The organism is Phytopseudomonas seleniipraecipitans, assembly GCF_900102335.1.
Lineage (GTDB): Bacteria > Pseudomonadota > Gammaproteobacteria > Pseudomonadales > Pseudomonadaceae > Aquipseudomonas > Aquipseudomonas seleniipraecipitans.
Genome location: NZ_FNBM01000005.1, coordinates 171,172 through 228,135 on the forward strand (window position 1 = coordinate 171,172; position 56,964 = coordinate 228,135).

Genomic DNA, 56,964 nt, shown 5'->3' on the forward strand with positions numbered 1-56,964 from the left:
CGAGGACGTCGCCGAGGGCTACATCCTGTCCTGCTGCAGTGTGCCCCGTAGCGATGTAAGCATCGATTACTGATCAATCGGGAGTTGTCTAAAAAATAACCGACGACCCGCAATGCCGGCGGGTCGCGGGCTGTAGCAAGCGCCAAACAGCTTATCCACAGCCAGACGCACAGCAATTGTGCGTAATCGTCATTCTTGAACCCTGAACGTCTTCATTCGCTGCAACCGTTGCATACCCGGCTGCCAACTACGTGGCCGCGCATGAACGGAAGTCAGCACTTGGGATACGAAATCGGCCGCAAGTGACCTTGAACTCTTCGAGTTATGCACAGAGATGTGCACAGACTTACGAGATAGAAATCACCTGTGGCTTGACCCGCACGCCTGATTTCACTGTTCGATTTTTGATCGTTGCCTTGCAGGCACCGTCATAAAAGGGCTCTGGCCAGGTGGCGACAGGTTGTGCACAGCTTGATCCACTATCTTTGGGGGCAAACCGCCGAAGAACTACTCACCGCCGCGTAATTCGAAAAGGCGTGTGACGTAGCTGCACATGTACTGCAGAGCAAAATTGGCGTCGCTCAAAAATTGACCAGAGCGACAGAGGCCCCGCATTTAGAAGCCTGTAGCGTGTATTTAACAACTTATGCACAAGTCGGCGCACACTATCTGTGTGTAGATAACTTCTTTATCCATAACTGGTGAGTGTTTTTTGAACGAATCGCTGTAGGCCTCTGTATTCGGCAGCTGCAGTTATTTTTCAACAGCCTATCCACCAGGACATACAAGATGTCTGGGGATTATTGTCCACAACACGCCAACGCGAGTTCGATCATGCTGTGGATGATGGGATCGGTTTTGCGCTGTTCAGAAAATAGGCAGTGAGCGGAATGCTGCGTATTTACTGGGTTATAGCTGTTTATGCACAGCCTTTTCAGTGGTTGCTGCACAGTGAATGTGTGTAACCCTGAGCTCAATCATTTTCGGGTGAGTGTTTTTCGTACAGTCTGCTGCAGGCCTCGTTTTTAAAGGCCTTCAGTCTTTTACAGACAGTTTACCAACAATGTATTGCACCTAAATTGGGGATTGTGTGAACGATTTTACCCAGCCGAAGCGACGGAGCTGTTGATCAAGCCCGAGCTCAAGCTGTGCCGTGCAAACAGGCAGTGCTCTGTTGCTCGTTGGCGAACCCGGTTTCCAGTTAGCACTGCATGCTTATCCACAGGCATTGCAACGTATAGCCAGGAGGTCATTTGGCAGGGCCTGATTGATGAGCGGTAGGCCGTGGCGGCGGATCAATCGGGGATCTGATTCCACCGCCGTCGATGTTCGCTGCTAGCCAGCCATCACTTCGCGGATGGCGGCGGCCAGTTCGCGTACGCGGGCTTCTTCGGTGTCCCATGAGCACATGAAGCGTGCGCCGCCTGCGCCGATAAACGTATAGAAGCGCCAGCCGCGTGCGGTCAGGGCGGCGAGGGCGGGCTCGGACATTTGCAGGAACACCCCGTTGGCTTCCACGGGGAACATCAGGCTCACGCCCGGTACGTCCTTGACCAGGTCCGCCAGCAGCTGCGCACAACGGTTGGCATGAGTGGCGTAGCGCATCCAGGCGTCGTTCTGCAGCAGGCCGACCCAGGGCGCCGACAGGTAGCGCATCTTCGACGCCAGTTGACCGGCCTGTTTGCAGCGGTAATCGAAGTCTTCGGCCAGGTCGCGGTTGAAGAACAGAATCGCCTCACCCACCGCCATGCCATTTTTGGTGCCGCCAAAGCAGAGCACATCAACGCCGGCTTTCCAGGTCAGCTCCGCCGGGCTGCAGCCGAGAAAGGCGCAGGCATTGGAAAAGCGCGCGCCGTCCATGTGCAGGTTGAGGCCCAGTTCGTCGCAGGTCTGGCTGATCGCCTGGATTTCTTCGGGGCGGTATACGGTGCCGACTTCGGTGGCCTGAGTCAGCGTCACCACGCGAGGCTTCGGGTAGTGGATGTCCTTGCGCTTGAGGGCGATCTCGCGGATCGAAGCCGGTGTCAGCTTGCCCTGCTCGGTGTGCGCGGTAAGCAGTTTGGAGCCGTTGGAGAAGAACTCCGGCGCGCCGCATTCGTCGGTTTCGACGTGGGCGGTCTCCGAGCAGATCACGCTGTGATAGCTCTGACACAACGCGGAAAGCGCCAGGGAGTTGGCCGCCGTGCCATTGAAGGCGAAGAACACGTCGCAATCGGTATCGAACAGGTGGCGGAAATGGTCAGCGGCGCGGGCGGTCCATTCGTCATCACCATAGGCACGCTGGTGGCCCTGGTTGGCCTGTGCCATGGCTTCCCAGGCTTCGGGACAGATGCCCGAGTAGTTGTCGCTGGCGAATTGCTGGGACGTGTCGGTCATTGCAAGGTCCTTGTCTGCTTCGCCCGGGCGGGCGCATGCCGCTACTTTAGCCCGCTATGCGGGGGCAATGAACTCGCCCGTGCGACATATTCTTAAAGGCCTTTACTGTGAACTCACAGGCTTCGCTGGGCTCACAAAAGGGGAGAGTTGTTCAACGACTCGCCGATTCCCCGCTACAGGAGCCCACCATGAGCTACCGACATCTGATCGCCCTCTTCGCACCGCTCGCCTTCGCTTTGCCAGCTGCGGCAGCGCAGTCCTGGTCGCCCGAGGCCAAGGCAATGTTCGTCCAAGAGTGCGTTAAAGGCGCTCAGGCCGGCCATTCCGAGGAAAAGCTAACTGCTTTCTGTGATTGTGCAGCCACCAAGGTCAGCCAGGAATTCAGCGAGGCCGAAATGGCCGATATGAGCAAGCAGGTTCCGCCAGATCCTGCTCTGCAAAAGCGCCTGATGACGGCCTCGAGCAGCTGCAATACGCAACTGCAGTAAGCGTGCAAGGGCGGCGCCCGGTTTTTCCTCGCGCCGCCTGCTCGTTTGCTTCGCCGTGCAGTTTGCCTCTACCGTGCAGCCTCATCCTTGTGTGACGCGTACGCATGTCTACCGCCTCCCCTGTTCATCCCCTGTCGTCTAGCCGAGATGCGGCCCTCGATCTGATCAAGTGGCTGGCGCTGCTGACCATGTTGGTCGACCACCTTCGGCATGCCTGGCCGTCGCTCTATTTCCTTTATGTGCCTGGCCGCTTGGCCTTCCCGTTGTTCTGTCTGGCCATCGCCGCGAATGTCGCGCGGCCGCGAGCCGGTGTGGCCAAAGGCGTACCGCTGAGCTACCTCGGTTGGTTGCTGTTGTTCTCGTTGTTGTCGGAGTGGCCTTATCGGTTACTGGTGCCAACCACGGAATCGCTCAACGTATTGCCTACTCTGGTGCTTGGCCTGCTGATTGCCACGGCGGTGCAGCAGCCGCAGCGCCAGTCCTGCTGGCTGGGTGGCGCTGCCTTGCTGGTTGCCGTATTTGGCCACCCGTGGCTGATGTTCGGCGCTTTCGGGGCGGTACTGCCGGCGGCGTTTCTGCTGGCGCTGCGTAAGCCCTATGCCGGTTGGCTGCTGCCGATGCTTTGCTGCCTGGCGGCGAACTACTGGGCGCCGTTCTACAGCGATGCGGCCCGAGGTGACCCGTTCGCCTGGAGCGTGCTCGGCATTTGCCTGTTGGCGCCAGCTATTGGCCTCGCGCTGCTGCGGCACAAGCCGCCGTTTGCCGTGCCGCCGGTGCGGCGCTGGGCCTATCTGTTCTATCCCGGTCACCTTCTTGTCCTGGTGGCGCTGCGCGCGCTCTGACGCGCGCGGTCTGCATGCGTAATTGCGACACCTGCTTATGTCGCAAACGCAATCTCCCGTGGCGTGCATAGGCATCTGGTTGGTGAGGGCGAGTCATACCATCGCCCTACAAGACTCATATCGAGCAACCGAGCCAGATGCGGCGCCTTCAGGCGCCTCGGGGAGATACGTGATGTTCAGCAAGACAGATCAGATTCAGGGCTACGATGACGCCCTGCTCAGCGCAATGAACGCCGAGGAGAGTCGTCAGGAACATCACATCGAACTGATCGCCTCGGAAAACTACACCAGCAAGCGGGTGATGGAGGCGCAGGGCAGCGGGCTCACCAACAAGTACGCCGAAGGTTATCCGGGCAAGCGTTACTACGGCGGTTGCGAGCATGTGGACAAGGTCGAGGCGCTGGCCATCGAGCGTGCCAAGCAGCTGTTCGGCGCTGATTACGCCAATGTGCAGCCGCACTCAGGTTCGTCGGCCAACAGCGCCGTATACCTGGCGCTGCTGCAGCCCGGCGACACCATTCTCGGCATGAGCCTGGCTCACGGCGGCCATCTCACTCACGGCGCCAAGGTCAGCTCGTCCGGCAAGCTGTACAACGCCGTGCAGTACGGCATCGATACCGACACCGGGCTGATCGACTATGACGAAGTCGAGCGCTTGGCCGTCGAGCACAAGCCGAAAATGGTCGTCGCCGGCTTTTCGGCCTATTCCAAGACCCTGGATTTCCCACGCTTCCGCGCCATCGCTGACAAGGTCGGTGCCTACCTCTTTGTTGATATGGCACATGTCGCGGGCCTGGTTGCCGCTGGCCTGTACCCGAATCCGATTCCATTGGCTGACGTGGTCACCACCACCACCCACAAAACCCTGCGCGGGCCACGTGGCGGGCTGATCCTTGCCAAGGCCAACGAAGAAATCGAGAAAAAGCTCAACGCCGCTGTGTTTCCTGGCGCCCAGGGTGGCCCGCTGATGCATGTGATCGCCGGCAAGGCGGTGTGCTTCAAGGAAGCCCTGGAGCCGGGCTTCAAGGACTACCAGGCGCAAGTGATCAAGAACGCCCAGGCGATGGCCGAGGTGTTTATCGAGCGCGGCTTCGATGTGGTTTCCGGCGGCACCGACAACCATCTGTTCCTGCTTTCGCTGATCAAGCAGGGCATCACCGGCAAAGACGCCGACGCCGCCCTTGGCCGCGCGGGCATCACGGTGAACAAGAACGCCGTGCCCAACGATCCGCAATCGCCATTCGTGACCTCCGGTCTGCGTATCGGCACGCCGGCGGTTACCACTCGCGGCTTCAAGGAAGCCCAGTGCCGCGAACTGGCGGGTTGGATCGCCGACATTCTCGATCACCTCGGCGATGCCGATGTCGAGGCCCAGGTGGCTGGTCTGGCTGCCGGGCTGTGTGCCGATTACCCGGTCTATCGCTAACGCATTGTCGTCACGTCGGAGCTGCCGCTTTGATGCCGTAGGACGAAGGAAACCCATCGAGAACTGATGGGTTTCACCCTTCCTGCGGTTTAGGTGCGCTCCTTCAGCAAGCAGAATTCAGGAGTCCCTTATGCAGCGCTATTCCGGCTTCGGCCTGTTCAAGCACTCGTTCAGCCACCATGAGAATTGGCAGCGCATGTGGCGCAATCCGACGCCCAAGCCGGTGTACGACGTGGTCATCGTCGGCGGTGGCGGCCACGGGTTGGCCACCGCCTACTACCTGGCCAAGGTGTTCGGCGTGAAGAACGTCGCCGTGGTCGAGAAGGGCTGGTTGGGCGGTGGCAACACCGCACGTAACACCACCATCGTGCGATCCAACTACCTGTGGGACGAGTCCGCGCAGCTCTACGAGCACGCGATGAAGCTGTGGGAAGGCCTGTCTCAGGATCTGAACTACAACGTCATGTTCTCCCAGCGCGGCGTGTTCAACCTTGGCCACACGCTGCAGGATATGCGTGACATCGAGCGCCGCGTCAGCGCCAACCGTCTCAATGGCGTTGATGGCGAGGTGGTCGATGCCAAACAGGTGGCGGAGATGATTCCCTACCTGGATTGCTCGAAGAACACCCGTTACCCGGTCCTCGGCGCCTCGCTGCAGCGTCGTGGTGGGGTTGCCCGTCACGATGCGGTGGCCTGGGGCTTCGCCCGCGCCGCCGACGCCCTGGGCGTCGACCTGATCCAGCAGACCGAAGTGACCGGCTTCCGCAAAGAAAACGGTGCGGTAATCGGCGTGGAAACCAATAAGGGCTTCATCGGCGCCAAGCGTGTCGGCGTGGTTGCCGCGGGTAATTCCGGGCACCTGGCCAAGCTCGCCGGCTTCCGTCTGCCGCTGGAGTCGCACCCCCTGCAGGCGCTGGTCTCCGAACCGATCAAGCCCATCATCGATACCGTGATCATGTCCAACGCCGTGCACGGTTACATCAGCCAGTCGGACAAGGGCGACCTGGTCATCGGTGCAGGCATCGACAGCTACAACGGCTACGGTCAGCGCGGCTCCTACCCGACCATCGAACACACCCTGCAGGCCATCGTCGAGATGTTCCCGGTGCTCTCGCGCGTACGCATGAACCGCCAGTGGGGCGGCATCGTCGATACCACGCCGGATGCCTGCCCGATCATCGCCAAGACGCCGGTGAAGAACCTGTTTTTCAACTGCGGCTGGGGCACGGGTGGCTTCAAGGCCACCCCGGGCTCGGGTCACGTGTTCGCCGCCAGCCTGGCCAAGGGCGAGATGCATCCGCTGGCCAAGGCCTTCTCTATCGAGCGTTTCCATAATGGTGCGCTGATCGACGAGCACGGCGCAGCCGGTGTGGCGCACTGATTTTGGCGCCCTCGCTCACTGAGAGAGGGACGATGGTTTTCTGGAGGTACCGAACATGCTGCACATCTTCTGCCCTCACTGTGGCGAACTGCGTTCCGAAGAAGAGTTCCACGCCGGCGGCCAGGCACATATCGCCCGCCCGCTTGATCCGAACGCCTGCACCGACGAGGAGTGGGGCGATTACCTGTTCTTCCGCGACAACCCACGCGGCATCCACCACGAGCTGTGGATTCACGCGGCGGGCTGCCGTCAGTACTTCAACGTCACCCGTCACACGGTGAGCTACGAGATTCTCGAAACCTACAAGATCGGCGAGCGCCCCAGCGTGACTGAGGCTTCGCTCGCCGAGAAAAAGGCCGCTGACCAAGGAGTAACGGCATGAGCCAGGTCAATCGTCTTTCCCAGGGTGGCCGCATCGACCGCAGCCAGCCGCTGAGCTTCAGCTTCAACGGCCAGACCTATCAGGGTTATGCCGGCGACACCCTGGCCGCCGCGCTGCTGGCCAACGGCGTCGACGTGGTCGGCCGCAGCTTCAAGTATTCACGTCCGCGCGGCATCGTTGCTGCCGGCGCCGAAGAACCCAACGCCGTGCTGCAAATTGGCTCCACCGAGGCGGCGCAAATCCCCAACGTGCGCGCCACCCAGCAGGCGCTGTACGCAAACCTGAGCGCCACCAGCACCAACGGTTGGCCGAGCGTCAATACCGACCTGATGGGCATTCTCGGCAAGGTCGGCGGCGGCATGATGCCGCCGGGTTTCTACTACAAGACGTTCATGTACCCACAGAACCTCTGGCTGACCTACGAGAAGTACATCCGCAAGGCCGCCGGGCTCGGTCGCGCACCGAAGGAAAACGATCCGGACATCTACGATTACCTGAACCAGCATTGCGACGTGTTAGTGGTCGGCGCCGGCCCTGCTGGTCTGTCGGCTGCTCTGGCTGCTGGGCGCAGCGGTGCACGGGTGATTCTCGCTGACGAGCAGGAAGAGTTCGGCGGCAGCCTGCTCTCCACCCGCGAGATGCTCGACGACAAGCCGGCGTTGGACTGGGCACTCCAGGCCATTGCCGAGCTGCAAAAAATGCCGGAAGTGACCCTGTTGCCGCGTGCCACGGTCAATGGCTACCACGACCACAACTTTCTCACCATCCACCAGCGTCTCACCGACCACCTCGGCGAAGTCGCGCCCCTCGGTCAGCCGCGTCAGCGCATGCACCGTGTGCGTGCCGGTCGTGTGGTACTGGCCACTGGCGCTCACGAGCGTCCGCTGGTGTATGCCAACAACGACGTACCCGGCAACATGCTCGCCGATGCCGTGTCGACCTACGTGCGTCGCTATGGCGTAGCGCCGGGGCAGAAACTGGTGTTGTCGACCAACAATGATTACGCCTACCGCGTGGTACTCGACTGGCTCGATGCCGGTCGCCAGGTGGTGGCCGTGGCCGATGCCCGCAGCAACCCGCGCGGCAGCTGGGTCGAAGAAGCGCGCCGGCGTGGCGTGCGTGTACTCACCGGCAGTGCAGTGGTCGAAGCGCGTGGCAGCAAGCGCGTCACCGGTGCGCGCATCTGCGCCATCGACCTGGCCAAGCACAAGGTCAGCAGCCCCGGCGAAGTGCTCGACTGCGACCTGATCGTCACCTCCGGCGGCTACAGTCCCGTGGTGCACCTGGCTTCGCACCTCGGCGGTCGTCCGGTATGGCGTGAAGACATTCTCGCGTTCGTTCCGGGCGAAGGCTTTCAGAAACGTCATTGCGCCGGTGCGGTAAACGGTGTGTTCGGCATGGGCGACAGCCTCGCCGACGGTTTCGAAGCCGGAGCCAAGGCGGCTGCCGAGGTCGGCTTCAAGGCCGTGACCGGTACGCTGCCGAAGGCCGAGAAGCGCATCGAGGAGGCGTCGGTTGCGCTGTTCCAGGTGCCGCACGACAAGAACAGCGCGCGTGCGCCGAAGCAGTTCGTCGATCAGCAGAACGACGTCACGGCTGCCGGTATCGAGCTGGCCACCCGCGAAGGCTTCGAGTCGGTCGAGCACGTCAAGCGCTACACCGCGCTGGGCTTCGGCACCGACCAGGGCAAGCTGGGCAATATCAACGGGCTGGCGATCGCCGCGCGTTCACTGGGCATCAGCATCGCGCAAATGGGCACCACCATGTTTCGCCCGAACTACACCCCGGTGACCTTCGGCGCTCTCGCCGGTCGCCATTGTGGCGAGATGTTCGAGCCCAAGCGTTACACCGCCCTGCAGAAATGGCACCTGGAAAACGGCGCCGAGTTCGAGGATGTCGGCCAGTGGAAGCGTCCCTGGTACTTCCCCAAGAACGGCGAAGACCTGCACGCCGCGGTGGCCCGCGAGTGCCTGGCGGTGCGCAATGCGGTGGGCATTCTCGACGCCTCGACCCTGGGCAAGATCGACATCCAGGGCCCGGATGCGCGCGAGTTCCTCAACCGTGTCTACACCAACGCCTGGACCAAGCTGGACGTGGGCAAGGCCCGCTACGGCCTGATGTGCAAGGAAGACGGCATGGTCTTCGACGACGGCGTGACCGCGTGTTTGGCCGACAACCATTTCGTCATGACCACCACCACCGGCGGCGCCGGCCGCGTGATGGAGTGGCTGGAAATCTACCACCAGACCGAGTGGCCGGAGCTGAAAGTGTACTTCACCTCGGTCACCGACCACTGGGCGACCATGACCCTGTCCGGTCCCAACAGCCGCAAGCTGCTGGCCGAGGTCACCGATATCGATCTGGACAAGGACGCCTTCCCCTTCATGACCTGGAAGGAAGGCAAGGTCGGAGGCGTGCCGGCTCGCGTATTCCGCATCTCCTTTACCGGTGAGCTGAGCTACGAAGTCAACGTGCAGGCCGACTACGCCCTGGGCGTGTGGGAGCAGATCATCGCGGCCGGCAAGCAGCATGGCCTGACCCCTTACGGCACCGAGACCATGCACGTGCTGCGCGCCGAGAAGGGCTTCATCATCGTCGGTCAGGACACCGACGGTTCGGTCACCCCGGACGACCTGGGCATGGGCTGGTGCGTTGGCCGCACCAAACCGTTCTCCTGGATCGGCTGGCGCGGCATGAACCGCGAAGACTGCCGCAAGGAAAATCGCAAGCAGCTGATCGGCCTCAAACCTGTGGACCCGCATAAGGTGCTGCCGGAAGGCGCACAGCTGGTATTCGATCCCAAGCAGTCGATTCCGATGACCATGGTCGGTCACGTCACCTCCAGCTACATGAGCGCGGCGATGGGTTACAGCTTTGCCATGGCGCTGGTCAGGGGTGGTCTCTCGCGTATCGGCGAGCGCGTTTTTGCGCCGCTGGCCGATGGCAGCGTGATCGAAGCCGAAATCGTCAGCCCCGTGTTCTATGACCCGAAAGGGGACCGCCAGAATGTCTAACGTCAATGTTTATCAGCAACGCCCTACAGACATCGCCGGGCAATCGCCGCTGCACCACGCCGGCCTGCACGAGCTGGCCGGCAAGGGCCGCCAGGGCGCCGGGGTGACCTTGCGTGAGAAGAGGCTGATGGGCCATCTGGTCCTGCGCGGCGACGCCGACGATGCAGACTTCGCGGGTGGCGTGCACAAGGCTCTGGGCCTGGAACTGCCGGGGGCGTTGACCTTGATGGCCAATGGCGACACGTCGCTGCAGTGGCTGGGCCCGGACGAGTGGCTGCTGATCGTGCCGGGTGGCACCGAGCTGGAAGTCGAGCACACGCTGCGCGAGGCCCTGGCCGGCCAGCACATCTCGGTGGTCAATGTCAGCGGTGGGCAAACCCTGCTCGAGCTGCGCGGACCGAAGGTGCGCGAACTGCTGATGAAGTCCAGCAGCTACGACGTTCATCCGAACAACTTCCCCGTCGGCAAGGCGGTCGGCACGGTGTTCGCCAAGTCCCAGCTGGTGATTCGTCACACCGGCGAGGACACCTGGGAACTGCTCATCCGTCGCAGCTTCTCTGACTACTTCTGGCTGTGGCTGCAGGATGCCAGCGCCGAATACGGGCTGGCCGTGGAGGCCTAGGCGCCCGCTTCGGTGGGGCGGCAGTATGACGGCGAAGGCAGCCCCTCGTAGGGTGGACGACGCTTGCCTGCGCGGCCCGATCCGTCCACCGCATTACCATCGTGCTGGTGGACAAAAAGAGCGTTGTCCACCCTACGGGCGTGAGTGTCTGCTCCCGCCTTAGCTTTACCGTTCCCATGCGCGGCATGGGAACGCAGTCTATGACGCTCCAGGTCGTGCACTGCAGGTCAGCGCATGGGAGCGATCACTACAAGGAATCGCGTTCATGAGTCGCACCCCGGATACCTGGATTCTCACTGCCCACTGTCCCAGCCTGCTGGGCACCGTGGACGTGGTGACGCGCTACCTGTTCGAGCAGGGCTGCTATGTCACCGAGCACCATAGTTTCGATGATCGCCTGGCCAGTCGTTTCTTCATCCGCGTGGAATTCCGCGCCCCGGATGGCTTCGACGAGGCGACCTTTCTGCAGGGCCTCGGCACGCATACGGCGCCATTCGACATGCACATCGAATTGATGGCTCCCGGCTACCGCGCCAAGGTAGTGATCATGGTATCCAAGGCCGATCACTGCCTTAACGACCTGCTATACCGCCAGCGTACCGGCCAGTTGCCGATGGACATTACCGCCATCGTCTCCAACCACCCGGACCTCAAGCCGCTGGCTGAGTGGCACGGCATTCCCTACCACCATTTTCCTCTCGACCCCAACGACAAGCCGGCGCAGGAGCGCAGGGTGATGAAGGTGGTCGAGGACACCGGCGCCGAACTGGTGGTGCTTGCCCGTTACATGCAGGTGTTGTCCGCTGACCTGTGCCGCAAGCTCGATGGTCGGGCGATCAATATTCACCACTCGCTGCTGCCCGGTTTCAAAGGCGCCAAGCCTTACCACCAGGCCTATCAGAAGGGTGTGAAGCTGGTCGGCGCCACCGCGCACTTCATCAACAATGACCTGGACGAGGGCCCGATCATCACCCAGGGGGTAGAAAGCGTCGATCATGCGCATTATCCCGAGGATCTGGTGGCCAAAGGCCGCGATATTGAATGCTTGACCCTGGCCCGAGCCGTCAGTTATTTCCTCGAACGACGGGTATTTCTCAACGCCAACCGCACCGTGGTGCTTTGACTGCGGATCTGCCGCACACAGAACGGCCACTGTCGGTTTTGTGCCCACGGCGACGACGCTCGCTGGCTAGTCTGCCTACACCTGGCGACGGTTCTGCGCCGGCACTTCACTCGGTATCCGTCCTGCCCTGATCGGCGGCTGCCGACACAGACGCTTCAATGCTCCGCTACAAGGCTCGCGCGACTCGCTGTCGCGTCTTTGTATCCACAAGAAGAAGGAGATTCATATGTCTGGTAATCGTGGCGTCGTCTATCTCGGCGCCGGTAAGGTCGAAGTGCAAAAAATCGACTACCCGAAAATGCAGGACCCGCGCGGCAAGAAGATCGAGCATGGCGTCATCCTCAAGGTGGTCTCCACCAATATTTGTGGCTCCGATCAGCACATGGTGCGCGGTCGTACCACGGCTCAGGTTGGCTTGGTGCTCGGCCATGAGATCACTGGCGAAGTGATCGAAAAGGGCAGCGATGTCGAGAATCTGAAGATTGGCGATCTGGTTTCTGTGCCCTTCAACGTCGCCTGTGGCCGCTGCCGCTCCTGCAAGGAGCAACACACCGGCGTCTGCCTGACCGTCAACCCGGCGCGTGCCGGCGGCGCTTACGGCTATGTCGACATGGGTGATTGGGTGGGCGGGCAGGCCGAATACGTGTTGGTGCCGTACGCCGACTTCAACCTGCTGAAGCTGCCGGATCGCGACAAGGCGATGGAGAAAATCCGCGACCTGACCTGCCTGTCGGACATTCTGCCCACCGGCTATCACGGCGCCGTGACTGCAGGCGTTGGTCCTGGCAGTTCGGTGTACATCGCGGGTGCCGGTCCTGTTGGTCTGGCAGCCGCCGCATCTGCGCGCTTGCTGGGTGCGGCGGTGGTGATTGTCGGTGACGTCAACCCGGTTCGCCTGGCCCACGCCAAGGCCCAGGGCTTCGAAATTGCCGACCTGTCCACCGACACGCCCTTGCACGAGCAGATCGCTGCCCTGCTGGGTGAACCGGAAGTGGACTGCGCCGTCGACGCAGTGGGTTTCGAAGCCCGTGGCCACGGTCATGCCGGCGTGCAGCACGAAGCCCCGGCCACCGTACTCAACTCGCTGATGGGCGTAGTACGAGTCGCCGGCAAAATCGGTATTCCGGGCCTCTACGTCACCGAAGACCCGGGCGCCGTTGACCAGGCGGCGAAGATCGGCGCGCTGAGCATTCGCTTTGGTTTGGGCTGGGCGAAATCCCACAGCTTCCACACCGGTCAGACGCCGACCATGAAGTACAACCGCCAGCTTATGCAGGCCATCATGTGGGACCGTATCAACATCGCCGAAGTGGTCGGCGTGCAGGTCATCAGCCTGGACGACGCGCCGCGCGGTTATGGCGAGTTCGATGCTGGCGTGCCGAAGAAATTCGTCATCGACCCGCACAAGATGTTCAGCGCAGCCTGAGTAAACAAGCGGAGCCTGAGGGCTCCGCTTTCACATCCAGCCGCTGCATGGGCAACGCTTGCTATCCTGTAAGGCCAACCCTGCAAGGTGCGCATGATGAGCCTCGACCGACGTATTTCGCTGATCACCCTGGGCGTTGCCGATGTGCAGGCCAGCGCTGCATTCTACGAACGGCTGGGGTGGACGCGGTCCTCCGCATCCCAGGCGCAGATCGTTTTCATCAAGCTCAAAGGCATCGCGCTGGGCCTTTTCTCTCGCGACGAACTGGCCAGGGATGCCCAATTGCCTGAAGCCGGGCCCGCCGGTTTCTCCGGCATCACCCTCGCCCATAACCTGCAGAGCCCGGAAGCGGTCGATGCCGCCATGGCGCTCGCCATCGCAGCGGGTGGTCGCCAGGTCAAAGCGCCGGAAAAGGTGTTCTGGGGCGGGTATTCCGGCTACTTCGCCGACCCGGATGGCCATCTCTGGGAGCTGGCGCATAACCCCTTTGCGCCGTTGGATGAGTCAGGCCATATGGTCTTGCCGGACTGATCCATCCGACCTGGTCGCGGCAGGTTCAGCCATTGGCTTCCTGCTTCAGCCGTGCGATCAACGCATCCTTTTCTTCCCACAAACCGCTGACCCATTCCTGCACGTACAGGCGAAATTCCGCGTCGTTCTGGTAATCGCCCTGCCATAGCGCAGGGTCGAGCGGTCGTGTACGGATATCCATAATCACCCGCGGCACCTGGCCGCTGATCAGCTTCCAGAAGCCGGGCGGTGTCTGCTCCGCGTAGACGATGGTGACGTCGAGAATCGCGTCCAGCTGTTCACCCAGCGCGGCCAGCACGAAGGCCACGCCACCAGCCTTCGGCTTGAGCAGATGCTGGTAAGGCGAGCCTTGCTGCGCCTGTTTGGCGGGAGTGAAACGCGTGCCTTCCAGATAATTGACCACGGTGACCGGCAGCTCGCGAAACTTCTCGCAGGCGCGCCGGGTGATGTCCAGATCCTGGCCTTTGAGGTGCGGGTATTTTTCCAGCTTGGCTTGGCTGTAGCGCCGCATGAATGGGTAATCCAACGCCCAGAACGCCAAGCCGAGAAACGGCACCCAGATCAGCTGCTGCTTGAGGAAGAACTTGAAATACGGCGTCTTGCGATTGAACGCCTGCACCAGCGCCGGAATGTCGACCCACGATTGGTGATTGCTGATCACCAGATACGAGGTGTCCTGACGCAACTCACCGCCGCCGCGAATATCCCACTGGGTCGGCGTCAGCGCCGCAAAGATGCGCTTGCAGTTTTCCGCCCAGAACTCGGCAACCCACATCACCTGGCGTGAGCAGGCGGCCTTCAATGACTTACCCGGCAGCACGAATTTGCCGATAGCGATCAGCAACATCGGGCCGATCAGGATCAGCGTGTTGAGCAACAGCAAGAGGATAACGGTGATGCCGGTGAGCAGGCGGCGCATGGCAGCTCCTTGTGGGCGCGAGGCACTCATCATAAGCAGACCGCGTGCTGGCGCCAAATCGGTGCGCTGAGCAAGGTGTTAGGCGGCCACTCAACTGATCGTTCCTCACGCTCTGCGTAGGAATGCCTCGGAGTCTGCGTCCTCTTTTGCATGCCGTGCGCAGGCGGAGCAAGCGCAGAGCGCATTGGCCTGAGCTACCACGCTGGAGCGTGGGAGCCATCGTAAGGTTTCAAGCGCCTGAGCAGGGCTTCAGTACCGCTGATCGGTAGCCTGGGTCGAGCACAGCGACACCCGGGAGGTCCACTGATCTAAGGTTGATCGGGGCGCGTAGCAGGCGCCTTTTTTCATCCACTACCGCGAAGCCGGGGCTGGCAGGGCGATAAAGCACCGGCTACACGCCGAGGATCAGAATAGCCGCGCAAGCAGGGCGGTGACCGCCGTTTCAACTCGCAGAATGCGCTCGCCGAGCTGCACCGGCGGCAGGCCGGCCTCGGCCAGCTTGTCCACTTCGTAGGGGATCCAGCCACCTTCCGGGCCGATGGCCAGGGTTACCGACTGCGCGACCGCCCGCGGGCATGCCGGATAGTCGCCAGGGTGGCCCGTCAGGCCGAGCGTCCCGGCGGCCAGCTGGGGCAGGCGATCCTCCACGAAAGGCTTGAAACGCTTCTCGATGATCACCTCTGGCAGCAGCGTGTCGCGCGCCTGCTCCAGGCCGAGGATCAGCTGCTCGCGAATCGCCGCTGGCTCGAGAAAGGGCGTCTGCCAGAAGCTCTTTTCCACCCGGTAACTGTTGAGCAGGATCACCCGCGGCACGCCCATGGCGGCGACGCCTTGCAGCACCCGCTTGAGCATCTTCGGCCTTGGCAGCGCAAGCAGCAGGGTGATCGGCAGCTTGGCCGGTGGCGGCTGGTCGAAGCTGACCTGCAGCTCGGCGCTGTTGGCGTCCAGGTGCAGCAGCTGGCCGTGGCCCATGTCACCGCCGACGCGGCCGACCCGCAAGCTGTCACCGCTCTCGGCGCGGTGTACCTCATTGAGGTGAGTCAGGCGTCGACCATCGAGGCGCACGCGATCGGCGGCGATAAAGTCGCCGTCTTCAAGTAGCAGCAGGTTCATGCTTGCGTGCTGGGCGGCTGATCGGCCGGTGTTTCCTCTTCCTCGTCGTCCGGGTCACCGCGGCGCGTGCGGACCAGAGTCCCGGCGAGGATGCCCAGCTCGAACAACAGCCACATCGGCACGGCCAGCAACGTCTGCGAGAAGATGTCCGGTGGGGTCAGGATCATGCCGACCACGAAGCAGCCGATGATCACGTAGGGGCGGATCTTGCGCAGGTACGCCACGTCGACGATACCGATCCAGATCAGCAGCACTACGGCCACCGGCACTTCGAACGCGAAGCCGAAGGCGAAGAACAGCGTCATGATGAAGTCGAGATAACTGGCAATGTCGGTCATCATCGACACGCCTTCCGGCGTCACGCTGGCGAAGAAGTGAAAGATGATCGGGAAGACCAGGAAGTAGGCGAATGCCACGCCAGCATAGAACAGCACGATGCTGGAGATCAGCAGCGGGATGGCGATGCGCTTCTCATGCTTGTACAGCCCCGGCGCGATGAACCCCCAGACCTGATGGAGGATCACCGGCATGGCCAGAAACACCGCGACCAGCATGGTCAGCTTGAACGGGGTGAGGAACGGCGAGGCCACATCGGTGGCGATCATCGTCGCGCCTTCCGGCAGGTACTGGCGCAACGGTGCGGACACCAGGGTGTAGATTTTCTGCGCGAAGTAGAACAGGCCGGCGAAAATCAGAAAGATCGCCGCCACGCAGCGCAGCAGGCGCGTACGCAACTCGGCAAGGTGGGAAACCAGCGGCATTTCCTGGTCGTTGTCGGAGAGTCGACTCATGGCTGCGGCGTCTTGTCCTGGCTGGCGGCGGGCATTGGGGTAGGCGCGCTGACGGGGTCGATGGGCGGCGGTGCTGGAGCGACTGGCGCGGGCTCACCGGCGGTCGCCGTTTGCGGCGTGGGCAGTGGCGTCTCGGCCTGCGGCGCAGGTTTGCTCGGCGGCAGAATGTCGTTCTTCACCGCCTGCATCTCTTTTTCCAGCCCGAGGATGTGCTCGTTATGCAACTGGCGGCGGATTTCGTCAGCACCAATCTCGCGCTCGACCTCGGTCTTGATCGCGTTGAAGCTGCGCTTGATGCGGCCGATCCACAAACCGGCGGTGCGCGCAGCACCGGGCAGACGCTCGGGGCCAAGCACCAACAGCGCGATCAGACCGACTACCAGAAGCTCGGTGAAACTGATACCGAACATGTTCTAGCCTCAGTCTTTACGCAGCGGTTCTTCGACCTTGCTGGCCTGGCCGTCAACGGTGTGCGGCTGGTTCAGCGGCGCCTGTTGCTGGTAGGGCTGTTGCGGCTGTTGCGCTTGTGGCTCGGCCGGCTTGTTTTCGTCTTCGTTCATCGCCTTGCGGAAACCCTTGATGGTTTCACCGACATCGGAGCCGAGGTTCTTGAGCTTCTTGGTACCGAAGACCAGCACCACGACGATAAGAATGACGACCCAGTGTTTCCAATCGAAAATGCCCATATTCGTTGTCCTCGTCAGCGTCTTTTATTGAGTGTCTTGATCCGAACGCGCGGCTTTTTCCGCGTGCCCAGACAGGCCAAAACGGCGATCCAGTTCATCCAGTACCGCTTGTGGATGCTGGTCCAGTGCAGCGAGCATCACTAGGCTGTGGAACCATAGGTCGGCAGTTTCATAGATCAGGTCGCTGCAGTCACCACTGGTGGCGGCGTCCTTGGCGGCAAGAATGGTTTCGACCGATTCCTCGCCAACCTTTTCCAGAATCTTGTTCAAGCCCTTGTGGTACAGGCTGGCCACGTAGGAGCTGTCCGGGGCCGCGCCTTTGCGCGACTCCAGCACCTCAGCCAGGCGCTTGAGGGTATCAGTCATGGCGGTGTTCCGGTGCGTAGATGGCGTGTGGGTCTTTGAGTACCGCGTCAACGGTCTTCCAGGCGCCATTCTCGAATACCCGGTAGAAGCAACTCTCGCGACCCGTGTGGCAGGCGATACCACCCAGTTGTTCGACCTTGAGCACGATCACGTCGGCGTCGCAGTCCAGGCGCAGCTCGTGCAGCTTCTGCACGTGGCCGGATTCTTCGCCCTTGCGCCACAGCTTGCCGCGCGAGCGTGACCAATAGATGGCGCGCCCTTCGCTGGCTGTGAGGGTGAGGGATTCGCGATTCATCCAGGCCATCATCAGGATGCGGCCGGTCTGGTGATCCTGGGCGATGGCCGGCACCAGGCCGTCTTCGTTCCAAGTGACTTCATCTAACCAGTTGTTCATTGCTCTTCCGTATTCGAGGCGCCTGCAGTTCGTTGCAAGTGTGCCAGCCGGTGCGCCGGCTGGCTATCGGCGCAGGATCAGGTACAGACCGCTGGCGGTCATCAGCCAGGCCGGCCAGGCGATGGCGGGTTCGCTCAGGTTGGCAACACCCAGGGCCAGCACCACGCCGCCGCCAATCAGCGCTGCGCCGATCAGCCGCACCGTCCAGCCGTCGCGCTCGCGCCAGGGCGGGGGTGGGTCTTTGGCGTGGGGCTGGGCCATGCGTTCGAGCAGGCTGCGGGTCATGTTGGCCAGGTGCGGCACCTGTTCGACCTGGCTTTGCAGGTTGTGCAGCAGGTTGCGCGGGCTGACGCGTTCACGCATCCAGCGCTCCAGAAACGGCTGGGCGGTGGTCCACAGGTCCAGGTCCGGGTACAGCTGGCGCCCGAGGCCTTCGATGTTGAGCAGAGTCTTTTGCAGCAGCACCAGCTGCGGCTGGACTTCCATGTTGAAGCGGCGCGCAGTTTGGAACAGGCGCATCAGCAGCAGGCCGAAGGAAATGTCCTTGAGCGGGCGCTCGAAGATCGGCTCGCACACGGTGCGTATCGCCGCCTCGAAATCGTTGACCTGGGTTTCCTGCGGCACCCAGCCGGAGTCGATGTGCAGCTGCGCCACTTTGCGGTAGTCACGCTTGAAGAAGGCCACCAGGTTGCGCGCCAGGTAGTCCTGATCCTCGGGGGTCAGGCTGCCGATGATGCCGCAGTCGATGGCGATGTACTGCGGGTTCCACGGCGTGCGCGTGCTGACGAAGATGTTGCCGGGGTGCATGTCGGCGTGGAAGAAACTGTGGGTGAACACCTGGGTGAAGAAAATCTCCACGCCGCGCTCGGCCAGCAGCTTCATGTCGGTGCGCTGATCGGCCAGTGTCGCCAGATCGGTGACCTGGATGCCGTAGATACGCTCCATCACCAGCACCTTGGGGCGGCACCAGTCCCAGTACACCTGGGGCACGTAGAGCAGATCCGAGCCTTCGAAGTTGCGCCGTAGCTGGCTGGCGTTGGCCGCCTCGCGCAGCAGATCGAGTTCGTCGTAGATGGTCTTCTCGTAGTCGCTGACCACGTCGACAGGGTGCAGGCGGCGTGCTTCGTTGGAGGCACGCTCGGCCAGCTTGGCGAGCAGGAACAGCCAGGCCATGTCGGCCTTGATCACCGGCTTGAGGCCTGGGCGCACCACTTTGACCACCACTTCCTCGCCGCTTTTCAGCTGCGCGGCGTGCACTTGGGCGACCGAGGCGGATGCCAGCGGCTTGGTATCGAAGCGCGCAAACGCCTGGCTGACCGGCACGCCGAGCTGCTCTTCGATCAGGGCGATGGATTTGGCTGGATCAAAAGGCGGCACGCGATCCTGCAGATGAGTCAGCTCGTCGGCAATATCCGGCGGCAACAGGTCGCGGCGGGTGGACAGCAACTGGCCGAACTTGATGAAAATTGGCCCCAGCTCTTCCAGTGCCAGGCGCACGCGCTGGCCGCGGTTGAGCGGCGAGGCCTTGCGCGGTATCCAGCGCCACGGCAGCAGGAAGCGTGGTGCACGCAGCCAGAACGGCAGCGGCAGGGCGAACAGCAGGTCATCCAGGCGGTAGCGGATGACCACGTAAAGGATGCGCAACAGGCGACGAACGGCAAGCAGCTTCATGCGATGGGCTTATGGCGTTGGGCGAGGCGCTCGATGCGCGCGTCGAGACGGTCGAGGGAAAGTTTCAGGTCATCCAGTTCGGCAAAACGTGCCTCAGCCTCGCGGCGGCCGACCAGTGCACGGGTTTCCTCACTGAGGTAATCGGCCAGGTTCGAGTGCAGGCTATGCAGATTGCTCTGCGTCCAGCCTGCGCGGCTGCGCAGGTGGCTTGCCAGCAGTGGCGCGGCGATCGGGCCGAGCCAGCGCGACAGCTCGTACTCCCAGTCCAGCTCAAGATCTTGCAGCACGCCGGCGAGCTCCATCAGCAGGCCGCTGTCGCCATCAAGGTCGACCTCGGGCGCGTGCAGCACGGCCTGCTTGTCCTTGGCCACGGCCAGGCGCAGCAGGGCACTGGCGGGTGCACGCAGCGTGCAGTCGACCTGGCCGGCCCACTGACTGGCCAGGCGCAGACCCTCGCCATCCGCCAGGATGAAAAGCGTAAACGCAGGCGACCGCGACTCGACCGCAATCACCCGGCCATTCAGCCGGGCCAGGCGTGGCAGGGCGGTGCTGTCCAGCGCCAATACGCGGTTCAGGCCGCGCTCGACGCCTGCAAGCAGGGCCAGGGTTAGCATCAGGGCTTGATACCGCGGTGCAGGGCGACGATGCCGCCGGTCATATTGTGGTAAGTCACGCGATCGAAACCGGCCACTTCCATCATCGCCTTGAGGGTGTCCTGATCCGGGTGCATGCGGATCGACTCGGCTAGGTAGCGATAGCTCTCGGCGTCGTTGGTGACCAGCTTGCCCACCAGTGGCATGAAATTGAACGAGTAGGTGTCGTAGGCCTTGGACAGCAGGCTGCTTTTCGGCTTGGAGAATTCCAGCACCAGCAGGCGGCCGCCGGGCTTGAGCACGCGCAGCATGGAGGCAATGGCGGCCTCTTTATGGGTGACGTTGCGCAGGCCGAAGGCGATGGTCACGCAGTCGAAATGATTGTCCGGGAAGGGCAGCTTTTCGGCGTCGGCCTGGACGAAAGCAATGTTGCCCGACACGCCGCGGTCGAGCAGGCGGTCGCGGCCAACCTTGAGCATCGAGGCGTTGATATCGGCCAGCACCACTTCACCCGTTTCGCCGACGATGCGCGAGAATTGCCGGGCCAGATCACCGGTTCCACCGGCGATGTCCAGCACGCGGTTACCGCTGCGCACGCCCGACAGCTCGATGGTGAACCGCTTCCACAGGCGATGCATGCCGCCGGACAGCAGATCGTTCATCAGGTCGTACTTGGCGGCTACCGAGTGGAACACTTCGGCGACCTTTTCCGCCTTCCTGCTTTCGGGAATGTCCTGAAAGCCGAAGTGGGTGGTGGGTTCGCTGCCGTCGTTCTTGCGCGGATCGTTCATGTCGCCCTTCCTGAAATCCGAGAGGCCTGGAGCCTGTTTAAAAGCTTGCACTGGAGCCCTGGAAGGCCTGGGTGGCCGCAAAAGCACCATCAAGAAAGCGGAGTGTACCGAGGTAACTGAGCTTTTCGAGGTTGTTCTTGATGCCGCAGGGCCGACGCGCAGCACGGTTTTGACAGGCTCTGATAAGCCGAGTGCCGGCATTCTAAACCTAAAACCGGGGCACAGGCTGCATGCGCGGTAGTGGGCCACGGGGCGCTTCTTGTATATTCGCCCGCCCGCGTTTCAGTCAGGAGAGCCATGATGGCCAGAATTACCGTCGACCGCCCCCACAATCTGGGGATAGAGGCCGCTCGGGGCAAGGCCGAGAAGCTCGCCGAGCGCCTGGCGCGCGAATACGACGTGCGCTACCAGTGGAACGGCGACACCCTGGAATTCAAACGCAGTGGCGCCGACGGGCGGATCGAAGTCAGCGAGGATCGCGTCCACCTGCAACTCAACCTGGGTCTGCTGCTGTCGGTGCTGAGCGGCAAGATCAAAAGTGAGATCGAAGAGGTTTTGGATAAGGAGCTGAATGCGTAAGGCGGCTGCTTTCCTCTAAAACGCGCTCGGGCCAATCGCCTCGAGGTGGGCATCTCCCTTTTGAGGTAGCGATCGCCAGCACAGTGGCTGGCGACGACGACTGCTACCATCGCCATTGCCTTTTTTCGGGTTAGCGCCAGGAAGGCTCACATCCACACATGGACATGCATTGAGCAGACGATGAACAAAATTGCAGGAATAGTGGCGGGCGTTGTGGTGGCTGTTGGTGTGATCAGCACGGCCGGAGCGTGGTACACCGGAACCCAGTTGCCGGGTGTATTGCAGAACGCCGTCGAGGAGGCCAACCGGCAAGGGCAGGATGCGCTGCTGGGCACGGGCTACGCCGGCAAGCTGGAACTGGTTTCGCTGGAGACCCGTCTGTTCACCAGCACGGCGCACTACCGCTTCAGTTTCGACATGCCGGTCGAGGGGGATGCGCCCCGGCACGTGGAGATTTTGTTGGTCGACAACATCGAGCATGGCCCGTTGCCGGTCTCGCGCTTGAAGCGCCTCAACCTGTGGCCGGTAATGGCTGCCAGCAATTACGCCCTGCAAGCCACCGATTTCACCCAGCCATGGTTCGACGCCGCCAAAGGCGCGACGCCGGTGTCCGGCCAGGGTGCTGTGGGTTATGACCTGTCCACCCGCGGTACGCTGGTGTTTGCGCCGCTGGACTTCGCGCCCACGCCAACAGCTACCGTGAAGTTCTCCGGCATGACATTGGATTTCGACGCCAGCAGGCACGCCCGCAACGTGGTGGTCAACGGCAGCATGGACAGCCTGCTGGTTCACCTGGCGAACGATCAGGGAACCCCGATCACGGCCGAGCTGCGTGGCCTGACTGTGGCCAGCGATCAGCACCTGGGCAGCGGCGATTTCTATCTGGGCGACAGCAGCCTCATGCTCGCCACCCTGCAGCTCAACATGGGCGACAAGCCGGCTGTGTTGGCCAAGAACGTGTCGCAGTTCGGCAGCCTCGACGAGGCCGGTGGCTTACTGGGCGGGCGCTTCGGCTATGACGTCGGCATGGTCAGTTATGACGGCAAGGATGTCGCCGGCATGCACATGCTCTGGACGGCGAAGAACTTCGATGCAAGTGCCGTCCAGTCACTGATCGAGCTGTACCGTGACAAGGTGGCCCCGGTTCAGCACGCTCAAGCAGCGAATGAAGAGGCGCCGCAAGTAGCACTCACGGCTGCCGAAGAGCAGCGGCTGAAGACTGATCTCGAGAAGCTGCTCAGCGCCAAGCCGCAGATCGCGCTGGAGAAATACAGCATCAACACCAGCAACGGCGAAGCCTCGCTGAGCCTGCATGTCGACTTGAGCAAGCCCGCGTCGTTCGAGCTTCCGCAACCTGAGTTGGCCAAGCAGATGATCGCGCAACTGGATGCCAAGCTGTCCATCGACAAGGCAGTGATTGGCGACGGTATACGCGCTCAAGCGCAGTTCAACGGGCAAACCGATGCCAAGACCATCGAAGATCAGGCTGCAATGCTCACCGAAATGGGCAGCGGCATGGCCCTGGGCACCGGCCTGTTGACGCTGGAGGGTGATACGCTGAAGTCGTCGCTGCACTACGCCACCGACAAGGTGACGTTCAACGGGCAAGCCATGTCCGTCGAGGAGTTCGCGATGTTCGTCATGTCCAAGGTCAATGGAGTGACAGGGGGCGTCGGGGCTGGCAATCAGCCGGACGGCTCCACGCCTGGCGAGAGTTACCCTTAACGGTAGTATCGGCAGCCAGGGCTTGAGTCAGGGCACGCTGGTAAAGACGGGCGCTGGCACGCAGTAAGCCCGGCAGTTGAACGAAAAAGGCCAGTCATTCGACTGGCCTTTTTGCGGGTGCCTTGCGTGACAACAGGTTGATGCCCAGGCTAATTCGTCGGCCAGGGCTCATCGGCAGCATGTTTTAGAAACGGAATGCCTGACGACCGATCAGCAGCCACTTGCCATCCTGTTTCTGCCAGATCTGGAAGTTCTCGATTTCGGTCGGCACGATGCCTTTTTCTTTGTGGATGGCTTGCGCCGAGAAGTGGTGGCGCACCAAGGCTACGTCGCCTGACAGGGTGATTTTCTGGTCGAGCATCTTCAGCTCTTTGAAGGCGCTCTTGCCGGTCTCGATGTCCGAGATGAAGGCTTTCTTGTCCTGGATGTTGCCGCTGGAGTGGCCGTAGGTGAGGTTGTCGGCGGTCAGCGCTTCGAGTTGCGCGATGTCTTTGTGCAGCATGGCGTGGGTGAGCTTGTCGACGGCAGCGGCGACGTCGGTTTCGTCAGCAGGTGCAGCGGCTACAAAGCCAGAAAACAGGCACAGAAAACCTACCAGCAGTTTCAGCTTCTTCATGTACAAAACCCTTTTTTGTAGTTGTTGGGACTAAGCGGCTGTATGCCGCTGACGGTTATCCGTCGTCGTACAACTTAGCTGATTCTACGGTTATGACAAGCGTTATTGATCGGCCGCGTAAGGTGATGCAGGCCTTGTTTGGCGTGGCTTTTAGCCATTATTAGTGTGCCTTCGACGCGTGCAGATGGTCGCTCGCGTTGCGCGCAGTAATCGTACCTCCGGGTGTCAGTTCTTTTAGCCACGTGCGCGCATTCCCTTCGGTCGAACCGGGCCAGCCTTCGCTAAGCGTTTGCAGCCGGGCCAGTTGTTCGCGCTCGGCGTCCAGCTCCAACTGCTGGAGGCGCTGTCGCAGCGCTGCCAGGGCGGGGTCCGTCTGCGCAGTCTGGCGCCAGGCGCGTCGCAGCGTTCTCAGTGGCTCGACCACAGCCTGCTGCCAAGGCTGGGCGGCTTGTCGTAATTGCCCCTCACGTTCTGGGTTGTGAGCCACCCCTCGGCTATCCAGCCATAAGCCAGCTAGCAGCAGGCAGACATCCGCGCCAGCGTCCTGCAGGGTGAGGCAGGCCGCTTCCACGCCGGGCTTGGCGTACAGCGTAGTGGCGAAACTCCACAGATCAGCAGTCATGGCACCTTCCGAGTATGCGGCAAGGGACTCTGGTAGAATCCGCCGCCATTATGATCCGACTCCTGAACCTTACCTTACAGCGTGGCCCTCAGCGTCTGCTAGAGAACGCCGAGCTGACCCTGCACGCCGGTCATAAAGCCGGCCTGATCGGTGCCAATGGCGCCGGAAAATCTAGCTTGTTCGCGTTACTGCGTGGCGAGTTGACGCCGGATTCCGGTGATTGCTTGCTGCCCGGCGACTGGCGCATCGCGCACATGCGCCAGGAGATCGACACCCTTGAGCGTCAGGCTGTCGATTACGTGCTCGACGGCGACCATTACCTGCGCCGCGTGCAGGCTGAGCTGGCGGCCGCCGAGCTGAGCCACGACGGCACCGCCATCGCCCGGCTGCACAGCGAGCTGGACAGCGCCGATGGCTACACTGCCGATGCCCGCGCGCGCAAACTGCTGGCCGGTCTGGGTTTCGATAATGCGCAGATGGATCGTCGCGTCGGCGACTTCTCCGGCGGCTGGCGGATGCGCCTGAACCTCGCCCAGGCGCTGATGTGCCCGTCTGACCTGCTGCTGCTCGATGAGCCAACCAACCACCTCGATCTGGACGCCATTCTCTGGCTCGAAGGCTGGCTGCAAAGCTATCCCGGCACCTTGCTGCTGATTTCCCATGACCGCGATTTCCTTGATGCGGTGGTCGATCACGTCGCTCATGTCGAGCAGCGCAAACTGACCCTTTACCGCGGCGGCTACTCGGCCTTCGAGCGCACCCGCGCCGAACGCCTGGCTCAGCAGCAGCAGGCGTATGAAAAGCAGCAGGCGCAGCGCGCGCACATGGAAAAGTACATCGCCCGCTTCAAGGCCCAGGCCACCAAGGCCCGCCAGGCGCAGAGCCGCATCAAGGCGCTGGAACGCATGGAGGAGCTGAGCGCGGCGCATGTCGACTCGCCCTTTGATTTCGTGTTTCGCGAGGCGGACAAGATTTCCACGCCGCTGCTCAGCCTCAGCGAAGGGCGCCTGGGTTACGGCGACAAGACCATCCTGCAGCAGGTCAAGCTGAGCCTGGTGCCTGGCGCACGGATCGGTCTGCTTGGCCCCAACGGTGCGGGCAAGTCAACGCTGATCAAGAACCTCTCGGCGGAGCTGCAACCGCTCAGCGGCAGCCTGACCCGTGGCGAGAACCTGGTGATTGGCTATTTCGCCCAGCACCAGCTCGACTCGCTGGACGACAAGGCCAGCCCGCTGCTGCACTTGCAGCGCATTGCACCGGGCGAGCGCGAGCAGACCCTGCGTGACTTCCTCGGTGGCTTCGACTTTCGCGGGCCGCGCTGCGACGAGCCGGTGCTGAATTTTTCCGGTGGCGAGAAGGCGCGCCTGGCCCTGGCGCTGATCGCCTGGGACAAGCCCAACCTGCTGCTGCTCGACGAACCGACCAACCACCTGGATCTGGAAATGCGCCTGGCGCTGACCATGGCGCTGCAGGAGTTTGCCGGGGCCGTGGTGGTGGTGTCTCACGACCGGCACCTGCTCAAGAGCACCACTGACGAGTTTCTGCTGGTGGCGGACGGTCGTGTGGCGCCTTTCGATGGCGACCTTGAAGATTACGCGCGCTGGTTGATCGACTACCGTCAGCGTCAGGCCGCACCCGTGGCCAGCGCCGCGGCGCCAGCTGGCGCGGGCAATGACAAGCGTGGCCAGCGCCAGGCGGCTGCCGCACTGCGTCAGCAACTGGCACCGCACAAGAAGGCCGCCGATAAGCTCGAAGCCGAATTGGGTCAGGTGCAGGGCAAACTCGCTGCCCTCGAAGCGCGTCTGGGCGATAGCGCGATCTACGAGGCCGCGCGCAAGGAAGAACTGCGCCAGGCGCTCGCCGAGCAGGCGGTATTGAAGAGCCGTGAAGCCGAGCTGGAAGAGCAGTGGCTGGAAGCACTGGAGACCCTGGAAACCCTGCAACAGGAACTGGAGGCAATAGGTTGAATTTCGATCTTACCGATCTGGCCTGGCTGACGGCCTGGAGCCAACCGCTGATGCGCACCGGCCAGGTCGTGCTGATCCTGGTTCTTGCCTGGTTGGCGCAGCGCATTCTCACTCGCGGCATCACTCGCCTGGGCCATCGCTACCCGCAGTTGCCGGCAGAATTGCTGGTGCCGCTGCGCGGCCTGACGCGCTGGCTGATCCTCGGCAGCGCTTTCATGCTGGTGCTTGAGCGGCTGGGCGTTTCGGCGCAGGTGCTGTGGGGCGCGTTGACCGGTTTCGTCGCCGTCGCCGCTATCGCGTTCTTCGCCATCTGGAGCGTGTTGTCGAATCTGTTCTGCGCGCTGCTGATCTTCGCACTTGGGCCGTTCCGCATCGGTGACTGCGTCGAGGTGCTGGAAAGCGCCGACAAACCGGGCGTGCGGGGTCGTGTATTGGACATCAACCTGTTCTACACCACTCTCGAAGACCTGACCGGCGACGCGCCCGGTACCTGGATTCAGATTCCCAACAGCCTGTTCTTCCAGAAAGCCGTAAGGCGCTGGCGCAACGGCGATGTACCAGAACCCCGCAAGATCGAATCCTGATAGATAAAGCCGTTTGAAAAGCCGGCGAGGCAGTCAGCGCGAGGGCTAGGCGCCCCCACAAAAACGTGCAAGAAAGCGTAATGTACGAGTCGTACATGAGCGATTTGACTGCGGTTTAGTGCAGCGATGGCCACGCAGGTAGTGTTAACACCTTCAATGAATCGTCTGAGGTCGTCATCATGGCTCTGGAAACCTGGCTCGCTTTCTTCGTGGCCTGCTGGCTGATCAGCCTGTCGCCGGGAGCCGGTGCCATCGCATCGATGTCGGCCGGCCTGCAATACGGCTTTCTGCGCGGCTACTGGAACGCCCTCGGCCTGCAACTGGGCCTAGCGCTGCAGATCGCCATCGTCGCCGCTGGCGTCGGCGCGGTACTGGCGACCTCGGCACTGGCCTTCAGCTTGATCAAATGGTTCGGCGTGGCCTATCTGGTGTACCTGGGCTGGCGCCAGTGGCGGGCACTGCCTGCCGACATGACCGTCAGCGGCGAGCGCCCCATCGGCCGGCCATTGAGCCTGGTGCTACGGGGCTTTCTGGTGAATTTCGGCAACCCCAAGGCGATCGTCTTCATGCTGGCCGTGTTGCCGCAGTTCATCAACCCTCATGCACCGCTGACCGAGCAGTACCTGATCATCGGTGCGACCATGGTGACCGTCGACCTGATCGTCATGGCGGGCTACACCGGCCTTGCAGTGCGGGTATTGCGCCTGCTGCGCACGCCGCGCCAGCAGCGCATCATGAACCGCAGCTTTGGCGCGCTGTTTGTGGGCGCCGCGGCGCTGCTGGCCACCGTGCGTCGCGCGCCGGTCTGAGCGCGCCTCCGACGCCTGTCAGCGGCATGGGCTCGGCATCGGCATGCACAACACTGCTGCGCGTTCTCGCCTGCTGCTTGATAAGGCGCGTAGCTCCGATACGGCTTCCGCCCGCGAAACTACAGGTTTTTATATGCGCGTATGGATAGATGCCGATGCCTGCCCACGGCTGGCGCGGGATCAGGTGGTCAAATTCGCCCTCAAGCGTAATTTCGACGTGGTGTTGGTTGCCGGCCAGGCTGTTGCTCGACCGAGCTTCGCTTGTGTGAAGCTGATCGTGGTGCCGAGCGGCCCAGATGCGGCTGATGATTATCTGGTGGAACATGCCGTGCCAGGCGAGCTGGTGATCTGCAGCGATGTGCCGCTGGCTGATCGTCTCGTGAAGAAAGGTGTGCTGGCGCTGGATCCGCGCGGCAAGGAGTTCGACGAGCGCAACATGGGCGAGCGTCTGGTGGTGCGCAATCTGTTTACCGACCTGCGTGAGCAAGGGCAGGTTGGTGGCGGTCAGGCTGCTTACGGCGACAAGGATCGGCAGGCATTCGCCAATTCCCTGGATCGGTTACTGACCCGCCTTTCACGCGGTTGAACGTCTCGTCTAACCCTAGCCTGGGTTGAGCAGAGCGATACCCAGGCTACGACTGATGGTGGGTCGATGACGCGACCCACCCCATGAACTGAGCTTGTTTAACGCAACAAGGCCGACGCGAAGCTGGTCGTCATTCGTGGGTCAGTTCCAGCACGCGGTCCACCAGCTTGTTGATACCCGACGCCGCCTGAGCGATCGAGTCGGCCAGCATGTACGCCGGCGTGCTCACTAGCTTGTGCTTGGGGTCTTCGACAATATCTTCGACATTGCACTCGACGTGTTCAGCGCCCATTTTGCTGAGCTCAGCAGCCGTGTCGGCGTCATGGCCGATGGTGCAGGTCACGCCGGCGCCGAAGATGTGCGCTGCCAGGGCTGGCGCGATGCAGATCAGCCCGATTGGCTTGGCTGCGCTGACGAATGACTGCGCGGCAGCCAGGACGTCGGGCTGCACGCTGCAGTCACCGCCCTTGCTGGCGAAATCCGAAAGGTTTTTGGCGGCGCCAAAGCCACCCGGCAGGATCAGCGCGTCGAAATTATCGGCGCGCAGTTCGCGCACGTCCTTGATGTTGCCGCGGGCAATGCGCGCCGACTCTACCAATACGTTGCGCGCCGGCTGCATTTCTTCGCCGCTGAGGTGGTTGATCACATGGGCCTGATCGATATTGGGCGCGAAGCACTGCACCTCTGCGCCGCGCTGATCGAGACGCAGCAGGGTGATCACGCTTTCGTGGATCTCCGAGCCGTCATTGACGCCACAACCGGAAAGAATCACTGCGACTTTCTTGTTCATCGACCAACTCCTGAATGAGGTACGAGCCGAGCGCGGTACTGAAGGCCGGCGGTCTCGCTGGGGGATGTCTCTATCGTTTTCGACTGATGGGTCAGCTGATTGTTACAGACTTTTGACTGCGCACAATATCGTCGTCAAGCCCGCGCTTCAGCTGCTGCGCTGCCGACGACGGTACAACCAGATGGTGAGGCCGATAACCAGCAGGCCCCCAAACAGGTACAGCTGTACCTGATGCAGTTCGCCAAGCAAACCTTCCAGCGCGCGGCCAAGTTTGTAGGCCAGGGTGCCGAGCACGATGGCCCAGATGGCCGCGCCGATGGCATCGAGAATCACGTAACGGCGTCGCGGGTAGCCGGACAGGCCGATGGCCAGCGGCATCACCGTGCGCATGCCGTAAAAGAAGCGAAAGCCGAGCACCCAGAGATCCGGATGGCGACGTAGGTAAACCAGTGCTTTGTCGCTGAGCGCCTGCCACTGTGGGCGGCTGTCGAGGATTCGCCGGCCATGGCGGCGGCCAAGGTGGAACCAAAGCTGGTCGCTGGCATAGGTGCCGATGAAGGCAAACAGCATCACCAGTTCAAGTTGCAGAATGCCGCGCAACGCCAGGTAGGCCGCCAGCAACAGCGACATTTCGCCTTCGAGAAAGGTGCCCAGCGCCAACGCCGGGTAACCGAAGTGCTGCAGCAGATTTTCCAGCATGAAAGGTGACCGTAAGGAAGGGGAGTCAAGGCTACGCCGTTCGACAACGTAATACAGCATTTGTCAGAAGACTGTGAAATCGTCAGGACGGCGCTCGATCCCGGTGGTTGAGGGGCTCGGCCCAGGGGTTGCAGATTTTGGCCGGCACGATGTGCCTTATCGCGTGCGACGCGCCGTCGCAGTATTCGTTATCGCCGTCATCATTTAGTCATAATGGCGGCTTATAACTGTCACACTTCGCCCGCTCGAGCGGGCCCAGGAGTCTGCCGTGAGCTTTACCCCCGCTAACCGCCTGTTCCCAGCCACCCGCCTGCGTCGCAACCGTCGCGACGATTTTTCCCGGCGTCTGGTGCGCGAGAACGTGCTGACCACCAACGACCTGATTCTCCCGGTATTCGTACTCGACGGCGAGAATCAGCGCGAAGCGGTGGCGTCCATGCCGGGCGTCGAGCGTCTGTCCATCGACCTGCTGCTGCAGGAAGCGGAAAAGTGGGTCGCGCTTGGCATCCCGGCCCTGGCTCTGTTCCCGGTAACCCCGGCAGAGAAGAAGACCCTCGATGGCTGTGAAGCCTGGAACCCGGACGGGATTGCCCAGCGCGCCACGCGTGCGCTGCGTGCGCGTTTCCCCGAGCTCGGGGTAATCACCGACGTGGCGCTCGACCCGTTCACCACCCATGGCCAGGACGGCATTCTCGACGACGAAGGCTACGTGCAGAACGACATCACCGTCGATGCACTGGTCAAGCAGGCGCTGTCCCACGCCGAAGCGGGCGCCCAGGTGGTCGCGCCTTCGGACATGATGGACGGGCGCATTCAGGCCATTCGCGAGGCGCTGGAGCTGGCCGATCACGTCAACGTGCGGATCATGGCCTATTCTGCCAAGTACGCCAGCGCCTATTACGGCCCGTTCCGCGATGCGGTGGGCTCTTCCCTGAACCTGGGCAAGGCCAACAAAGCGTCCTACCAGATGGACCCGGCCAACAGCGACGAGGCACTGCACGAAGTGGCCGCCGACCTGGCCGAAGGCGCCGATATGGTGATGGTCAAGCCGGGCATGCCGTATCTGGACATCCTCCATCGGGTCAAAAGCGAATTCAAGGTGCCGACCTTTGTCTATCAGGTCAGCGGCGAATACGCGATGCACATGGCTGCCATCCAGAACGGCTGGCTCAGCGAGGCGGTCATCCTCGAATCGCTGACGGCCTGCAAACGAGCCGGTGCCGACGGCATCCTCACCTATTTCGCCGTGCGTGCGGCCGAACTCTTAAAACAGGGGCAGTAGCCCCTCAGGGCAATCGAATGAACAGCGAAGGTCTCAGCGAGAACGATCAGCTCGACGTCCCGGCAGCCAGTCTGCCGGTGGTCGACGAAGCACCGGTGGAAGCCATAGTGGAAGCGCCAGTAGTTGAAGCCACGGCGGTAACCGTGCCCGTGCCCAGCCTGGATGACAGCAGCCTGTACATCCACCGTGAGCTGTCGCAGCTGCAGTTCAACATCCGCGTGCTGGAACAGGCGCTGGACGAGTCCTACCCGCTGCTCGAACGCCTCAAGTTTCTGCTGATCTTCTCCAGCAACCTCGACGAGTTCTTCGAAATTCGCGTTGCCGGGCTGAAAAAGCAGATCAATTTCGCCCGCGAGCAGGCCGGTGCCGATGGCTTGCAGCCGCACCAGGCACTGTCGCGCATTGCCGAGCTGGTGCACGAGCAGGTCGGTCGTCAGTACGCCATCCTCAACGATGTGCTGTTTCCGGCGCTGGCCAAGCACGGCATCAACTTCATTCGCCGCCGCTACTGGACGACCAAGCACAAGGCCTGGGTACGCCGCTATTTCCGCGACGAGATCGCGCCGATCATCACTCCGATCGGCCTCGACCCGACGCACCCGTTCCCGTTGCTGGTCAACAAGAGCCTGAACTTCATCGTCGAGCTGGAAGGCGTCGATGCTTTCGGTCGCGACTCGGGGCTGGCGGTGATTCCGGCGCCACGCCTGCTGCCGCGCATCATCAAGGTGCCGGAAGAGGTCGGCGGCCCAGGTGCCAACTATGTATTCCTGTCGTCGATGATCCACGCGCACGCCGACGATTTGTTCCCCGGCATGAAGGTCAAGGGCTGCTACCAGTTCCGCCTGACCCGTAACGCCGACCTGTCAGTCGACACTGAAGACGTCGAAGACCTGGCGCGCGCCCTGCGTGGTGAATTGTTCAGCCGCCGCTACGGTGATGCGGTGCGCCTGGAAGTGGTCGACAGCTGCCCGAAACACCTCACCGACCAGCTGCTCAAGCAATTCGGCCTGTCGGAGCACGAGCTGTATCAGGTCAATGGGCCGGTCAACCTGACGCGCCTGTTCAGCATTACCGGGCTGGAAAGTCACCAGGAGTTGCAGCACGCGCCGTTTACTCCGGTGATTCCCAAACTGCTGCAAAACAGCGAGAACATCTTCAGCGTGGTGAGCAAGCAGGACATTCTCCTGCTTCACCCTTTCGAGTCCTTCACGCCGGTCGTGGACCTGCTGCGCCAGGCTGCGAAAGACCCGCACGTGCTGGCGATCAAGCAGACCCTGTATCGCTCCGGCGCCAACTCGGAAATCGTCGATGCGCTGGTCGAAGCCGCGCGCAACGGCAAGGAAGTCACCGCGGTGATCGAACTGCGGGCGCGCTTCGACGAGGAATCCAACCTGGCGCTGGCCAGCCGCTTGCAGGCTGCTGGTGCGGTGGTGATCTATGGCGTGGTGGGTTTCAAGACGCACGCCAAGATGATGCTCATTCTGCGCCGCGAGAATGGCGAGATCGTCCGTTATGCGCACCTCGGCACCGGCAACTACCACGCCGGCAACGCCCGCCTGTACACCGACTACAGCCTGCTTACCGCCGACGTGGCGCTGGGTGAGGACGTGTCGAAGATGTTCAGCCAGCTGATCGGCATGGGCAAGACGCTGCGCATGAAGAAACTCCTGCATGCGCCGTTTACCCTGAAGAAGACCTTGCTCGACCTGATCGCCAAGGAAACCCAGCTGGCCAGCGAAGGCAAGCCGGCGCACATCATCGCCAAGTTCAACTCGCTGACCGATGCGAAGATCATTCGTGCGCTGTACAAGGCCAGCCAGACCGGCGTGCGTATCGATCTGGTGGTACGCGGCATGTGCTGCCTGCGCCCGGGCGTGCCTGGCGTGTCGCACAACATTCAGGTGCGTTCGATCATTGGCCGCTTCCTGGAGCACACGCGGGTGTTTTACTTCCTCAACGGCGGCGAAGAGAAGATCTATCTGTCCAGCGCGGACTGGATGGAGCGCAACCTCGACAAGCGCGTGGAGACCTGCTTCCCGGTCGAAGGTAAAAAGCTCATTACTCGCGTCAAGAAAGAGCTCGAAGCCTACCTCACCGACAACACCCATGCCTGGGTGCTGCAACCGGACGGGCGCTACCTGCGCCTGTCGCCGACCGGCAACCAGAACTCGCGCAGCGCGCAGGCCAGCCTGCTGGAAAAACTCAGCGCACCGCTGATCAGCGCGCGCTAAATCGATGACGAAAAGGAAACGGGCCCGATGGGCCCGTTTCTCGTTGTGGATAAATCAACCCGGAGAGCATGTAGACGGCCCATGGCCGGCCGTTTCGGGCGTCGCTATCGTGGGGCGCCGTGTAAGCCTCCAGACAGTTTTCGGTGGCGCGGCCTGGTGGGTTACGGCGCGGCGGGAGTGGTGGTCATCGGGTCGCCGGTAACAGGCGCCTAACCCACCCTACGGTTTGCGTGAGCGCCGTAGATTCCCTGCAGGTCAAGTCGTAAGGCGGGTGAGCGGCACAATAGCGTCGTTTCGGGTGCCGTAATCATGGTACGTCGTGCAACTGACCAGGCTGTTTTTGGGGGGCGGCGTGATGGGTTACGGCGCAGCGGGAATGGCGGTCATCGGGTCGCCGTAACAGGCGCCTAACCCACCCTACGGTTGTGTGAGTGCTGTAGATCCCTGCAGGTCACGTCGTAGGGCGGGTGAGCGGCACGATGGCCGGTCGCTTTCGGCGCCGCGATCCTGGTGCGTCGCGAAACGCACCGAACGGTGTCAGGTGGTGCGCGAAGGCGACCTCTGTCGCCCGCCGTGGCTCAAAACCATGCTTCGTTCATCGCCAGGCACGTGTCGTCACGTTGCTCCAGCAGGTCCAGATCGTGATGACAGCCCGGTACCTCGCGCAGCAGGAAGTAGCGGGCTGCCTGCAGTTTGCCGCTGTAGAAGTCGACATCCGCCGGGTTGCCGGCCAGGCGGCCCTGTTCGGCGTGAGTGGCCTGTTCCAGCCAGCGCCAGCCGATCACCAGATGGCCGAACACTTTCAGGTACAGCGCCGAGTCCGCCAAGGCGCTGTTGACGCGACCCTGTTGCAGATCGCCGAGCAAGCCGAGGGTAACGTCCGACAGGCGCGCCAGCAGCTTTTCCAACGGCTGACGCAAGGCGTCCAGTTCGGTGAAGGGCTCGGCGCGCTGGCAGGTGTCGATGATCAACCGGCTCAATGCCTCGAGCGCTGCGCCGCCGTGCTGGCCTACCTTGCGCCCGAGCAGGTCAAGGGACTGGATGCCGTGGGTGCCTTCGTGGATTGGGTTGAGGCGGTTGTCGCGGTAGTACTGTTCCACCGGATGGTCGCGCGTATAGCCGTGGCCGCCGAGGATCTGGATCGCCAGCGCATTGGCCTGCAGGCAGTACTCCGACGGCCACGACTTTGCCACCGGTGTCAGCAGGTCGAGCAACTGCCCGGCCTGAATACGCTGCTCGGCATCCTCGAGGGTCTGGCTGTCATCGAACAGTCGCGCGCAATACAGGGCCAGGTCGAAGGCGCCTTCCACATAGGCTTTTTGGGTAAGCAACATGCGCCTTACATCGGCGTGCTCGATGATCGCCACCTGACCGCTCGCGGCATTCTTACCGTCGGGCAGGCGCCCCTGGCTGCGTTGGCGGGCGTAATCCAGCGAATACAGATAACCGGCGTAAGCGAGCATCGTTGCGCCCATGCCGACGCCGATACGCGCCTCGTTCATCATCTGGAACATGTACGACAGGCCGGCGTGAGGCTGACCGACCAGATAGCCGATGCAGTTGCCCTGGTCGCCGAAGTTCAGGGCCGTGGAGGTGGTGCCACGCCAGCCCATCTTGTGGAACAGCCCCGCCAGGGTCACGTCGTTGCGTGGGCCGAGGCTGCCGTCCTCGGCGATCAGCCATTTTGGCACGATGAACAGCGAGATGCCTTTGACCCCGGCGGGCGCATCGGGCAATCGCGCCAGCACCAGGTGGATGATGTTCTCGCTCAGGCCATGATCGCCGCCGGAAATGAAAATCTTGTTGCCCTTGAGGCGGTAGCTGCCGTCGCCAGCCGGTTCGGCGCGGGTGCGGATATCGGCGAGGGAGGAGCCGGCATGGGGCTCGGTCAGTGCCATGGTGCCGAAGAAGCGGCCGTCGATCATCGGCTGCAGAAAGCGCTGCTTCTGCGCGTCGTCGCCAAACGCTTCGATCAGGTTGGCGGCGGCCATGGTCAGCAACGGGTAAGAGGCTGTGGCGATGTTGGCGGCCTGAAAGTGGGCAAAACAAGCCTGTGACAGCAGGTTGGGCAGTTGCATACCGCCTGCCTCGAAATCCCTCGTAGTGTTCACGAAACCGGCATCCATGAAGGCGTGCAGTGCAGGCTTGACCTCGTCGATCAGATGCGCTGCGCCATCGACATATTGCGGCTCATGCTCGTCGCCCTTGCGGTTGTGCGGGGCGAACAGCTCTTCGGCGATGCTGCGCGCGGTATCCAGTGCCGCGTCGAAGGTCTCCCGGCTGTGCTCGCTGAAGCGCTGGCGGCTGGTGAGCGCTTCGGCGTTCAGCACTTCGTAGAGTTCGAACGCCAGGTTGCGGGCGCTGAGCAGGGTCTCGGGCATGATGGCTCTCCGGTTGAATGGGGCCAGTCTAGAGCGCTGGGTAAGCGCCGCCAGCATCATCGACCGCCGTGATGCTGCGGAACAAGCCGGACCGTCGTCGACCAATCCTTTGCAGGCGCTGCACCACGCGCTCAGGACGGCTACAATTCGTCCCCTGTTCAGGAGTCGATGATGAATTACCGCCACGCCTTCCATGCCGGCAACCACGCCGATGTGCTGAAACACCTGCTGCTGTGCCGCCTGTTCGCCTTGCTGGCGCGCAAAGAGGCTCCTTACGCCTACCTCGATAGTCACGCCGGCGTCGGTCTGTATGACCTGACCGGCGATCAGGCCAGCCGCACCGGTGAATGGCGCGAGGGCATTGGTCTGTTGTGGCAGGAGCAGCATGTGCCGGCTGCTCTTGATAGCTACCTGGAGGTGATCCGGGCGATGAACCCCGACGGCCTGCTGCGCCATTACCCGGGCTCGCCGGAGCTGGCGCGGCTGCAGTCGCGCGAACAGGATCGCCTGCAACTGAACGAGAAACACCCGGAAGACGGCCGCCTGCTCAAGGAAAACATGGATGCCGACCCGCGCGTCGCCGTGCACCTTGGCGAAGGCTGGCACGTACCGCGGGCGCTGCTGCCGACCCGCGAAAAACGCGCGGTGCTGTTGATCGATCCGCCGTTCGAGAAAGCCGACGAACTCGAGCGATGCGTGACGGCGCTCAACGAGGCGATCGGGCGCATGCGCCAGACCATCGTTGTGGTCTGGTACCCGATCAAGGACGAGCGCCAGCTCAGACGTTTCTACCGCGACATGGAAAAGAGTGCCGCGCCGAAACTGCTGCGTGCCGAGCTGTTCGTACACCCGGCGGACGACGCCCAGCGCCTGAATGGCTCGGGCCTGCTGATCAGCAACCCGCCATGGGGCCTGGAAGAAGAGCTACGCGAACTGCTGCCCTGGCTGGCCGAGCGCCTGGCTCAGAGCAAGGGCAGCTGGCGTCTGGACTGGCTGATCGCAGAGTAGGCGTGGTCGGTCTCGGCTGAGCCCAGGCCGGTTCAGTTTGAATGGCCGGTGAGCGCTGCCACGAAGCGTTGCGGATCTTCCACCATCATCAGGTGCCCACCGGGCAGGTAGCTGACGCTGGCGGCGTGCTCGAGCGCCCAGCCAGGCACGTCCCAGCTGTCTTTTGAACGCTCGCCGGAGATCAGGTGGATCGCGAGAGGGCCCTCGAACAGGGCTCTGACGGTCGCCAGGTATTCTGGCCGGCGGGTCACCTCGACTACCGAGCGCGCGGTGGCTTGGAGGGTCGAAGCAGGTTGGTTGGCCAGTAAACGTGCTGCGGTGTCGAGATGGCTCGCCGAAGCGCTTATCCCTGAGCGGGCCAGCCATTCTTCTGGTTTTTGCCGGAACTGGGCGAGCATTGCATCAGCCTCCGGAGCCTGCATCTGCGCCACATTGGCCGACGAGAATGCGTCGGCCAGCGAAAAATTCCCTTCGACGCTGACCAGTGATGCCACCCTTTCCGGGTGCGCTGCCGCGAACAGCATAGCGATCGCGCCGCCCACCGAGTGGCCCACCAGATGCACGCGCTCGATGTCATGTGCCAAGAGCCATTGGGCGAGGTGTGCCACTTGGCCGTCGAGCGTAATGCAAGAGGGTTCTGCATCCTGCAAGCGGCCGTAGCCGAGCAGGTCGGGTGCATGGGCCTGGCGGCCATGCGCGGCGAATAGCGGAACCAGGTCGCTCAGGCTGCCAATGAGGCCGTGGATAAGCAGGTAGGGATAATGTGGCATAGCGGCACATCCAGACGCGGGACGAAAGCTCGCGCCGGTTGAATCAGCGCCGGCGCGGGTCGACGTAGTAGCTTAGCTGCTGCCTTGGGTTCAAGTACTCGCGGGCTTCCGGCGGCAGTTGTGAGGCGCGCACGCTGGCGGCAATGGCCAATGTAGGTTCCGCCTCCAGGTTGACGATCAGCGCTTCTTCCTTGGGAATCTGCGGGTCGTAGATGATCAGGGTGGGCTTCATCGGTAGGGTGGGGTGCATGCCGAGCACCAGCGCGTAGCGCTCATCTGCGAGTTGCACCAGGCTGCCTGGCGGATAAACGCCCATGCAGCGAATAAACGCCTTCAGCGCGACTTCGTCGAAGCGAATGCGCAGCTGCGGCGCGAACATGCGCGCCAATGCTTCGTGGGGGCTCAGGGCCGTACGTGGGTCGAGCGGGTTGCACAGGTTGTCGAAGTAGTTGGTGATGCACACGATACGGCTCATGCGACCGATCGATGGCTCGTGCAGCTGCCGCGGGTAACCACTGCCGTCACAATACTCGTGGTGCTCGTGGATGATGCGCAACACGTCGTCGTCGAGCATCAGCTTCTCGCCCATGCGCCGGCCGAATACGGTGTGCATTTCCAGCAGCTGTTGCTCAGGGCGCGTCAGTGGTGGCGGTTTGAGCAGTACCTTGCTGGGTACTTCCAGCTTGCCGATATCGTGCAGCAGAGCGCCCATGCCGAGCACATGGCTGGCCTCGCCATCCAGGCCCAGATGACGACCGAGCATCACCGACAACACCGTAACGTTGAGCGAATGCACGTAGGCATCTTCGGCGGCCTTGCCAGTGATGCTGTGCAAGGCCACGCCATCTTCGCCCAGCATGGTTGCGACCAGCTCGTTGACCAGTGCGCCAGCCTGTTTGACCGAGTCCTCGGGCTGATTACGCAAGCTCTGGTTGAGCGTCTTGACCCGCTGGCTGGCCTGCGTGAAAGCGCGATCCACCTCGGACAGGCGTTTGCGCAGCACGCTGAGTTGCTTGACTCGCGCCTGGCGCGCCTGCTCTTGCGGATCCGGTGGTGGGGGTGGCGCCTGTTCGACCGGTTTCGTTTGGATTGCCAATGGCGGGCAATCGCTACGCGTCGGGTCATAGCGCAGCCGCTTCAAACCCAATGCCCGAAGTTGCTTGAGCTGGCTGTCGTCCTTGATCTTGAAGCTGCTGAAGGCGAACGAGTGTTCCCACCAGCTCAGATCGAGTTGGACATAAAGCCCGACGCACAATTGGTCGGGCGAAATGTACTGAGTGGTATCCGGCATTCCGTGCTTGATCTACTAGAGGCTATTCACGAAGTCTAGCGGCGTGCTGGCGTTATGGCAGCTCGTCACATCCGACTATTCCGATACTCAGGCCGGCAGGCACACTCCGGTACCGCCGAGGCCGCAATAGCCCTCGGGGTTCTTGGCCAAGTACTGCTGATGGTAGGCCTCGGCATAGTAAAACGTCGGCGCCAGGGTGATCTCAGTGGTGATTTCGCCCAGGCCGGCTTTTGCCAGCTCGCTCTGGAACTGCGCCTGGCTGCCCAGGGCGATTTCCAGCTGTTGTTCATCCATGCAGTAGATCGCCGAGCGGTACTGGCTGCCGATGTCGTTGCCCTGGCGCATGCCCTGAGTCGGGTTGTGCACTTCCCAGAACACCTTGAGCAGCGCCTCGTAGCTGGTTTGCTGGGGATCGAACACCACCATCACCACTTCGGCGTGGCCGGTCAGGCCAGAGCAGGTTTCTTCATAGGTCGGATTGGGCGTGTGGCCACCGGCGTAGCCAACGGCGGTCGTCCAGACGCCAGGCTGCTGCCAGAAACGGCGTTCAGCGCCCCAGAAGCAACCCAGGCCGAACATGGCGGTTTGCAGCCCGGCGGGGAACGGACCCTGCAGCGGGTTGCCGTTCACGTAGTGAGCCTCAGGAACCGAGATCGCTGTCTCGCGGCCAGGCAGCGCCTGCTCGGCGCTGGGCAGTTCGAGTTTGTGAGCGAGTATTTGCGAGCGTAAGACCATGCGTCATGTTCTCCGAATCGTATCTGTATTGGGGTAGACCGCGACGGCTGCCAGGCGTTTGTTGCCGTTCAGCGCGTGGGGCGCCGCGGGTAGCGCTTCAGGCTTTCTACCAGATCGCGCCCGGCAATGGGACGGTCGAACAGGTAGCCCTGACCAATATCGCAATGCTGGCGGCGCAGGAAACCGAGCTGGGCCGGGGTTTCGATGCCCTCGGCGACCACTTTGAGTTTGAGGTTGTGGGCCATGGCAATCACCGCAGAGGTAATTTCCATGTCGTCCTGGTTTTCGGGGATGTCCTTGATAAAGCTGCGGTCGATCTTGATCACGTCGATCGGGAATTTCTTCAGATAGCTGAGCGACGAGTAGCCGGTGCCGAAGTCGTCCATGGCCAGTGTCAGGCCCAGTTGCTTGAGGCGGCTAAGCTGGCTGCGCGTGTCTTCGGTGGCTTCCAGCAGCAGGCCCTCGGTAAGTTCCAGTTCGAGCAGCTCTGGCGACAACTGTTCTTCTTCGAGAATGGCGGCGATCGAGCCGACCAGGTCCGGGTCGCTGAATTGCTTGGGAGACAGGTTGATCGCCACCTGCAGGTTGCCCAGCCCCACTGCGCTGAGCTGGGTGCTCATTCGACAGGCCTGGCGTACCACCCACTTGCCGATGGGGATGATCAGCCCGGTTTCCTCGGCGACGCTGATGAACTGATCGGGACGGATCATGCCCTTTTCCGGATGCTGCCAGCGCAGCAGTGCTTCCATGCCCAGCAGTTGCCCGGTTTTCAGGCACAGTTTGGGCTGATAGAAAACTTCGAGTTCATTCTGGGTCAACGCGCGGCGCAGGTTGTTTTCCACGAAGAGCTTGTGGGCCGCTTCGGCATTGAGCACATCGGTGAATATCTGCAGCTGGTGCTTACCGTTGGCTTTGGCCTTATGCAGCGCCAGCCCGGCGTGCTTCATCAGGGTCTGTGGATCGTCACCATGCTCGGGCGAGCAGGCCAGGCCTACCGAGCCGGTAACGTTGATCAGTTGGTTGTCGACGAACAAGGGCTTGTCCAGCGTCATCAATACTTGCTGGGCAATCTGCTGGCCCCGCTCGCTCTGGCAGTCGTCGATCAGGATAGCGAACTCGTTGCTGGCGAAGCGTGCCAGCGTTCCCTCGACGCCGAAGCTGTTGCGTAGTCGCTTGGCCAGGCTGACCAGCAGTTTATCGCCGGTCTGGTGGCCAAGGGTGTCGTTGATTCGCTTGAAGTTATCGATGTCCACCAAGAGCAAGCTGGTAGGCGTACCGCTGGTGCTGGTAAAGCGTTTTTCCAGGGCGCGGATGAACGCATAGCGATTGCCCAGCCCGGTGAGGTTGTCGCTGTAAGCCAGGCGCTCGATACGTTGCTGCGATTGTTTGGATTCGGTGATGTCTTCGTAGATGCCGATGTAGTGCGTCAGGGTGCCGTCATCGGCGTGCACCTTGGAGATCGTGAACTGGCTCCAGTACGGTTCTAGGTTCTTGCGGCGGCTCCTGAATTCGCCCTGCCAGCTGTTTTGCTCGGCCAGCCCTGAGGTGCTGTCGAAAAGCAGGTCGCTGAGGTTTTCCAGGGCTGGCAGCTCCGACAACTGACGGCCCTGCACTTCGTCTGCACTGTACTGGGTGATCGCGGTAAAGCTCGGGTTGACGTACTCCACCATGCCGTCGCGATTGAGCAGGATGAAGGCGCTGGCGCTCTGCTCGACCGCCCGCTGGAACAGGTAAAGGGCGCTGGTGGCGTTGCGCCGTTCCTGGTTGCTCAGCACGTTGGCGTACTGGTCGGCCAGTTCGCCGGCGAAGGCGATTTCGTCGGCCTGCCAGATACGCGGCCCGCCAGTGTGTTCCAGGCAGAGCACGGCGACCAGCTCACCGCCGACTCGGATGCTGGCATCCAGAATGGCGGTAATCGCTTCGGGTCGCAGGTAGTCGTCGCGAAGCTCACGGGTGCGCGGGTCGTTCTCGGCGTCGTGCGCGCTCAGTGATCGGCTTTCCTGCAAGGCGCGGAAATAGCTGGGGTAACGGCGGCCGTCGATCGGCAGGGGATTCTCGTACTGATCCTGATCAAGCAGGTAGAGCGTTATCGGTTCAAGAGTATCGCCGTTGATGTGCCAGATACCGGCCCGGGCTACACCGTAAATCTCACAGGCGCTGCGGGTAATCAGCTCGGCGGCTTCGCGGATGGTGTTACTGCTCTGGTAGCGCTGGCTGGCCAGGCGCACGATCAATTGCTGCTGGGCCAGTGAGCGCAACTCGTGTTGGTGCAGCTCGGCCTGGCTGCGCTGGAACTGCTCCAGCGCGTCGAGCAACTCGATCGAGGCAGGTGGCTCCGGTGTAGGCGGGCGGCCACTGGCTTCTTCATCGTCACCGGTAACCATCAGATAGCCGCGTAGCAGGTGCCGGCCACGCTGCTTGAAGGGCTCGCCGAGCTCCATCAGATTCAGCGGGCCTTGCGGCGTATGCAGGGTGTAGCGCACCACGTAATGCGAGCTAACTGCCAGTTGCTGCTGGATGGAATCGTGAAGGCGATAACGCGCTTCCGGCTCCATCAGGCTGGCATAGGGAGTTTCCACCAGGGTGCAAAGATCGCTGGCGGGGATGCCGAACTGTTTTTCGCAAGACGCGTCGAGAAACAGCAGAAGCCAATTGGCCTCGTTCATCCGCTCGAAACGCATCATGCCGAGCCGCGAAGGCACGGGCAGTTGCGTCACAACCTCGGCCGCTAAACGGCTCGCGGCATCGGGATGGCTTTTCATCGAATGGTTGTATTCCATCTGCTGGCGCAGGCAAACGCCTGGCCTTGTCACTATAGCGCTAACGAGGGGTATTGCCGTATCGACCCTGCCGCAGCGAAGCGGTAGTGGTGCCTAGGTTGCACGATGGTGTGATGACTGACAAGGAATCTAGTGGCAATGTGATTTCTTTCTTCTAACTAATTGGTTTGGAGTAGGTAATTATTTCATCCTGATGTCGGCCAAGCCCCTTTGGCGGGGTGTTTGCACGCTTTTTTCTGACAGGCGCGCAAAAAAAACCCCACCGGTTTGGGTGGGGTTCAGGAGACGAGCGTAACGCTCGAATCGAAATCGCTTACAGCAGCATGGTACGGATGTCGGTCAGCACATCGCCCAAGCGCTTGGTGAAGCGTGCAGCGGCAGCGCCATTGATCACCCGATGATCGTAGGACAGCGACAGCGGCAGCATCAGCTTGGGCTGGAAGGCCTTGCCGTCCCAGACCGGCTGGATGGTCGCTTTGCTGACACCGAGAATCGCCACTTCCGGCGCGTTGACGATCGGCGTGAAGCCGGTGCCGCCAATGTGACCGAGGCTGGAGATGGTGAAGCAGGCGCCCTGCATGTCGTCAGCGGAAAGCTTCTTGGTGCGCGCCTTTTCTGCCAGGGCAGCGGCTTCGGCAGCCAGTTGCAGCAAGCTCTTCTGGTCGACGTTCTTGATCACAGGGACCAGCAGGCCATCCGGGGTATCGACGGCGAAGCCGATGTGCACGTATTTCTTGCGGATCACCGCCTTGCCGCTTGGCGCCAGCGAACTGTTGAAGTCCGGCAGCTCCTTGAGCAGGTAGGCGCAGGCCTTGAGCAACAGCGGCAGCACGGTCAGCTTGACGCCGGCTTTCTCGGCAACGGCCTTCTGCGATACGCGGAAAGCTTCCAGCTCGGTGATGTCAGCCGAGTCGAACTGAGTCACGTGCGGCACGTTCAGCCAGCTGCGGTGCAGGTTGGCAGCGCCGACTTGCATCAGGCGGGTCATCGGTACTTCTTCGACTTCACCGAACTTGCTGAAGTCGACGTTCGGGATCGGCGGAATGCCGGCACCACCGGTTGCACCGGCAGCTGCTGCGGCAGGGGCCGATTTGGCTTTCTGCAGCTCAGCCTTGACGTAAACCTGCACGTCTTCCTTGAGGATACGGCCTTTCGGGCCGCTGCCAGCTACGGCGCTCAGCTCGACGCCGAACTCGCGGGCCAGCTGACGCACGGCCGGGCCGGCGTGAACCTTGCTGCCGTCGCGGCTTGGCACGGCTGCCGGAGCGGCCTGCGGTGCAGCTTTGGCAGGTGCCGTGCCCTGAACGTTGGCTGCTTTGGCCTGTTCTGGAGCGGCAGCTGGCGCCTGGGCAGCAGGAGCAGCTTTGGCGGCCGCCTTGCCTTGCACCTTCATCACCAGAATCAGATCACCCGTTTTGGCCTGATCGCCGACCTTGATGGAGATGCTTTCGATAACGCCAGCCTTGGGAGCAGGAATCTCCATGCTCGCCTTGGCCGACTCCAGCACGATCAGCGATTGCTCGGTCTCGACGCTGTCGCCCACCTTGACCAGCACCTCGATCACGCCAGCGGTATCTTCGCCGATGTCCGGGATACGCACTTCTTCGCTGCTTTCGCCGGCCGGCTCTTCAGCTTCTGCAGGCGCAGCGGCTTCGGCAGGTGCGGCACTCGGTGCAGCTGCCGGCGCGCTGGCCGCTTGCTTGGGCTGAGCGCCACCCGCGCCCTTGAGCACGAGGATCAGGTCGCCGGTGCCGACTTCGTCACCGACCTTGATCGATACGCTTTCTACCACGCCGGCAGCCGGCGAGGGGATCTCCATGCTGGCCTTGTCGGACTCCAGGGTGATCAGCGACTGATCTGCCTCGACGGTGTCGCCTGGCTTGACCAGCACTTCGATCACGCTGGCTTTGGCGTCGGAACCAATGTCCGGCACCTTGACTTCCTGCGGCTCAGCATTGCCGGCCGCTTCAGCCTGAGGCTCGGCAGCCGGCTGCGGGGCAGCGGCTGGAGCTTGCTGGGCGGGCGCTGCTGCCTCGGCCGGAGCGGCCTCGGCATTGCCTTCCACGTCCAGTTCGAGCAGCTCGTCGCCTTCTTTCAGGTTGTCGCCCAGCTTGACCTTGAGGCTCTTGATGACGCCGGCCTTGGGGGCCGGAATCTCCATGCTGGCCTTGTCAGACTCGAGGGTCAGCAGGCTCTGGTCGGCTTCGATGCGGTCGCCGACCTTGACGAATAACTCGATGATTTCACCCTCACCGCCGCCGATGTCGGGTACGCGAATCAATTCACTCACAATGCGTCTCCTCAGCAGTCCAGTGGGTTGCGTTTTTCGGGGTCGATACCGAACTTGACGATGGCTTCGGCCACCGCTTTGCGTTCGATTTCACCACGGTCGGCCAGCGCTTCGAGCGTAGCCAGAACGACCCAGCGACGGTCCACTTCAAAGAAGTCGCGCAGTTTGCGGCGGCTGTCGCTACGGCCGTAGCCGTCGGTGCCGAGCACCTTGAATTCCTTGACCGGTACCCACTGACGAATCTGCTCGGCGAACAGCTTCATGTAGTCGGTGCTCGCCACGACCGGACCTTTACGGCCGCTCAGGCACTGCTCGACGTAGCTCTGCTTGGGTTCGTCGCCCGGGTGCAGACGATTGCTGCGCTCTACGGCCAGGCCGTCGCGACGCAATTCGTTGAAACTGGTCACGCTCCACACATCGGCACCGATGTTGTAGTCGTTGCGCAGGATCTTCGCCGCTTCGCGAACTTCGTTGAGGATGGTGCCGCAACCCATCAGCTGCACATGGTGGGCGGCTTCCTTGGTGTCCTCTTCAAGCAGGTACATACCTTTGATGATGCCGTCTTCGACACCTTCCGGCATGGCAGGCTGCTGGTAGTTCTCGTTCATCACGGTGATGTAGTAATAAACGTTTTCCTGCAGCGTCATCATCCGGTGCGTGCCTTCGCGCATGATCACCGCCAGCTCGTAGGCATAGGTGGGGTCATAGCTGCGCACGTTGGGGATGGTGCTGGCCAGAATATGGCTGTGGCCGTCTTCGTGCTGCAGTCCTTCGCCGTTCAGTGTGGTACGGCCGGAAGTGCCGCCCAGCAGGAAACCGCGGGTCTGGCCGTCGCCAGCAGCCCAGGCCAGGTCGCCGATACGCTGGAAGCCGAACATCGAATAGAAGATGTAAACCGGCAGCATCGGCTGGTTGTAGTTGCTGTAGGCAGTGCCCGCGGCGATGAACGAGGAGAACGCGCCGGCCTCGTTGAGGCCTTCCTGTAAAATCTGGCCGTCCTTCTCTTCGCGGTAGTACATCACCTGATCGCGGTCGACCGGCTCGTACAGCTGCCCCACCGGGGAGTAGATACCCAGCTGGCGGAACATGCCTTCCATACCGAAGGTACGCGCCTCGTCGGCGAGGATCGGCACGATGCGCTTGCCCAGCTCCTTGTCCTTGACCATGGACGCGAGGATGCGACCGAAGGCCATGGTGGTGGAGATTTCGCGGTCGCCCGAGCCATCGAGAACGGCTTTGAGGGTTTCCAGCGGCGGCGTCGGGATGCTCATGGTGCCGCGGTTACGTTGCGGCAGGTGGCCACCGAGCTTCTCGCGGCACTTGCGCAGGTATTTCATTTCCGCGCTGTCTTCGGCAGGGCGGTAGAACGGCAGTTCTTCCAGCTGCGAATCGTTCAGCGGAATGTCGAAGCGATCGCGGAATTTCTTCAGCGACTCGATATCGACCTTCTTGGTGTTGTGTGCGGTGTTCTTGGCTTCGCCGGCACCGGTGCCATAACCCTTGATGGTCTTGGCCAGAATGACGGTCGGCTGACCCTTGTGGTTGACCGCCTGGTGGTAGGCCGCATAGACCTTGTACGGGTCATGGCCGCCACGGTTGAGCTTCCAGATTTCGTCGTCGGACAAGTTCTCGACGCGCTTGAGCAATTCTGGATCATGGCCGAAGAAGTGTTTGCGCACGTAGGCGCCGTCTTTGGCCTTGTAGTTCTGGTATTCACCATCGATCGCCTGGTCCATGCGACGCTGCATGCGGCCGTCTTCGTCCTGGGCGAACAGTGGGTCCCACATGCGGCCCCAGATGACCTTGTTGACGTTCCAGTTGGCGCCGCGGAACACGCCTTCGAGTTCCTGGATGATCTTGCTGTTACCGCGAACCGGGCCGTCGAGGCGCTGCAGGTTGCAGTTGATGACGAAGATCAGGTTGTCGAGGTTCTCGCGGCCGGCCAGGGAAATGGCGCCCAGGGTTTCCGGCTCGTCGGTTTCGCCGTCACCGATGAAGCACCAGACTTTCTGCTTGCCGGCCGGGATGAAGCCGCGGTTTTCCAGGTACTTCATGAAGCGTGCCTGGTAGATCGCGGTGATCGGGCCCAGGCCCATGGAAACGGTCGGGAACTGCCAGAAGTCCGGCATCAGGTGCGGGTGCGGGTAGGACGACAGGCCGCCACCATCCACTTCCTGGCGGAACTTGAGCATCTGCTCTTCGCTCAAGCGGCCTTCCAGGAAGGCGCGAGCGTAGATGCCGGGAGAGGCGTGGCCCTGGTAGTAGATCAGGTCGCCGCCATGCTCGTCGGTCGGGGCCTGGAAGAAGTAGTTGAAGCCGATGTCATAGAGCGTCGCGCTGGAGGCGAAGGTGGAAATGTGGCCGCCCAGATCCGGATCCTGCATGTTGGCGCGCATGACCATGGCCAGCGCGTTCCAGCGAACGATCGAACGGATGCGACGTTCCATGAACAGGTCGCCCGGCATACGCGCTTCACGGGTGACCGGAATGGTATTGCGATAGGGCGTGGTCATCGAATAGGGCAACTGCGTGCCGCTGCGAGTGGCCAACTCACCCAGGCGCGTCATCAGATAGTGGGCACGGTCTTCGCCTTCCTTGTCGAGGACGGATTCCAGTGCGTCCAGCCATTCCTGGGTTTCGATTGGATCGAGGTCTTGCATGGCTTGCTCCAGAGCGGAAAGGCTTCCAGAATCGGAAGCCAGGATGCGTGGCCGGCTTTTTGAGCGGGCACATTAATTCTTGGACATACCGGTTGGGTAGATCCGGCTTTGTGTAGTTTTACTACATTTCGCAGGCGATTTCAGCTCTTACGATTGATTCAGCCGTAGCAAAACCACAATCAAATCAGGCGCGAGCCATACGCAGCGAGCCCTCGCGAGGGCTTCGCCGGTTTTCCATCAGGCCTCGCAGCCCGCCGAAAAGGATAGACCATGAGCTTGCCCGCGCTCGTCTCTTTGCCTGCCATTCTAGCTCCACTGGCCCAGCGCGCCGAACAGTCGTTGCACCAGGCCTTGCATGAGCTTTCTGCGCAGGCGGCCGCTGATTTTGCAGCCTGGCCGCCCTTGCTCAAAGAGCAGTTGCAGCGCGTAGCGGCGGCGAGCGACTTCGTGACGCAACAAGGCGTACGCGATCCGCAGATGTTGCTCTACCTGGCCGCCAGTGGCGAGCTGGAGCGGCGCCTGGCACCCGGCGAGTTGCGCGAACAGCTGGCGCAGCTACTGAGCGAGTGTGACGATGAAAACGACCTGGCGAGAAGCTTGCGGCGCTTTCGCAATCGTCAGCAACTGCGCATCATCTGGCGCGATGTCAGTCGACAGGCGGATCTGGTTGAAACCTGCCGAGACCTCTCTGACCTGGCCGACGCCTGCATCGATCTGGCCTATCACTGGCTCTACCCCCGGCATTGCGAGCAGTTCGGCACCCCGGTCGGGCGGCGCACCGGCGAGGCGCAGCATATGGTCATCCTCGGCATGGGCAAGCTTGGCGCCTTCGAGCTGAACCTGTCGTCGGACATCGACCTGATCTTCGGGTACCCGGAAGGCGGCGAAACCCAGGGTGTCAAACGGCCGCTGGATAACCAGGAGTTCTTCATCCGCCTGGGCCAGAAGCTGATCAAGGCGCTCGACGCCATCACTGTCGACGGCTTCGTGTTCCGTACCGATATGCGCCTGCGCCCTTACGGATCGTCTGGAACGCTTGTGTTCAGCTTCAATGCGCTGGAGCAGTACTACCAGGACCAGGGGCGTGACTGGGAGCGCTACGCGATGATCAAGGCGCGGGTGGTTGGTGGTGATCAGGAGGCCGGCGCGCAACTGCTGGAGATGCTGCGCCCGTTCGTTTACCGACGTTACCTGGACTTCTCGGCCATCGACGCGCTGCGCACCATGAAGCAGTTGATCCAGCAGGAGGTGCGCCGCAAAGGCATGGCCGAGAACATCAAGCTCGGCTCCGGGGGCATTCGCGAGGTGGAGTTCATCGCCCAGGCATTCCAGCTGATCCACGGCGGGCGCGATCTCAGCCTGCAGCAGCGCTCGCTGCTCAAGGTGTTAGAGACGTTGAAGGGGCAGGGTTATTTGCCGGCCGAGGCGGTCGACGAGTTGCTCGCCGGGTATGCCTTTTTGCGGTACACCGAGCATGCGCTGCAGGCCATCGATGACCGGCAGACGCAAATGCTGCCGGACAACGATGAGGACCGCGCCCGGGTAGCTTTCATGCTCGGCTTTGCAGACTGGGACGCCTTTCATGAGCGGCTGATGCACTGGCGAGGCCGGGTCGACTGGCATTTCCGCCAGGTCATCGCCGACCCGGACGAGGATCAGGACACTGGCGAGGAGCCCATGGTCGGTGCCGCCTGGCTGCCGCTGTGGAATGACGATCAGGACGAAGAGGCGGCGTGCCGGCAGCTCGCCGAAGCCGGTTTCAACGATGCTCAGGCGGCCTGGCAACGGTTGGTGGGCCTTCGCAATGGCAATCAGGTGCGTGCCATGCAGCGCATCGGCCGCGAGCGTCTGGATGCCTTCATCCCCCGGCTATTGGCCGCCACGGTGGAGCAGGAAAAACCGGATCTGGTGCTCGAGCGGGTGCTGCCGCTGATAGAAGCGGTTGCCCGGCGCTCCGCCTATCTGGTGCTGTTGACCGAAAATCCCGGTGCACTGTTGCGCCTGCTGACGCTGTGTGCGGCCAGCCCGTGGATCGCCGAGCAGATCAGCCGCTTTCCCCTGTTGCTCGACGAGTTGCTCAACGAGGGGCGTCTTTTCAGTCCGCCGCAGGCACCAGAACTGGCCGCCGAATTACAAGAGCGGTTGACGCGGATTCCCGAGGAAGACCTCGAGCAACAGATGGAGGCCTTGCGTCATTTCAAGCTGGCTCACGGTCTGCGCGTGGCGGCGTCGGAAATTGCCGGCACGCTGCCGCTGATGAAGGTAAGCGATTACCTGACCTGGCTGGCCGAGGCCATTCTCGACCAGGTGCTGGCCCTGGCCTGGCGGCAGATGGTCACCCGCCACGGCACGCCGCAGCGCCCTGATGGCAGCCTGTGTGCGCCGGACTTCATCATTGTGGGCTACGGCAAGGTTGGCGGTATCGAGTTGGGCCACGGCTCGGACCTCGACTTGGTATTCATCCACGATGGCGATCCTCAGGCCGAGACCGATGGCGCCAAGTCCATCGACGGCGCGCAGTTCTTCACCCGCCTGGGCCAACGCATCATTCATCTGCTGACCGCGCAGACCAACTCGGGCCAACTGTACGACGTCGACATGCGCCTGCGGCCTTCCGGGGCCGCCGGCTTGCTGGTCAGCTCGCTTGGCGCCTTTCGTCGCTACCAGGAAGGCGAGGCCTGGACGTGGGAGCACCAGGCGCTGGTGCGTGCGCGGGTGCTGGTCGGTTGTCAGCGGGTCGCGGCGGCCTTTGCCGAGGTGCGTGTCGCCGTGCTGGCTCGCGAGCGCGATCAGGCCAAGTTACAGGCCGAGGTCAGCGAGATGCGCGCCAAGATGCGCGACAACCTGGGCACTCGTGCCACTGCCGCCGGCACCGCAGAGAGCGCCTTCACCGCAGCCGCCTCCTTCGACCTCAAGCAGGATGCCGGAGGTATCGTCGATATCGAATTTATGGTGCAATACGCGGCCCTGGCGTGGTCGAAACAGCACCCGGTGCTGCTCGAGTTCACCGATAACATCCGCATTCTGGAAGGCCTGGATCGGCTCGGATTGCTCCGCGATGGCGAGGCGACCCTGCTTCAGGACGCTTACAAAACCTACCGCTCTGCAGCCCACCGACAGGCGTTGCAGAAGCAGCCTGGGGTAGTGGGTGGCGACCAGTTCCACGAGCACCGACGCAACGTGATGCGTATCTGGCGTGAACTGGGTCTGAGTTGATGGCAGCCGTCCGCCCTCGGGCTTCTCTATCGAACTGAGCGTATGAATATTCTGATCATCGGCCCTTCGTGGGTAGGCGACATGGTGATGGCGCAGACATTGTTCCAATGCCTGAAAGCGCGCCACCCCGATTGCGCGATCGACGTGCTGGCGCCGGAATGGAGCCGGCCGATCCTCGAGCGCATGCCCGAGGTGCGTGAAGCCTTGAGCTTTCCGCTCGGCCATGGCGTGCTGGAACTGGCCACGCGGCGGCGCATCGGCAAGTCGCTGGCGGGCCGTTATGACCATGCGATCCTGCTGCCCAACTCGCTGAAGTCGGCACTGGTGCCGTTTTTCGCCGGCATCCCCGTGCGCACCGGCTGGAAAGGCGAGATGCGTTACGGCCTGCTCAATGATGTTCGCACCCTGGACAAGGCCCGCTATCCGCTGATGATCGAGCGTTTCATGGCGCTGGCCTATGCGCCGGGCGCCGAGCTGCCGCAGCCGTATCCGCGACCGTCGCTGCGCATCGACCCGGCATCCCGCGACGCGGCGTTGGCGAGTTTCGGCCTAGTGCTGGATCGCCCGGTGCTCGCGCTGTGCCCCGGTGCCGAGTTCGGTGAGTCCAAGCGTTGGCCGAGCGAGCACTATGCGCGCGTCGCCGAGCACAAGATTCGTGAAGGCTGGCAGGTTTGGCTGTTCGGCTCGAAGAAGGATCATCCGGTTGGTGAAGACATCCGTTCGCGGCTGATTCCAGGATTGCGCGAGGAAGTGGTCAACCTGTCTGGTGAAACCAGCCTGGCGCAGGCCATCGACTTGCTGTCCTGCGCCGCCTCGGTGGTGTCCAATGACTCCGGCTTGATGCACGTGGCGGCAGCGCTCAATCGTCCGCTGGTGGCGGTTTACGGTTCGACGTCGCCGCAATTCACCCCGCCGCTTGCTGAACAGGTGGAAATCGTCCGGCTGGGTATCGAATGCAGCCCGTGCTTCGATCGCACGTGCCGCTTCGGCCATTACAACTGCCTGGTGCAGCTCGAGCCGCGTGTTGCCAATGAGGCACTGGATCGGCTCGTTGCCCGTCCGGTCGAGGTATAGCGCCGGATGCGAGTGTTGTTGATCAAGACGTCATCGCTGGGCGATGTGATTCATACCCTGCCGGCGCTGACCGATGCCGTGCGGGCCAACCCCGGTATTCGTTTCGATTGGGTGGTGGAAGAGGGCTTCGCCGAGATACCTGCGTGGCATCCGGCGGTGTCGCAGGTGATTCCGGTGGCCATTCGCCGCTGGCGCAAGCACCCGCTGCAGACCCTATGCAATGGTGAGTGGTCACGCTTCAAGCAGCGCCTGCGCGATACGCCGTATGACCTGGCCATCGACGCCCAGGGGCTGCTCAAGAGCGCCTGGCTGACGCGTTACGTCAACGCGCCGGTGGCCGGGCTGGATGCCAAGTCAGCGCGCGAGCCAATCGCTGCGCGCTTCTACGACCGATGTTACAGCGTGCCGCGTGCCCAGCATGCGCTGGAACGCACCCGTCAGTTGTTCGGCCAGGCACTGGGTTACAGCGTGCCTGCCGGTCTGGGCGACTATGGTTTGAACCGCGCCCAGCTTGCAGATCCGTCACCGCGCCCTTATCTGGTGTTTCTGCACGGCACCACATGGTCGAGCAAGCACTGGCCGGAAACCTACTGGCGCGAACTGGCCGAGCAGGTCAGCGAGCAGGGCTGGTCGATTCGCCTGCCCTGGGGCAACGAGGTGGAGAAGGCGCGCGCCGAGCGTATCGCCGCTGGCATCGACGGTGCTGCAGTGCTGCCGAAGCTCAATCTCGCCGGCGTTGCCAAGGTGATCGCCGGCGCTCAGGCCTGCGTCGCGGTAGATACCGGCCTCGGTCACCTGGCAGCCGCGCTCGATGTGCCCTGCGTGTCGCTGTACGGGCCGACTTTGCCAGGCCGCGTTGGCGCCTATGGCCGTTCGCAGATTCATCTGTGTGCCAGCGGCCCGGATGCTGGCAAGGGCGACCGCGACAAACCGTGCTTCGATGATTTACTGCCGCAGCGTGTGTTCACCGAGTTGCACGCGCTGCTGCTGGACATGGGGATAGACTGATGCCACTGAGCGAAGGGCCGATGCGCCTGGCTTTCATCCTCTACAAATACTTCCCGTATGGCGGGTTGCAGCGTGATTTCATGCGCATCGCCCTGGAGTGCCAGTGTCGTGGCCACAGCATTCGCGTGTACACGCCGATCTGGGAAGGTGAAATACCCGATGGTTTCGAGGTGGTGGTGGTGCCGGTCAAGGCGCTGTTCAATCATCATCGCAATGAGAAGCTCACCGCCTGGGTGCAGGCAGATCTGCGCAAGCGCCCGGTCGATCGCGTGATCGGGTTCAACAAGATGCCGGGGCTGGACGTGTATTACGCCGCCGACGGCTGCTTCGAGGACAAGGCGCAGACCTTGCGCAACCCGCTGTATCGCCGCTGGGGTCGTTACAAGCATTTCGCTGAATACGAGCGGGCGGTGTTCTCCCCCGAGTCGCACACCGAGATCCTGATGATCTCCGAGGTGCAGCAGCCGCTGTTCGTCAAACATTACGGCACGCCTGCCGAGCGTTTCCACCTGTTGCCGCCGGGGATTTCCCTGGATCGCCGCGCACCGGAAAATGCCGCCGAGATACGCGCCGAGTTCCGCCGTGAGTTCAATCTGGCCGACGACGACCTGTTGCTGGTGCAAATCGGCTCCGGCTTCAAGACCAAAGGCCTGGATCGCAGCCTCAAGGCACTGGCCGCGCTGCCGCCCGAGCTGAAGAAGCGCACCCGACTGATCGTCATCGGTCAGGACGACCCCAAACCATTCCTCTTGCAGATCACCAAGCTCGGAATAGGCGATCAGGTGCAGATCCTCAAGGGGCGCAGCGACATTCCGCGTTTCCTGCTGGGCGCTGATTTGCTGATTCACCCGGCCTACAACGAAAATACCGGCACGGTGCTGTTGGAGGCGCTGGTCGCAGGCCTGCCAGTACTGGTGACCGACATTTGCGGCTACGCCCATTACATCCGTGGTGCCGATGCGGGGCGCGTAGTGCCCAGTCCTTTTGCGCAGGAAGTGCTTAACCGCACCCTGGCGCAGATGCTGGCAGACGACGAGTCGCGTGCAGCCTGGCAGCGCAACGGCCTGGCATTCGCCGACAGCGCAGACCTGTACAGCATGCCGCAGCACGCGGCCGATGTGATTCTGGCGCCGCGCCCTTGATGAGGAGTGTCCAGCCATGAAGCTGTTTCTCGAACAGCCATTTGCCACCTTGTGGCAAGGCAAGGATGCCTTCGAAGAAGTCGAGCGCCTGCAGGGGCAGGTTTACCGTGAGCTGGAGGGGCGCCGTACGCTGCGCACCGAGGTCGACGGCAAGGGTTATTTCGTCAAGATTCATCGCGGCATCGGCTGGGCGGAGATCGTCAAGAACCTCTCCACGGCGCGCCTGCCTGTGCTGGGCGCTGGCCAGGAGTGGAAAGCCATACAGCGGCTGACCGCGGCCGGCGTGCCAACCATGACCGCCGTCGCCTATGGCGAGCGCGGCAGCAATCCGGCGCAGCAGCATTCGTTCATCGTCACCGAAGAACTGGCGCCGACTGTCGACCTGGAACAGCTCACCTTGAACTGGCGAGAGCAGCCACCGTTGCCGCAGCTAAAGTGGGCGCTGATCGAGCGTGTGGCCGAGATGACCGGACGCATGCACGCCGCTGGGGTCAACCATCGCGACTGCTATATCTGCCACTTCCTGCTACACACCGACAAACCGTTCGATGCCGCTGATTTCCGCCTCTCGGTGATCGACCTGCACCGCGCTCAGCTGCGGGCTGCCGTGCCGCGGCGCTGGCGCAACAAGGATCTGGCCGGGTTGTATTTCTCCGCGCTTAACATTGGCCTGACGCAGCGTGATTTTCTGCGCTTTCTCAAGGGCTACTTTGCTGCAGCTGGGAATGGCCGCTCGTTACGACAGATCCTGCGTGATGAAGCCGCTCTGCTGGCCTGGTTGCAGCGCAAGGCGCATAAACTGCTGACGCGCTATGCACGCAAGTATGAAACAGAGGTGAGCCATGAGTGAGTGGCGCGTCACCGCATTGGCGACACCTGGAGCCGCTAGGGCCTTTGCGACCCTGGACGCGGTGTTTGCCTTGCACGGCGAGGCGATTACCCACGATCCGCTGTCGGATGTAATCCGCGTGGAATTCGATGGGTTGCGTTATTACGTCAAGCGCTATCACGGCGCCGGCAAGGGCGCGCGGCGCTTCATCGGCAGGCCACGAGTCAAGGCTGAGTGGCAGAACCTCAAGCACTTCGCCGCCTGGGGCATTCCGACGGCGCCGATCGCTGCCTACGGCATGGAGCGCAAGGGCAGCAGGTTTGACCGCGGAGCGCTGATCACCCAGGAGCTGGTCGACACGGTGGACATGTGGCGCCTTGCCGACAGCGGCGACGCGCGTTTGCGCGACCGCGCCTGGGTGCACGACGTCAGCTGCCAGTTGGCCAAGGCTACACGCACCCTGCATGACCATCACTTCACGCACAACGACCTGAAGTGGCGCAACCTGCTGGTCGACGAGCACCGCCGCCTGTTTTTCATTGACTGCCCGACCGGGGCGTTCTGGTGGGGGCCGTTCCTGCGCAGGCGTATCGTCAAGGACCTGGCCTGCCTGGATAAGGTTGCCAAATACCACCTGTCGCGTACCCAGCGGTTGCGCTTTTACCTGCAGTACCGGCGTCGAGAGCGCCTGAACGACAGTGACAAGCTGCGTATCGGCCAGATCGTGCGTTATTTCGAGGGAAGAGAATGAAGGACTTCATCGACAGCGAGGATCGCTCGCTGCTCGAACGTCACAACCTGGCCAGTTTCGAGGCGCTGTGGGCGCTCGAGCTGCATGCGGTGGACGAGCCCAATGAATCGCCTAGCGGTGGCTGGAGTTCAGTGTATCGGCTCGACCTGGACGGCCACGGCTTCTACCTCAAGCGCCAGAGCAACTACCTGACCCGTAGCCTGGAGCGCCCCCTGGGTGAGCCGACCCTGGCGCGCGAATTCCGCAGCATCCGTCGTTACGACCGTTTGGGTATTCCGGCGATGAGTGCAGCGTTCTATGCCGAGCGCCGCGTAGCCGGTGAGCGCCGGGCCGTTCTGCTGACCCAGGCGTTGGACGGCTGGCGTGATCTCGACAGCTGGCTGCCGGGTTGGGCGCAATTGGCTGGCGAGCAGCGCCAGGCCATCGTCAGCGCATGCGGTGCGCTCGCCCGCCAGGTACATGAAAAGGGGCAAGTGCATGGCTGTTTCTATCCCAAACATATCTTCTTGAAACCCGATGCCGATGGTTTCGCTGCGCAACTTATCGACCTGGAGAAGACCCGCCCGCTGTTCTTCGGCGAACGTGACCGCACCAAGGATCTGGAACCCTTGTTGCGTCGCGCTAATCCATGGAATGACGATGATATCGTTGGGTTTCTGACCGCCTACTTGGGCAGCGCCCAGAATGTGGACCATTGGCTGCAGCGCCTGACGGCGCGGTTCAAGGACAAGGCGCAACGCCCATGAAACTGACTTCCCTGAGCGAGGCCGGGCGCAGCCCCGCGTTACCTCTATTGATCGTACTGCCGAGCGGCCAGCCGCTTGAGCTGCACAGCCTGCTGCGTGTGCTGCCTGGACAGCGTTATGTGGGCAAGGCGCAGTGGCAGGATCGTGCGGTGCTCGCCAAATTGCTGGTCGGCAGTAAGGCCGAGCGGCATTTCAGTCGTGAACTGCAGGGCGCGCAGTTGCTGGCCCAGCAAGGCTTGCACACGCCAGCGTTGCTCGACCACGGGACTCGCGCGGGCGAGGGTGGCTGGCTGTTGTTCGAGTTCCTCGAAAACGCCCGTAGCCTGGCTGATGACTGGCAATCGGTGGCCGACCAGCCCTGGCTGAGCGACGCCCAGCAGCAGGTGATTGGCGAAGCCCTGGGTGTCATCGCCGAGTTGCACGGCAGGGGGCTGTGGCAAGAGGACCTGCACCTCGACAACCTGCTGCGTCAGGATGAACGTCTGTACCTGATCGATGGCGGTGGCATTCGTGCCGAGACCGCCGGGCAACCCCTGTCGCGCGACAGAGTGCTGGCCAATCTCGGGTTGTTCTTCGCGCAACTGCCTGGCGCCGTCGACGATTTCATCGAAGAACTGCTGGTCCATTACCTGCTGGTCAATGGCGAGCACGCCCTGCCGCTTGAGGCGCTGCTCAAGGCCGTCGCGAAGGCACGAGTAACACGCATGCAGGCATACATGGCCAAGATAGAGCGTGATTGCACGACCTTTCGGGTCTGGCGCAGCGCTTCACGGTTGCAGGTTGTACGCCGTGAAGAGGAGGCGCAACTGGCGCCGCTGCTGGCGGCCCCCGACGCAGCGATCGAGGCCGGCCAACCGC

Annotated in this window: 50 protein-coding genes (2 of these 50 cut by a window edge); 28 read left to right on the forward strand and 22 right to left on the reverse strand. The window is 62.3% G+C overall.

Annotated elements, in window-relative coordinates; all coding sequences use genetic code 11:
* A protein-coding gene (gene gbcB / locus BLS60_RS12735) for a glycine-betaine demethylase subunit GbcB (RefSeq protein WP_070880980.1) crosses the window boundary here: on the forward strand, positions 1-73 show its end. It extends 1,028 nt beyond the left edge of the window; only the last 73 of its 1,101 coding nucleotides appear in the window; its start codon lies beyond the left edge, outside the window; its stop codon occupies positions 71-73.
* A 1,262-nt stretch (positions 74-1,335) separates the two neighbouring features.
* Here the strand turns inward: gbcB and BLS60_RS12740 are convergent.
* Positions 1,336-2,376, reverse strand: a complete 1,041-nt coding sequence (locus BLS60_RS12740; protein ID WP_070880979.1) for a threonine aldolase family protein — start codon at positions 2,374-2,376, stop codon at positions 1,336-1,338.
* A 188-nt stretch (positions 2,377-2,564) separates the two neighbouring features.
* Here BLS60_RS12740 and BLS60_RS12745 point away from each other — a divergent pair, with 188 nt between their 5' ends.
* The 10 genes from BLS60_RS12745 to BLS60_RS12790 all read left to right on the forward strand — a co-directional run bounded on the left by BLS60_RS12745 (position 2,565) and on the right by BLS60_RS12790 (position 13,611).
* Complete coding sequence (locus BLS60_RS12745) at positions 2,565-2,864, forward strand: hypothetical protein (protein ID WP_070880978.1); 300 nt, start codon at positions 2,565-2,567, stop codon at positions 2,862-2,864.
* Between the two features lie 104 nt (positions 2,865-2,968).
* Positions 2,969-3,706 (forward strand): TraX family protein, encoded by a 738-nt coding sequence (locus BLS60_RS12750; RefSeq protein WP_070880977.1) that lies wholly within the window; start codon positions 2,969-2,971, stop codon positions 3,704-3,706.
* A gap of 172 nt (positions 3,707-3,878) precedes the next feature.
* Complete coding sequence (gene glyA, locus BLS60_RS12755; protein WP_092368604.1) at positions 3,879-5,132, forward strand: serine hydroxymethyltransferase; 1,254 nt, start codon at positions 3,879-3,881, stop codon at positions 5,130-5,132.
* A 130-nt stretch (positions 5,133-5,262) separates the two neighbouring features.
* The gene (locus BLS60_RS12760; RefSeq protein WP_070880975.1) at positions 5,263-6,513 is read left to right on the forward strand and encodes a sarcosine oxidase subunit beta family protein; all 1,251 of its coding nucleotides are present in this window, start codon (positions 5,263-5,265) and stop codon (positions 6,511-6,513) included.
* 55 nt (positions 6,514-6,568) lie between these two features.
* Positions 6,569-6,895, forward strand: coding sequence for a sarcosine oxidase subunit delta (locus tag BLS60_RS12765; RefSeq protein ID WP_092368607.1), 327 nt, complete (start codon positions 6,569-6,571; stop codon positions 6,893-6,895).
* Entirely contained in the window at positions 6,892-9,909 is a 3,018-nt protein-coding gene (locus BLS60_RS12770) for a sarcosine oxidase subunit alpha (RefSeq protein WP_092368610.1), read from the forward strand. The genes BLS60_RS12765 and BLS60_RS12770 overlap by 4 nt, the downstream gene beginning before the upstream one ends.
* Positions 9,902-10,531 carry a sarcosine oxidase subunit gamma gene (locus tag BLS60_RS12775; protein WP_092368613.1) on the forward strand — a complete coding sequence of 210 codons (630 nt, stop codon included), beginning with the start codon at positions 9,902-9,904 and terminating at the stop codon, positions 10,529-10,531. The genes BLS60_RS12770 and BLS60_RS12775 overlap by 8 nt, the downstream gene beginning before the upstream one ends.
* A 265-nt stretch (positions 10,532-10,796) precedes the next feature.
* Positions 10,797-11,654: a formyltetrahydrofolate deformylase gene (gene purU / locus BLS60_RS12780; RefSeq protein WP_092368616.1), complete on the forward strand. Its 858-nt coding sequence runs from the start codon at positions 10,797-10,799 to the stop codon at positions 11,652-11,654.
* Between the two features lie 226 nt (positions 11,655-11,880).
* Positions 11,881-13,080, forward strand: a complete 1,200-nt coding sequence (gene fdhA / locus BLS60_RS12785) for a formaldehyde dehydrogenase, glutathione-independent (protein ID WP_092368619.1) — start codon at positions 11,881-11,883, stop codon at positions 13,078-13,080.
* A gap of 96 nt (positions 13,081-13,176) precedes the next feature.
* Complete coding sequence (locus BLS60_RS12790) at positions 13,177-13,611, forward strand: VOC family protein (protein WP_092368622.1); 435 nt, start codon at positions 13,177-13,179, stop codon at positions 13,609-13,611.
* A 25-nt stretch (positions 13,612-13,636) separates the two neighbouring features.
* On the opposite strand, the gene BLS60_RS12795 is transcribed toward BLS60_RS12790, so the two are convergent.
* The 10 genes from BLS60_RS12795 to ubiE all read right to left on the reverse strand — a co-directional run bounded on the left by BLS60_RS12795 (position 13,637) and on the right by ubiE (position 20,935).
* Positions 13,637-14,530: an acyltransferase gene (locus tag BLS60_RS12795; protein WP_092368625.1), complete on the reverse strand. Its 894-nt coding sequence runs from the start codon at positions 14,528-14,530 to the stop codon at positions 13,637-13,639.
* A 405-nt stretch (positions 14,531-14,935) separates the two neighbouring features.
* The gene (locus BLS60_RS12800; protein ID WP_092368628.1) at positions 14,936-15,643 is read right to left on the reverse strand and encodes a 16S rRNA (uracil(1498)-N(3))-methyltransferase; all 708 of its coding nucleotides are present in this window, start codon (positions 15,641-15,643) and stop codon (positions 14,936-14,938) included.
* Positions 15,640-16,434, reverse strand: a complete 795-nt coding sequence (gene tatC, locus BLS60_RS12805) for a twin-arginine translocase subunit TatC (RefSeq protein ID WP_070880966.1) — start codon at positions 16,432-16,434, stop codon at positions 15,640-15,642. Before tatC ends, BLS60_RS12800 begins: the two co-directional genes overlap by 4 nt.
* Complete coding sequence (tatB, locus tag BLS60_RS12810; RefSeq protein ID WP_070880965.1) at positions 16,431-16,844, reverse strand: Sec-independent protein translocase protein TatB; 414 nt, start codon at positions 16,842-16,844, stop codon at positions 16,431-16,433. Before tatB ends, tatC begins: the two co-directional genes overlap by 4 nt.
* A 9-nt stretch (positions 16,845-16,853) precedes the next feature.
* Positions 16,854-17,120 (reverse strand): twin-arginine translocase TatA/TatE family subunit, encoded by a 267-nt coding sequence (locus BLS60_RS12815; protein ID WP_070880964.1) that lies wholly within the window; start codon positions 17,118-17,120, stop codon positions 16,854-16,856.
* Positions 17,121-17,144: 24 nt separating this feature from the next.
* The gene (locus BLS60_RS12820; RefSeq protein ID WP_070880963.1) at positions 17,145-17,486 is read right to left on the reverse strand and encodes a phosphoribosyl-ATP diphosphatase; all 342 of its coding nucleotides are present in this window, start codon (positions 17,484-17,486) and stop codon (positions 17,145-17,147) included.
* A complete protein-coding gene (gene hisI, locus BLS60_RS12825; protein ID WP_070880962.1) occupies positions 17,479-17,880 on the reverse strand; it encodes a phosphoribosyl-AMP cyclohydrolase in 402 nt (133 codons plus the stop codon). Before hisI ends, BLS60_RS12820 begins: the two co-directional genes overlap by 8 nt.
* 63 nt (positions 17,881-17,943) lie before the next feature.
* Positions 17,944-19,551: a ubiquinone biosynthesis regulatory protein kinase UbiB gene (ubiB, locus tag BLS60_RS12830; protein ID WP_070880961.1), complete on the reverse strand. Its 1,608-nt coding sequence runs from the start codon at positions 19,549-19,551 to the stop codon at positions 17,944-17,946.
* Positions 19,548-20,165 carry a ubiquinone biosynthesis accessory factor UbiJ gene (locus BLS60_RS12835; RefSeq protein WP_092368631.1) on the reverse strand — a complete coding sequence of 206 codons (618 nt, stop codon included), beginning with the start codon at positions 20,163-20,165 and terminating at the stop codon, positions 19,548-19,550. Before BLS60_RS12835 ends, ubiB begins: the two co-directional genes overlap by 4 nt.
* On the reverse strand, positions 20,165-20,935 hold the full coding sequence (gene ubiE, locus BLS60_RS12840; protein WP_070880959.1) for a bifunctional demethylmenaquinone methyltransferase/2-methoxy-6-polyprenyl-1,4-benzoquinol methylase UbiE: 771 nt from the start codon (positions 20,933-20,935) through the stop codon (positions 20,165-20,167). Before ubiE ends, BLS60_RS12835 begins: the two co-directional genes overlap by 1 nt.
* Positions 20,936-21,235: 300 nt before the next feature.
* Between ubiE and BLS60_RS12845 the strand changes: the two genes are divergently transcribed.
* Together BLS60_RS12845 and BLS60_RS12850 are read left to right on the forward strand one after the other, a co-directional pair.
* On the forward strand, positions 21,236-21,514 hold the full coding sequence (locus BLS60_RS12845; protein ID WP_092368634.1) for a polyhydroxyalkanoic acid system family protein: 279 nt from the start codon (positions 21,236-21,238) through the stop codon (positions 21,512-21,514).
* Positions 21,515-21,694: 180 nt separating this feature from the next.
* Positions 21,695-23,239 carry a YdgA family protein gene (locus BLS60_RS12850; protein WP_092368637.1) on the forward strand — a complete coding sequence of 515 codons (1,545 nt, stop codon included), beginning with the start codon at positions 21,695-21,697 and terminating at the stop codon, positions 23,237-23,239.
* A 184-nt stretch (positions 23,240-23,423) separates the two neighbouring features.
* Here BLS60_RS12850 and BLS60_RS12855 read toward each other — a convergent pair whose 3' ends face one another.
* Both BLS60_RS12855 and BLS60_RS12860 read right to left on the reverse strand, forming a co-directional pair.
* Positions 23,424-23,855 carry a nuclear transport factor 2 family protein gene (locus BLS60_RS12855; RefSeq protein ID WP_070880947.1) on the reverse strand — a complete coding sequence of 144 codons (432 nt, stop codon included), beginning with the start codon at positions 23,853-23,855 and terminating at the stop codon, positions 23,424-23,426.
* Between the two features lie 160 nt (positions 23,856-24,015).
* On the reverse strand, positions 24,016-24,477 hold the full coding sequence (locus BLS60_RS12860) for a TIGR02444 family protein (protein ID WP_092368639.1): 462 nt from the start codon (positions 24,475-24,477) through the stop codon (positions 24,016-24,018).
* A gap of 50 nt (positions 24,478-24,527) precedes the next feature.
* On the opposite strand from BLS60_RS12860, the gene BLS60_RS12865 reads away from it, so the two are divergent.
* The 4 genes from BLS60_RS12865 (at position 24,528) to BLS60_RS12880 (ending at position 28,423) form a co-directional block, all read left to right on the forward strand.
* Positions 24,528-26,444, forward strand: a complete 1,917-nt coding sequence (locus tag BLS60_RS12865; RefSeq protein ID WP_070880945.1) for an ATP-binding cassette domain-containing protein — start codon at positions 24,528-24,530, stop codon at positions 26,442-26,444.
* A 50-nt stretch (positions 26,445-26,494) separates the two neighbouring features.
* Positions 26,495-27,028 carry a mechanosensitive ion channel family protein gene (locus BLS60_RS12870; protein ID WP_070881133.1) on the forward strand — a complete coding sequence of 178 codons (534 nt, stop codon included), beginning with the start codon at positions 26,495-26,497 and terminating at the stop codon, positions 27,026-27,028.
* A 179-nt stretch (positions 27,029-27,207) separates the two neighbouring features.
* Entirely contained in the window at positions 27,208-27,837 is a 630-nt protein-coding gene (gene rhtB, locus BLS60_RS12875) for a homoserine/homoserine lactone efflux protein (RefSeq protein ID WP_070880944.1), read from the forward strand.
* A gap of 133 nt (positions 27,838-27,970) precedes the next feature.
* Positions 27,971-28,423, forward strand: coding sequence for a YaiI/YqxD family protein (locus BLS60_RS12880; RefSeq protein ID WP_092368935.1), 453 nt, complete (start codon positions 27,971-27,973; stop codon positions 28,421-28,423).
* 130 nt (positions 28,424-28,553) lie between these two features.
* Here the strand turns inward: BLS60_RS12880 and elbB are convergent, their stop codons facing one another.
* A complete protein-coding gene (elbB, locus tag BLS60_RS12885) occupies positions 28,554-29,213 on the reverse strand; it encodes an isoprenoid biosynthesis glyoxalase ElbB (protein WP_070880942.1) in 660 nt (219 codons plus the stop codon).
* 147 nt (positions 29,214-29,360) lie between these two features.
* Positions 29,361-29,912, reverse strand: a complete 552-nt coding sequence (locus BLS60_RS12890) for a DedA family protein (RefSeq protein WP_070880941.1) — start codon at positions 29,910-29,912, stop codon at positions 29,361-29,363.
* Positions 29,913-30,180: 268 nt separating this feature from the next.
* Here BLS60_RS12890 and hemB point away from each other — a divergent pair, with 268 nt between their 5' ends.
* Positions 30,181-31,194 (forward strand): porphobilinogen synthase, encoded by a 1,014-nt coding sequence (hemB, locus tag BLS60_RS12895; RefSeq protein ID WP_070880940.1) that lies wholly within the window; start codon positions 30,181-30,183, stop codon positions 31,192-31,194.
* A 17-nt stretch (positions 31,195-31,211) separates the two neighbouring features.
* On the forward strand, positions 31,212-33,425 hold the full coding sequence (gene ppk1 / locus BLS60_RS12900) for a polyphosphate kinase 1 (RefSeq protein WP_092368642.1): 2,214 nt from the start codon (positions 31,212-31,214) through the stop codon (positions 33,423-33,425).
* Between the two features lie 578 nt (positions 33,426-34,003).
* Here ppk1 and BLS60_RS12905 read toward each other — a convergent pair.
* Positions 34,004-35,806: an acyl-CoA dehydrogenase family protein gene (locus BLS60_RS12905; RefSeq protein WP_092368645.1), complete on the reverse strand. Its 1,803-nt coding sequence runs from the start codon at positions 35,804-35,806 to the stop codon at positions 34,004-34,006.
* 171 nt (positions 35,807-35,977) lie between these two features.
* On the opposite strand from BLS60_RS12905, the gene BLS60_RS12910 reads away from it, so the two are divergent.
* Positions 35,978-36,814: a 23S rRNA (adenine(2030)-N(6))-methyltransferase RlmJ gene (locus BLS60_RS12910; protein WP_092368648.1), complete on the forward strand. Its 837-nt coding sequence runs from the start codon at positions 35,978-35,980 to the stop codon at positions 36,812-36,814.
* A 32-nt stretch (positions 36,815-36,846) separates the two neighbouring features.
* On the opposite strand, the gene BLS60_RS12915 is transcribed toward BLS60_RS12910, so the two are convergent.
* The 6 genes from BLS60_RS12915 to aceE all read right to left on the reverse strand — a co-directional run bounded on the left by BLS60_RS12915 (position 36,847) and on the right by aceE (position 47,340).
* On the reverse strand, positions 36,847-37,584 hold the full coding sequence (locus tag BLS60_RS12915; RefSeq protein ID WP_092368651.1) for an alpha/beta fold hydrolase: 738 nt from the start codon (positions 37,582-37,584) through the stop codon (positions 36,847-36,849).
* Between the two features lie 43 nt (positions 37,585-37,627).
* On the reverse strand, positions 37,628-38,875 hold the full coding sequence (locus BLS60_RS12920; RefSeq protein WP_092368654.1) for a cyclic di-GMP phosphodiesterase: 1,248 nt from the start codon (positions 38,873-38,875) through the stop codon (positions 37,628-37,630).
* Between the two features lie 87 nt (positions 38,876-38,962).
* Positions 38,963-39,610 (reverse strand): peptide-methionine (S)-S-oxide reductase MsrA, encoded by a 648-nt coding sequence (msrA, locus tag BLS60_RS12925; protein ID WP_092368657.1) that lies wholly within the window; start codon positions 39,608-39,610, stop codon positions 38,963-38,965.
* A 68-nt stretch (positions 39,611-39,678) separates the two neighbouring features.
* Positions 39,679-42,372: a putative bifunctional diguanylate cyclase/phosphodiesterase gene (locus BLS60_RS12930; protein WP_092368660.1), complete on the reverse strand. Its 2,694-nt coding sequence runs from the start codon at positions 42,370-42,372 to the stop codon at positions 39,679-39,681.
* 331 nt (positions 42,373-42,703) lie between these two features.
* Positions 42,704-44,680 carry a dihydrolipoyllysine-residue acetyltransferase gene (gene aceF, locus BLS60_RS12935; RefSeq protein WP_092368663.1) on the reverse strand — a complete coding sequence of 659 codons (1,977 nt, stop codon included), beginning with the start codon at positions 44,678-44,680 and terminating at the stop codon, positions 42,704-42,706.
* A gap of 11 nt (positions 44,681-44,691) precedes the next feature.
* Positions 44,692-47,340 (reverse strand): pyruvate dehydrogenase (acetyl-transferring), homodimeric type, encoded by a 2,649-nt coding sequence (gene aceE, locus BLS60_RS12940; RefSeq protein WP_092368666.1) that lies wholly within the window; start codon positions 47,338-47,340, stop codon positions 44,692-44,694.
* 270 nt (positions 47,341-47,610) lie between these two features.
* Between aceE and glnE the strand changes: the two genes are divergently transcribed.
* The 8 genes in view from glnE to BLS60_RS12980 are tightly spaced (at most 42 nt apart) and all read left to right on the forward strand, a layout consistent with a single transcriptional unit that may run on beyond the window.
* Positions 47,611-50,556, forward strand: coding sequence for a bifunctional [glutamate--ammonia ligase]-adenylyl-L-tyrosine phosphorylase/[glutamate--ammonia-ligase] adenylyltransferase (gene glnE / locus BLS60_RS12945; RefSeq protein ID WP_092368669.1), 2,946 nt, complete (start codon positions 47,611-47,613; stop codon positions 50,554-50,556).
* A 42-nt stretch (positions 50,557-50,598) separates the two neighbouring features.
* The gene (gene waaF / locus BLS60_RS12950; RefSeq protein ID WP_092368672.1) at positions 50,599-51,630 is read left to right on the forward strand and encodes a lipopolysaccharide heptosyltransferase II; all 1,032 of its coding nucleotides are present in this window, start codon (positions 50,599-50,601) and stop codon (positions 51,628-51,630) included.
* Between the two features lie 6 nt (positions 51,631-51,636).
* Positions 51,637-52,638 carry a lipopolysaccharide heptosyltransferase I gene (gene waaC, locus BLS60_RS12955; RefSeq protein ID WP_070880929.1) on the forward strand — a complete coding sequence of 334 codons (1,002 nt, stop codon included), beginning with the start codon at positions 51,637-51,639 and terminating at the stop codon, positions 52,636-52,638.
* A gap of 20 nt (positions 52,639-52,658) precedes the next feature.
* A complete protein-coding gene (locus BLS60_RS12960; protein WP_092368938.1) occupies positions 52,659-53,780 on the forward strand; it encodes a glycosyltransferase family 4 protein in 1,122 nt (373 codons plus the stop codon).
* Positions 53,781-53,796: 16 nt separating this feature from the next.
* Positions 53,797-54,630, forward strand: a complete 834-nt coding sequence (gene rfaP, locus BLS60_RS12965) for a lipopolysaccharide core heptose(I) kinase RfaP (RefSeq protein ID WP_070880928.1) — start codon at positions 53,797-53,799, stop codon at positions 54,628-54,630.
* A complete protein-coding gene (locus BLS60_RS12970) occupies positions 54,623-55,360 on the forward strand; it encodes a lipopolysaccharide kinase InaA family protein (RefSeq protein WP_070880927.1) in 738 nt (245 codons plus the stop codon). Before rfaP ends, BLS60_RS12970 begins: the two co-directional genes overlap by 8 nt.
* Positions 55,357-56,106, forward strand: coding sequence for a lipopolysaccharide kinase InaA family protein (locus tag BLS60_RS12975; RefSeq protein ID WP_092368675.1), 750 nt, complete (start codon positions 55,357-55,359; stop codon positions 56,104-56,106). Before BLS60_RS12970 ends, BLS60_RS12975 begins: the two co-directional genes overlap by 4 nt.
* Positions 56,103-56,964: the 5' portion of a lipopolysaccharide kinase InaA family protein gene (locus BLS60_RS12980; protein WP_092368678.1), read on the forward strand. It continues 569 nt past the right edge of the window; 862 of the gene's 1,431 nt are visible here — the first part of the coding sequence; it begins with the start codon at positions 56,103-56,105; the stop codon falls past the right edge of the window. The genes BLS60_RS12975 and BLS60_RS12980 overlap by 4 nt, the downstream gene beginning before the upstream one ends.

Coding starts and splice junctions, on each gene's coding strand:
- BLS60_RS12740 (WP_070880979.1), bottom strand. CDS start 2,376: ATGACCGACACGTCCCAGCAATTCGCCAGCGACAACTACTCGGGCATC.
- tatC (WP_070880966.1), bottom strand. CDS start 16,434: ATGAGTCGACTCTCCGACAACGACCAGGAAATGCCGCTGGTTTCCCAC.
- BLS60_RS12865 (WP_070880945.1), top strand. CDS start 24,528: ATGATCCGACTCCTGAACCTTACCTTACAGCGTGGCCCTCAGCGTCTG.
- BLS60_RS12855 (WP_070880947.1), bottom strand. CDS start 23,855: ATGAAGAAGCTGAAACTGCTGGTAGGTTTTCTGTGCCTGTTTTCTGGC.
- BLS60_RS12790 (WP_092368622.1), top strand. CDS start 13,177: ATGAGCCTCGACCGACGTATTTCGCTGATCACCCTGGGCGTTGCCGAT.
- ppk1 (WP_092368642.1), top strand. CDS start 31,212: ATGAACAGCGAAGGTCTCAGCGAGAACGATCAGCTCGACGTCCCGGCA.
- BLS60_RS12745 (WP_070880978.1), top strand. CDS start 2,565: ATGAGCTACCGACATCTGATCGCCCTCTTCGCACCGCTCGCCTTCGCT.
- BLS60_RS12960 (WP_092368938.1), top strand. CDS start 52,659: ATGCGCCTGGCTTTCATCCTCTACAAATACTTCCCGTATGGCGGGTTG.
- BLS60_RS12765 (WP_092368607.1), top strand. CDS start 6,569: ATGCTGCACATCTTCTGCCCTCACTGTGGCGAACTGCGTTCCGAAGAA.
- BLS60_RS12815 (WP_070880964.1), bottom strand. CDS start 17,120: ATGGGCATTTTCGATTGGAAACACTGGGTCGTCATTCTTATCGTCGTG.
- hisI (WP_070880962.1), bottom strand. CDS start 17,880: ATGAACAACTGGTTAGATGAAGTCACTTGGAACGAAGACGGCCTGGTG.
- BLS60_RS12845 (WP_092368634.1), top strand. CDS start 21,236: ATGGCCAGAATTACCGTCGACCGCCCCCACAATCTGGGGATAGAGGCC.
- fdhA (WP_092368619.1), top strand. CDS start 11,881: ATGTCTGGTAATCGTGGCGTCGTCTATCTCGGCGCCGGTAAGGTCGAA.
- BLS60_RS12975 (WP_092368675.1), top strand. CDS start 55,357: ATGAAGGACTTCATCGACAGCGAGGATCGCTCGCTGCTCGAACGTCAC.
- BLS60_RS12775 (WP_092368613.1), top strand. CDS start 9,902: ATGTCTAACGTCAATGTTTATCAGCAACGCCCTACAGACATCGCCGGG.
- BLS60_RS12880 (WP_092368935.1), top strand. CDS start 27,971: ATGCGCGTATGGATAGATGCCGATGCCTGCCCACGGCTGGCGCGGGAT.
- BLS60_RS12795 (WP_092368625.1), bottom strand. CDS start 14,530: ATGCGCCGCCTGCTCACCGGCATCACCGTTATCCTCTTGCTGTTGCTC.
- glnE (WP_092368669.1), top strand. CDS start 47,611: ATGAGCTTGCCCGCGCTCGTCTCTTTGCCTGCCATTCTAGCTCCACTG.
- BLS60_RS12835 (WP_092368631.1), bottom strand. CDS start 20,165: ATGCTAACCCTGGCCCTGCTTGCAGGCGTCGAGCGCGGCCTGAACCGC.
- BLS60_RS12930 (WP_092368660.1), bottom strand. CDS start 42,372: ATGAAAAGCCATCCCGATGCCGCGAGCCGTTTAGCGGCCGAGGTTGTG.
- rfaP (WP_070880928.1), top strand. CDS start 53,797: ATGAAGCTGTTTCTCGAACAGCCATTTGCCACCTTGTGGCAAGGCAAG.
- ubiE (WP_070880959.1), bottom strand. CDS start 20,935: ATGAACGATCCGCGCAAGAACGACGGCAGCGAACCCACCACCCACTTC.
- BLS60_RS12905 (WP_092368645.1), bottom strand. CDS start 35,806: ATGCCCGAGACCCTGCTCAGCGCCCGCAACCTGGCGTTCGAACTCTAC.
- BLS60_RS12770 (WP_092368610.1), top strand. CDS start 6,892: ATGAGCCAGGTCAATCGTCTTTCCCAGGGTGGCCGCATCGACCGCAGC.
- BLS60_RS12920 (WP_092368654.1), bottom strand. CDS start 38,875: ATGCCGGATACCACTCAGTACATTTCGCCCGACCAATTGTGCGTCGGG.
- BLS60_RS12910 (WP_092368648.1), top strand. CDS start 35,978: ATGAATTACCGCCACGCCTTCCATGCCGGCAACCACGCCGATGTGCTG.
- aceE (WP_092368666.1), bottom strand. CDS start 47,340: ATGCAAGACCTCGATCCAATCGAAACCCAGGAATGGCTGGACGCACTG.
- BLS60_RS12820 (WP_070880963.1), bottom strand. CDS start 17,486: ATGACTGATACCCTCAAGCGCCTGGCTGAGGTGCTGGAGTCGCGCAAA.
- tatB (WP_070880965.1), bottom strand. CDS start 16,844: ATGTTCGGTATCAGTTTCACCGAGCTTCTGGTAGTCGGTCTGATCGCG.
- msrA (WP_092368657.1), bottom strand. CDS start 39,610: ATGGTCTTACGCTCGCAAATACTCGCTCACAAACTCGAACTGCCCAGC.
- BLS60_RS12860 (WP_092368639.1), bottom strand. CDS start 24,477: ATGACTGCTGATCTGTGGAGTTTCGCCACTACGCTGTACGCCAAGCCC.
- BLS60_RS12850 (WP_092368637.1), top strand. CDS start 21,695: ATGAACAAAATTGCAGGAATAGTGGCGGGCGTTGTGGTGGCTGTTGGT.
- elbB (WP_070880942.1), bottom strand. CDS start 29,213: ATGAACAAGAAAGTCGCAGTGATTCTTTCCGGTTGTGGCGTCAATGAC.
- purU (WP_092368616.1), top strand. CDS start 10,797: ATGAGTCGCACCCCGGATACCTGGATTCTCACTGCCCACTGTCCCAGC.
- waaF (WP_092368672.1), top strand. CDS start 50,599: ATGAATATTCTGATCATCGGCCCTTCGTGGGTAGGCGACATGGTGATG.
- BLS60_RS12970 (WP_070880927.1), top strand. CDS start 54,623: ATGAGTGAGTGGCGCGTCACCGCATTGGCGACACCTGGAGCCGCTAGG.
- BLS60_RS12870 (WP_070881133.1), top strand. CDS start 26,495: ATGCGCACCGGCCAGGTCGTGCTGATCCTGGTTCTTGCCTGGTTGGCG.
- rhtB (WP_070880944.1), top strand. CDS start 27,208: ATGGCTCTGGAAACCTGGCTCGCTTTCTTCGTGGCCTGCTGGCTGATC.
- BLS60_RS12750 (WP_070880977.1), top strand. CDS start 2,969: ATGTCTACCGCCTCCCCTGTTCATCCCCTGTCGTCTAGCCGAGATGCG.
- waaC (WP_070880929.1), top strand. CDS start 51,637: ATGCGAGTGTTGTTGATCAAGACGTCATCGCTGGGCGATGTGATTCAT.
- BLS60_RS12890 (WP_070880941.1), bottom strand. CDS start 29,912: ATGCTGGAAAATCTGCTGCAGCACTTCGGTTACCCGGCGTTGGCGCTG.
- ubiB (WP_070880961.1), bottom strand. CDS start 19,551: ATGAAGCTGCTTGCCGTTCGTCGCCTGTTGCGCATCCTTTACGTGGTC.
- BLS60_RS12760 (WP_070880975.1), top strand. CDS start 5,263: ATGCAGCGCTATTCCGGCTTCGGCCTGTTCAAGCACTCGTTCAGCCAC.
- glyA (WP_092368604.1), top strand. CDS start 3,879: ATGTTCAGCAAGACAGATCAGATTCAGGGCTACGATGACGCCCTGCTC.
- BLS60_RS12915 (WP_092368651.1), bottom strand. CDS start 37,584: ATGCCACATTATCCCTACCTGCTTATCCACGGCCTCATTGGCAGCCTG.
- BLS60_RS12800 (WP_092368628.1), bottom strand. CDS start 15,643: ATGAACCTGCTGCTACTTGAAGACGGCGACTTTATCGCCGCCGATCGC.